The organism is Acidobacteriota bacterium (assembly GCA_003696075.1).
Lineage (GTDB): Bacteria > Acidobacteriota > Polarisedimenticolia > J045 > J045 > J045.
Genome location: RFHH01000107.1, coordinates 1 through 49,769 on the forward strand (window position 1 = coordinate 1; position 49,769 = coordinate 49,769).

Genomic DNA, 49,769 nt, shown 5'->3' on the forward strand with positions numbered 1-49,769 from the left:
CCCGGCTGGGCGCCGCGTCCGGCTCCCGGCGCGCCGGCGCTGATCGTCTACACCTCCGGTACGACCGGAGATCCGAAGGGAGTGATGCTCTCGCGGGAGGGCATCGCCGAGAACATCCGCGCCTCGCTCCAGCGCGTCCGCTGCGACGAGAACGACTCGGTGCTGTCGGTCCTGCCGCTCTTCCACATGCTCGCCCTGCTCGCCAACGGCATCGGCCCGGCTCTGCTCGGGGCGAGGACGGTCTTCCTCGCCGAGCTCGACCCGGAGCGGATCCTGGAAGCCCTCCGGGAGCACGGCATCACCCTCTTCGCCTGCGTGCCGCTCTTCTACTACCGCGTCCACGAGCGGATCCTGTCGCGCGTCGCGGCGCTGCCCCCGGCGCGCCGGGCGATGGTCCGCGCTCTGATGCGCGTGTGCCGCACGGCGCGGCGCCGATTCGGCTGGCGTCTCGGGCGCCGGCTTCTCCCGTTCCTTCACCGGCCCTTCGGGACGACGCTCCGAATGCTGGTCACCGCCGGCGCGAAGATCGATCCCTCCGTGTGCGACGATCTGCTCGACTGGGGTTTTCCGCTGGTTCAGGCCTATGGACTCACGGAGGCCACCGCGGTTCTCACGGTCACGCCGCTCGACGAGCTGCGCGGGGACAGCGTCGGCCGGCCGATCGAGGGCGTCGAGATCGCGATCCGCGATCCCGGACCGGATGGGGTGGGAGAGATCCTGGCCCGCGGCCCCAGCCTCATGCTCGGCTACTTCAAGGATCCCGCGGCGACGGCCGCGGCGCTCGAGAACGGCTGGCTCAAGACCGGCGATCTCGGGCGGATCGGTCCGGACGGGCACCTCCGCGTGACGGGGCGCGCCAAGGACGTGATCGTTCTCGCGTCCGGCAAGAACGTCTACCCCGAAGAGCTGGACGAGCACTACGCGCGCTCGCCGCTGGTGGCGGAGATCTGCGTGGTCGGTCTGGAGGATCCGCGCCGCCCCGGCGCCGAGCGCCTGCACGCGGTGGTCGTTCCCGACCTCGAGGAGGCGCGCCGCCGCGGCTACGTCAACGTCCGCGAGATGGTCACCTGGGAGCTCGAATCGCTGGGCCGTGAGCTGCCCCCCTGGCAGCGGCTGTCGGGAGTGACGTTTCGGAACTCCCCGCTGCCGCGCACCGCGACGGCGAAGGTCCGCCGGCTCGAGGTGAAGCGCGAGCTCCAGGCCGGCGGCGGGGAGGCCCGCGAAACCGCCGCCCCGCCGGCGCCGCCCGCCGACCGCCGCGGCCCGGCGGGGGTCGTGTTCGGTTTGCTCGCGGAGCGCGCGGGCCGCGAGCAGGTCCGCGACGGGGATCACCTCGACCTCGACCTCGGCCTCGATTCGCTGGACCGCGTGGAAGTGATCGCCGAGGCGGCCCGCCGGCTCGGGGTCGAGCCTCCGCCGGACATCGCCGCCACCGCCCACACCGCAGGAGAGCTGGCCGCCGCCCTCCGCGCGGCGCCACGGGCGGGAGCGGGGGCGAACGGCGTGGCGAGCTGGAGCGAGCGGCTCGCCCGGTTCCCAGCCGAGTATTCGCCCTTCGTGTCCCGCGGGCCGGTCGCCGCCACCCGCATGCTGGCGCTGCGCTGTTGCCTGCGGCTGTGCGCCCCGCTGGCGGGTGGTCTTCGGACGGCCGGCACCGACCGGCTCCCCCGCCGAGGCCCGCTCCTGGTCTGCCCGAACCACACCAGCTTCCTCGACGCCCCGGCCGTGCTCACGGCCATGCCGTGGCGACTCGCGGCCCGCGCCTTCTTCGTCGGCTATGCGGAGTATTTCGCCGGGCCGCTGGGGCGCCGGATCGCGCGCTGGGTGCGGAGCATTCCTGTCGATCAGAACCGGTTCATGGAACGCTCGCTGCAGGCCGCGGCCGAGGGGTTGCGGCGCGGCCTCGTCCTCGTGGCCTTCCCCGAGGGCGGCCGCTCGATCGACGGGAACCTCGGTCCCTTCCGGCGCGGGCCCGCCATCCTGGCCGCGTCGCTGGGAGTCCCTCTCGTTCCGGTCGGGATCGCCGGCGCCTACGAAGCCTGGCCGCGGGGCGGTTCGTGGCGGCGCCATCCGATCGCGGTGGTCTTCGGCGACCCGGTCGATCCGGCGGAGTGTGGCGCAGAGGTGGGACGCCTGGCGCATCGGCTCCGGGAGGGCGTGGAGGAGGCGTTCGCGGCGGCCGACCGGCTTCTCCGCGGCGCGCGCGGGAGCGCGCCGGCCTGTCCGCGGTGACGGGGTCCGCGGGCCGGCGGGGACGTCCGGCCGGGACGCGGAGGCGAATCCGGTGACAGGCGTTGCCGGTCGCGGCAGAATGGTGCCGGCTCGGCCGCGGGGAAGGCGATGAGCGAACCGATCCCGATCGCGGTCCTGATGTGTCACGCACCGGTGGTCGTTCCGGAGATCGCCGGGCACCGGGCGGCGGACTGCGCGGTGACGACGCGCGCGATGCAGCGTGTCGCCGAGCGGGTCGTGCAGCGCCGGCCCGATCTCCTGCTGGTGGTCTCGCCGCACACGCCCCGCCTTCGCGACGCCTGGGGAGTCGTCGGAGACGCCGAGATCGGTGGCTCGTTCGGCATGTTCGGGTTCCCGGGTATCCGTGTCGATCTTCCGGGCGCGCCCGACGACGCACGAGCGCTGGCGAGTGCGGCGGCGGAAGCGGGGGCGCCCGCGGCGGTCGTTCACCCGGGGCCACTCGACCACGGGGCGGCCGTTCCGCTCGTGTTCCTCACCCGCGCCGGATGGCGAGGTCCGACCGTGGTGGTGGCCTGGCCGTGGGAGGTAGGGGCCGGGGAGGAGCGGTTCGGCCGCGCGATCCGGGAAGCGGCGCGGCGTAGCGGGCGGCGTTGGGCGGTCGTCGCCTCCGGCGACATGAGTCACCGGCTGGCGCCGGGGGCGCCCTCCGGGTATCACCCGCGGGCCGCCGAATTCGACCGGAGCTTCACCGGACGGCTCGAGCGGGGGGATCTGCGCGGCGCGGCCGCGATCGATCCGGCGCTGCGGGAGCTGGCCGCCGAGGACGTCGTGACCTCCGTCGCGGTCGCCGGCGCGGCCGTCGACTGGGAGCCGCGCGGCACCGAGGTGCTGGCCTACGAGGGACCGTTCGGCGTGGGTTACTGCGAGGCGGTCCTGTTCGACGAGGAGGCGCAGCCGTGACGGCGGACGCGGAAACGCGGGCCCGCCTGGTGGGAATCGCGAGAGAGGCGATCCGGCGCGCCCTCCGCTCGGAGCCGTTCCACCCGCAGCCGCTTCCCCCGCCATACGACCGGCCGAGGGCGTTGTTCGTGACCCTGAGGCGGCGTGACGGTGCGCTCCGCGGCTGCATCGGACACCTGCGCCCGGTCCGGGCGACGCTCGCCGAGGAGGTCGCGGACTGCGCCCGGGCCGCCGCGCTGTCCGACGTTCGCTTCCCGCCGGTGGAAGAGCACGAGCTGGACGAGCTGGCCATCGAGATTTCGCTGCTCGGGACACCGGAACCGGTGGGCTCGGCGGCGGAACTCGATCCCCGCCGTTACGGGGTGATCGTCAGCCGCGGGAGTCGGAGGGGAGTGCTGCTGCCCGACATCGAGGGTGTCGACACTCCGGAGCAACAGCTCGCCATCGCGGCGCGCAAGGCGGGGCTGGCGCCCGACGAGCCGTACGCGATCGAACGCTTCACCGTCGAGAAGATCGTGGAGGACGGGACGTGAGCGCACCGGCCATCGGGCGGTGGTGGCGCCGGGAACCCGACGGCCGGATCGTCTGCGAGCTGTGCCCTCGCCGCTGCCGCCTCAGGGAAGGCCAGCGGGCTTTCTGCTATGTGCGGCAGGCGACCGCGCGTGGCATCGAGCTGACCACCTACGGCCGGTCGAGCGGGTTTTGCATCGATCCGATCGAGAAGAAGCCGCTCAACCATTTCCTGCCGGGAACACCCGTCCTCTCCTTCGGAACCGCCGGATGCAACCTGGGCTGCCGCTTCTGCCAGAACTGGGACATCAGCAAGGCGCGGGCGTTCGATCGCCTCCAGGAGCTCGCCCCACCGGAGGCCATCGCCGAGGCGGCCGCTGCGACGGGTTGCCGCAGCGTGGCGTTCACCTACAACGACCCGGTGATCTTCGCCGAGTACGCGATCGACACCGCGCGCGCCTGCCACGCTCGAGGGATCCGGACGGTGGCCGTCACGGCGGGGTACATCTCGCCCGAGGCGCGGGCCGAGTTCTTCGAGGTGATGGACGCGGCCAACGTCGACCTCAAGGCCTTCAGCGACGATTTCTACCGCCGGTACTGTGCGGCGCGCCTGGAGCCCGTGCTCGACACGCTGCGGTGGCTCGTCCGCGAGTCGAGGACTTGGATCGAGATCACGACGCTGTTGATTCCCGGCGCCAACGATTCCGACGAGGAGATCCGGAGCCTGGCCGAGTTCGTCCGGGACGAACTCCGGCCGGATGTCCCCCTCCACTTCACCGCATTCCATCCCGACTACCGCCTCACCGACAGGGGGCCCACGCCACCGGAGACCCTGAGCCGGGCCCGGCGCATCGCCATGGACACCGGGCTCGAGTACGTCTACACGGGAAACGTCCACGACCCGGAGGGAGGAAGCACGTGGTGCCCCGGTTGCGGGGCCCTGCTCGTCGAAAGGGATTGGTACCGCCTCGGCCGCTGGGGGATCCGGAACGGGGCCTGCGCCCGCTGCGGGCGCCGCGTTCCGGGCGTCTTCGAGGACGGGCCGGGCTCGTGGGGTCCCCGCCGGCAGCCGGTGCGCCTCGCGGTGCGGTGAGCACCCCGGTCAGCGCGGCTTCTCGGCGACCGCGAGGACGGTCCCCGCGAACGGCCACAGCCCGAGAGCGCGCAGCGCGGGGCGGAAGTAGCCGCTGGTCAGAACGGTGACGACGTCGAAGCCGGCGGCTCGGAGCTGGCGCCGCCACCAGAAGATCGACTTGACGTCCTCCTCCTTGCCGCGCCAGCCGAGCCCGTAGTCCTCGTAGACGGTGCCCTTGCCGAACACCCACTTCAGCCCCCCCTGACGTCCCCCCGACCGGATCGGCCGCATCACGACCTGCCGCCACCACATCCGCGGATCGAGGATGTTGCCGTCGAAGACGACGAAGCGGCCCCCGGGACGCAGGAGCTCGTAACAGCGGCGGATCGCCCGAGGCTGATCGTGGATGTGCTCGAAGGTGGAGAGAGAGAAGATGGCGTCGAAGAACGGCGGCCCCTCCGCCTCGCAGATATCGGCCACCACCACCTTGCCGTCGAGCCCGTAGAACCGGCTCGTTACCCGCCACATCTCCTCGTTCTGCGGGACCATGTCGTAGCCGGTGTAGTCGTATCCGCGCCGGCACATCTCGTAGGCGAGGAAGCCGCACCCCGGCCCGACCTCCAGCACGCGGGCGCCCGGCGAGAGGTCGAGCGCGCGCATCAGGAAGGTGAGCCACAGCCTCCGGGTCGGGTAGTGGGCGGTCTTGAAGTGCCGGACCAGCTTCGCCGCGTTCTCGAAGCGCTCCAGGGGCGGCAGCTCGTCGGGGACGTGATAGCTTTCCAGCGGAACCTCGCCGCGAACGACCTCCTTCCAGAACGGCCGGCGGTCGCGGCGGCGGGCACCTCGATCCTGCGCGGATCCCGGCGCCGCAGGCGATCGGCTGCTCACGATCCCGGTCCCTCCTCGATTGGAGCGAGCGCCCGCGGGGACTATCCGGCCCGGGCCCGCCCCTGTCAACCGAAGGGCCTTCCCCGTGGCGCGCGATCGCACCGGGCGCGGGGAGGTGCCGCCGCCGGGGCCGGAGCGGTACCCCGCGATCTTTCGGCTCCGGCCCCGCGGCGGCGCGATCGGTTCGCTCAGTCCTTCCCGGGCTTGGTGAGCGCGGTGACCATCGTGCTCGATCCGTCCGCGGTGACCACCTTGATCAGGAAGGTCTCGCCCGGTTCGAGGTCGCGGTAGATCCGCTCGAGATCGCGCGAGTTCTCCACCTTCCGCCCCGCGGCTTCGACGATCACCATGCCGGCGCGGAGCCCCGCCTCCCGGGCGGCCTCGCTGTCAGGATCGACGTCGGTGATGAGCACGCCGCGGAGACCCTCTTCCACCCGGTAGCGGCGGGCGATCTCCGGGGTGATGTCGCGGTAGCGGAAGCCGAGGTCGCGCTCGAGGTCCTGGCCGGGCCGGCGCCCGCCGCCCTCGGCGGCCTCCGCCCCGGTCTCCTCCTCGGGAGCGGCGCCGAGCGTCACCGTGAACTCCTTGACGTCTCCGCTCCGGTTCACCGTGATCCGAACCTTGTCCCCCGGCTTGTGGCCGCCGATGATCGTCGATAGCTCGAGAGCGTTCTCCAGCTCCTTCCCGTCGACAGCCGTGATCACGTCGCCCGCCTCGATGCCGGCCTCGTCCGCCGGCGAGCCTTCCGTCACCGCCGCCACCTGCGCGGCGCCGCGGGGCAGACCGAGCGCCTCGATCAGCGCCGGGCTGGCCGCCGTGTACTGCACGCCGAGGAGCGCCCGGCGCACGCTGCCGTGCTCGAGCAGTTCCGCCGCCACGCGGCGGACGGTGTTGACCGGGATCGCGAAGCCGATTCCCTGATAGCCGCCCGTGCGCGTGTAGATCATGGTGTTGATCCCGACGAGGCGGCCCTGGAGATCGACCAGCGGGCCGCCGGAGTTGCCGGGATTGATCGCCGCGTCGGTCTGGACGTACTCCTGGACGGCTTCCCCCGTGCTCTGGAAGCGCCCGACGGCACTGATGATGCCGGCGGTCACCGTGTTCATCAGCTCTTCCGAAAGCGGCGAGCCGAAAGCGAGGACCCACTGGCCCGCTTGCAGTTCGTCGGAGTCGCCGAGGGCGATGGCCGGAAGGTCCTCGGCCTCGATGTGGAGAAGCGCGAGGTCGCTCCGAGAGTCCTTGCCCACCACCTCGGCGTCGAACCGGCGCCCGTCGTAGAGCTGAACCTCCAGCTTGTCGGCATCGCGGACGACGTGCTCGTTCGTCACGATGTAGCCGTCGGCCCTGAGGATGACTCCCGAGCCCAGCCCACGCCGCCGGAACTCCCGTTTCCTGTATCGCGGGGAGCGGTCCTCGTCCTGTGGCGGGTGGAACGGCCGAAAGAAGTCCTCGAAGGGTGTCCCCTCGAAGGGGTTCCAGAACCGGACATTCGTCTCGACGATCTGCTCGGTCCGGATCTGCACGACGGAGGGATTCACCCGTTCCGCGACGGCGGCGAAGGCCTTCTCGATCGCCGCCGCCACACTGGACACCTCCTGGTCGGTCAGCGCGACCGGAGCCGCCGGTGCCGGCGGTGGCAGGGGAGGCGCCGCGGCGGCGGTGGCGTTCCCGTTGACGGCCAGGACCACGGCGACCGCGGCCAAGAGCGCGCCCGCTCCGAAAGCGAGACCGGCGATGGTGAGCGTTCGTGCACGGGGGGCTGGGGTCATGGCGGTTGTCCTCTCCTCGATCGTGCGGCCCGCATCCTGGGGCCACGAGCCCGGGAATTATGAGGCTGCCGGGACCGCTGGGGCCCGAACGCCCCGGGGACGACGAACGGCGCGAGCCGCAGGAAAGTTCCCGGCGTTCGCGCCGTTCGTTTGGCATCGCAGGACGATCGCGTCAAGCCGGGGAGGGCGGCCGCGGCGGGTTGCCCTCCAACTCTCGAAGGGACAACGAGTTGGGCTCGAAGCGCACCTCTCCGGCCCCGGCTCGGAAGGGACCTCGCCGACGGTGCGAACCGCCGGGAGGTGCTCTCCCGGCGGATCGGAGCGTCGAGCGGTGTCCGGCCGAAGGCGCGAACCGCTCGTCCGTGCTCTCCCGGTGGCGCGGGCCCTCGGGAGGTTCGCAGACGATCGAGCGCGATGCGGGGCGTTGTGCGGTCGATCGAGCGAAAGACCGGGAGGTGTGCAGCCGATCGGGCGGATCGCCGGGAGGTGTCCGGCCGACGGTGCGAACCGCTGAGGTGGTGCGCCCTCGACGGTGCGCGCCGCCGGCCAACACCGGTGGCGCCCCGACACTTCTCGGGCGAGTTCCGGTAGCGCGAGCGGTTCGAGGCGGTAACCCTCGATTCATCAGCGAATGGCAGGAGACTCGCGCCTCGGGGAAGCGCCTCGCACGCCGCGGGGAGGGCGGCGCATCGCCTGGAGGTCCCGGGAAGTCCGGAAACGGTTCCCACGCCGCCCGGCGCCCTCGCCTGGCCTGCCGCGGCCCGGCAGGAGCCGGGGCGGCCGGCGTGGCGGTCGCGCCGCGATCGGGCTAGAATTCGGAAAAATTACGAGGACGGGAGAGGCGAATGGTCGGAACGGGAGAGGACGCCCGCCGGCGCCGCTTGCGGGAGGCGGGGCTGAAGGTCACCGCGCCCCGCCTGGCGATCCTCGCCGTCCTCGAAGAGGACCGCCGTCATCCCACGGCGGAAGAGATCCACCAGGCGATCCGCGAGCGCCGGCCGGCTTTGTCGCTCTCGACGGTCTACAAGACGCTGGAGAGCTTTCTCAGGACGGGTCTCGTCCGGAGGGTCTCCGGCGGCGGCAACCGCCTCAGGGTGGACGGTGTCCCGGGAGAGCACGACCATGCCGTGTGCCGTCTCTGCGGAGCCGTCTTCGACGTCGACCGACCCGAGGCGGTTCGCGCCGCGGTTCCCCGGGAGTCGGTGGCCGGGATGCGGATCACCGGCGTGAGGATCGAATACGACGTGGTCTGCCGCGCGTGCGAGGCGCGGCAGGGACGACCGCAGCCGAACTGACCGTGGAACGCGCCCGTGCGGCCACACGCCGGAGGGCGCGGAGCTTCCGGGACGACCGAGTCCCGCGAGGAGAGAAAGACGATGCCGTCACTCAAGGGAACGAAGACGCACGAGAATCTCAAGGCCGCGTTCGCGGGCGAGTCGCAGGCGAACCGGCGCTACCTGTACTTCGCGAAGCAGGCGGACATCGAAGGGTACCCGGAGGTGGCCGGCCTGTTCCGCGACACGGCGGAAGGGGAGACGGGCCACGCCCACGGGCATCTCGACTACCTGAAGGAGGTCGGAGATCCGGCCACGGGCATGCCGTTCACGGACGTGCGGGAGATGCTCGCGACGGCGGTGGCGGGCGAGACGCACGAGTACACCGATATGTACCCGGGCATGGCCAAGACGGCCCGCGAGGAGGGTTTCGAGGAGATCGCCGACTGGTTCGAAACGCTCGCCAAGGCCGAGCGGTCGCACGCGGGCAAGTTCCAGAAGGCACTCGACAACCTGTGATCGGCGGAAGGCCCGGGCGGCCGCGCCGCCCGGGCCGCCCCCGCCCTCGCCGGCAGGCGGGAGCGGCGGGAGCTCCGAGACTCCATTGCCCGACGAACGCCCAGACATCCGATTCGCCGCCGGGCCCTTTTCGACCGACCGCCCGGCCGATCCGCTCTACTGGGACCGCGACGCGCTCGCGGCGGAGACGCGCCGCACGTTCGAGCTGTGCCACAGCTGCCGGATGTGCTTCAAGTTCTGCGGGGCGTTTCCCGCCCTCTTCTCGGCGGTGGACCGCGCCGGTGACGTTCGCGATCTGACCGAGGCGGACCTGGAGCGGATCGTCGACGACTGCTTCCAGTGCAAGCTCTGTTACACGCAGTGCCCCTACACCGAGGCGGAGGGACATCCGTTCCGTCTCGATTTCCCGCAGCTCGTGCAGCGGACGAAGGCGGTCCGCCGGCGCGTCCCCTGGCGCGACCGGTTGCTCGCCGACCCGGACCGGCTGGCGAGGCTGATCGGCCCGGCGGCCCCGCTGGTCAACGCCATTCATCGCTCGCCGGCCTTCCGGCGCGTTCTCGAATGGGCGGTCGGCGTCGATCACCGGAAGAAGCTCCCGGAGTTCTCCCGCCGGCCTCTGCGCGCCCGACTTCGCGGCCGCCGGGAACCGACCACCTGCTCCGGGCCCGAGGTGGTCTTGTTCCCGACCTGCTACGCGGAGTTCAACCGCCCCGGGCTCGGCGAGGCGGCCCTGTTCGTGCTCGAACACAACGGGTGCCGCGTGCGGCTGGCGCGGACGGTCTGCTGCGGAATGCCGGCTCTCGAGGCGGGCCATCTCGAACTCGCGAGGCGGAAGGCGGCCGCCAACGTCCGGGTGCTGGCCCCGGCCGCCGAGGCGGGGCTGCCGATCGCGGTCATCAACCCCACCTGCTCGCTGACGCTGCGCGAGGAGGTCCCCAGGCTCCTCGAAGGCGACGGCGGCGGGATGGCCGAGGCCGCCCGGAGGGTCGCGGAGTCGGTGGTCGACATCTCCCTCTTCCTCGACCGGCTGCGGCGCGATGGAATGCTCCGCGAGGACTTCCGCTCGACGCCGGGGGGCGCGGTCGCCTACCACGCCCCGTGCCATCTCCGCGCCCAGAACATCGGTTTCAAGGGTCGCGACCTGTTGCGCCGCATCCCCGGTGTCACGCCGCGGCTCGTCGCCGAGTGTTGCGGCCACGACGGCACGTGGTCGATGAAAAAGCGGAACTTCAGCGCCTCGCTGGAGGTCGGGGAGAAGGCGTTCACCCGGATGCGTTCCGCCGGCGCCGAAGTGTGGGTGAGCGACTGCCCGCTGGCCGCCCTCCAGTTCGAGCAAGCCTGCGGCCGGCAGGTTCTGCACCCGGTCGAGGTCCTCGCTCGCGCCTATCGCGAGGACGGCTTTCCGCAGCCGATTCCGGCGCCGGACGGGCCGCCGGAGAAGGGAGGTTCCTGATGGAGCCGCTCCGGCGCGAGGAGATCCCCTCGCGCGAGACCTACGAAGCGCAACGGCCGGCGTTCCGGAGGCGGATCCTGGCGCTGAAGCGGAAGCGCCGGGTCCTGGTCGGCGATCACCTCTCGGTGCATTTCGAGAACCGCGAGACGATGCGCTATCAGGTGCTCGAGATGCTCCGCGCCGAGGGGACGTGGAACGACGAGCGGGCGGTGCGCGACGAGCTCGAGGCCTACAACCCGCTGATTCCGGGGGAAGGAGAGCTCTCCGCGACCCTGATGTTCGAGTACGAGACCCCGGAGGAGCGGCAGGAGCACCTGCGGGCGCTGCTCGGCATTGAGCGGCACGTGTTCCTGGTCATCGGCGACACCGCACCGCTACCCGCGGAGTTCGACCGGATGCAGATCGGCACCGATCGCATCTCCTCGGTGCAGTACGTCAAGTGGCGCCTCGACCCCGCCCGGAGGGAGCGGCTGCGCCAGGAAGGCACCGTCGTCCGGATCGTGGTGGACCATCCCCACTACAGCGCGCAGGCGGTCCTGTCGGAGGAGACCCGCCGGGAGATCGCGAGCGATCCCGACTGAGCCGGCCGGTGCGGCCCCTTCCGGCCCCCGGCCCGCCACGCGGGGATCCGGGCGGCCTCGACATCGCCGGGACGAACCGGGCGGGATCGGAACGCGCGCCCGCGGCCCGGCACCGGGGCGCGCGCTGCTCCGGCGGTGGGGGCCCGGGACGGTGCGCGGTGCATCCGAGCCGCTCGAATCGAGGAAGGTGCCTCCTCGATCGTGCGAACTGCCGCTCGACTCGGCGGGGAGGAGGCATGCGGGCTCGATCTCGCGGGCGTCGGGCCGATCGAGGCCGGAACCTCCGATCTTTCATGGACTTGCGTGGGAGAGCGCACCTTCGGGGATGCAGCGAACTTTCGGCGGGTTCCGTGCGAGAACGCACCTCGGGGACATCGCTCGCGGTCCGCGCCCGACGGCCGCCGCGGGCCGCTCTTGTTGATTTTCGATGCAAATCGGCCCTCGTGATCGTACTCTGGGAAAAGCGCCGCCCGCGGCGGCCGGGGCTGGGGCGCACCGCCCCGTTGGGGGCGGGAAGATTCAGGACGGGGGGACCTCATGCCCTGGAACGTTCCGGTCGTGGTCATCGGGGGTCTCGGAGGCGATTCGCACTCCGTGGGCCTGATCGTCTTGCGCGACGCCCTGCGGGCGTGCGGCTACCGGGTGCGCGACCTGGGCATCCAGAACCGCATCGGCGCCTTCGTAGGCGCTGCGCGGGGGGCGGACGCGGTGCTCGTCTCCTGCATGGACGGACACGCGGACCACTACCTCGCCGGTTTCACCGTGCCCCGCCGGACGGAGGCGGGTGCCCGGCGCCCCGTTTGGTATCTCGGGGGGAACCCCGCGCTCGGTGAGCCCGACCCGAGCCCGTTCCTCGCCATGGGGTTCGACCGTGTCTTCATGCGCTTCACGCCCGTGGCCGAGGTGCGGCGGGCCATCGAGGCCGATCTCGGGCCTCGGCGCATCCGCCCGGACCGGGCGGGCCCCGCGGCCTTGTCGTGGAACCCGGACACCTTCTCCGACGAACGGCTCGACACCGCCGCCTGGGAAAGGGAACGGGAGGAGGTCCTGCGTGGCTGGCCCACGGGGGCCGACGCCCGCGACCTCGAGGCCAACGCGCGGGAGCTCGCCGCCCGGCCTCGGCTCGCCGAGCTCCAGCGGCGGGCCAGCCGCCCGCTCGTTCAGCCGCGCTCGGGTGTTCCGCTGGTGGAGGAGCAGCTGGCGCACTTCCTCGCCTACCGGCGCGCGGGCGCTGATGTCCTCTCGTTCCAGATCGACTCGCTCACGCGCAACAACGACTACGCCGGGGCGGCGCGGGCCGTCGCGGAGAGCGCCAGGGATCTCCGCCCGCGCCTGAACGGGTTCCCGCTGGTCAACCACGGCGCGGCCGCCGTCCGCCGGATCGCGCGCAGTCTCGACGTGCCGCTGCAGATCCGCCACAGCACGCGCGACCCGCGTCTTCTGGCCGAGATCGGATACGCCGGAGGGGTCGCCGCCTACGAAGGCGGCGCGATCTGCTACAACCTGCCGTACTACCGGGACTACCCGCTTCCCGAGGCGATCCGGCGCTGGCGGTACGTCGACCGGCTCACCGGCCTGTACGCCGAGAGGTTCGGCCTCGTCCTGGATCGCGAGTTCTTCGGTACCCTCACGGCGACGCTCGTCCCCCCGTGCCTCGCGATCGCCACCGGCGTTTTGGAGGCGCTCTTCGCGGCGCAGCAAGGCGTGCGGTCGGTGAGCCTCGGCTACGCCGAGCAAGGCCACCGGATTCAGGACGTGGCGGCCGTCCGGGTCCTGCGCGACTTGGCGGAGGAGGCGTTGGCGGCGGCGGGGCACGCGGGCGTCCGCGTCGGAGCGGTCTTCCACCAGTACATGGCCGCGTTCCCCGACGATCCGGCGAGGGCGGAGGAGCTGATCTTCGAGTCGGCCGTGACGGCGGGCTTGTCGGGGGCCACGCGGATCCTCGTCAAGTCCCCTGCAGAGGCGCGCGACATCCCCCGCGTCGAGGACAACGTGCGCGCCATCGAGCTCGTGCGGCGCGGTCTGGCGGCCGCCGAGCGCAGCACCGTCGACGAGAGGCGGGTGGCCGAAGAGGCGGCGCTGATCCGGGCCGAGACGGTGGCCATCCTCGAGGCGGTGGCGGAGCTGGGCGCGGGGCGTCTCGACCGGGGGGTGGTGGAGGCCTTCCGCGCCGGCGTTCTCGACATCCCGTTCTCGCCCAGCCGTCACAACCGGGGCGAGGTGCGCACGGCACGCGACCTCGAGGGTGCGGTGCGTTTTCTCGACTGCGGCCGCCTCCCGTTCGGCCGCGAGATCCGCGCCTTCCACGGCGACGCCATGCATCGGCGACGGGTGGCCGAGGGCCTGCGGGGCCCGTCGGAAGACCATCTGCTCATCGAGCGCGACACCACCCGGATCGCGGAAGGACGCTATGATCGCTGGCCTTTGGGCGGCGCGGCCGGCGCTTCCGGCCGGGCCGCCACCGCCGGCGGGTGCTGATCGCGCCCGTCATTCGGGTCGTGGCCGGCGATGGACCTCGTAACGGTGAGGCACGGTGTGGGCTGGGCGGGCGCCGGGCTGGCCGGCGCCGGGGCCCTCGGGTTGGCGGCCGGAGGCGGGTGGACGGCCGGCGCGGCGCTGGTCGCCGGTGCTCTGCTGGCTCAGCCGCTCCTGCTCGACTACCGCCCGCTCAAGGTCCCGGCGATCATGTTTCACTCGGTCGTCGGCTACCGCCCGGACCGCCCACCCGCGTTCAGCATCTGGTGCCCCCCGGCTCACTTCGAAGCCATCCTCCGCTACCTGCGCTGGCGAGGCTACCGCTCGATCACCCTGGACCAGCTCCACGCGCACGTGCGCGACGGCTCGCCGCTGCCCGACAAGCCGATCGCGCTCACCTTCGACGACGGCTACGCCGACAACTGGATCTACGCAGCGCCGCTGCTCCGGAAGTACGGCTTCACCGGAACGGTCTTCATGCCCACCGATTTCATCCAGCGCGAGGAGACGCCGCGTCCCACGCTGGAGGATGTGTGGGCGGGGCGGCTGCGCGAAGAGGAACTCGCCCCGTACGGCTACCTCAATCGGGCCGAGCTGCGGGAGCTCGCGGCGTCGGGCGTGCTCAGGATCGAATCGCACGGGAAGACGCACACGTGGCTGCCGGTGTCGGGCCGGGTGATCGCATTCCATCGGCCGGGCATCGGCCTCCGGCACCTGCGATGGATGTGGTGGAACCGCCACCCGGAACGGAAACCGTACTGGTTCCACGAAATCGACGAAACCGACATCCCCTGGGGCGCGCCGGTCTACGAGAACCGGCTGGCCCTGTCGCACCGGGCCGCCCGCCCCGATCCCGGGCTCGAGCGCGAGTTGACCGGGCTGGTCGCCGCCGAGGGCGGGCGCGCCTTCTTCGAGCGTCCCGACTGGAAGGCGCGGCTGGAGCGGGCCGTGATGGAGTACCGGGCGGGACACGGCGATCCGGTGGAGATCGAGAGCGACGAGGAGTTCCGGCAGAGGCTGCGCGACGAGCTGGCGGGGTCCGCGGCCGCGATCGAGCAGGTGACGGGAAGGCGGCCGCGCTTCATGTCCTGGCCGAACGGCGGCACCTGCCGCGAAGCGCTCGACTTGCTCGCCGAGTGCGGCTATCTGGCGGCGACGGTCTCCTCGCGCGGACGGCAGCCCAAGAACGTCCGCGGCGGACGGGCCGACCAGATCGGCCGGGTGTCGGCCACGTCGTACTTCCGTGACGTCCGCTACGTCAAACCGTGGGTCCTTTCGTTCGCCCTGAAGCTCGAACGCTACCGCGGCAACCGCTACATGGAGATCCCGATCAAGGCGATCTGGCTCTACCGGCGGTTCTTCCCGGCGCGCGGGGCGGCGGGCATGCGGCCCGCCGGCGCGCAGGACTAGGACGTTGGTCCGCCTCGCGGCGCGCGCGCTCGACCGAGCCGTCGCCCTCGGCACCCGCCGCCGGTGGCCGCACTACGAGCGCCTCTTCTCCGCGATGGAGCGATGGCCGCGCGACCGGATCGACGAATACCGCCGGCGGCGCCTGGCGGCGCTCGTCGAGCACGCCTACCGGAACGTGCCCTACTGGCGGCGAGTGATCGACGGCCTGGGAGCGACGCCGGCGGAGGTCGGAACGCCGGAGGGGCTGGCCGCGCTTCCGCCCCTCACCAAGGACGTCATCGACCGTGAGGGTCCGGCGCTGCTGTCCCGCGGGGCCGGGGGTGCACGGGCGACGGTCAAGTCGACCGGCGGGTCCACCGGGCACAACGTGTGGCTCAGAATCGACATGGACACCCACGACCGCCGCCGCGCCGCCGGCCGCCTCACCGAGAGCTGGGACGGCGTCGGACCGGGGACCCGCGTGGCGGTGTTGTGGGGATCCCGCCTGGAAACGCGACCTTCCCTCCGCGCTCGCCTGCTCGACCGCCTGTCGTGCCGGCGCTTCTTCTCCGTCTACGGGGTGGGGGAGGCGGAGCTGAGCCGCTATCTCGCGGAGCTGCAGCGCTTCCGGCCGGAGGTGATCTCGTCGTACCCCTCGATCCTCGCCGACATCGCACGGCGGCTCGGGCGACGCGCTTGCCGTAGGCTGGGCGTCCGCCTCGTCTACAGCTCGGCGGAATCGCTGGACGAGCCGACGAGGAGCGAACTGGAAGACGCGTTCGGGGCGCCGGTTCGCAACCGGTACGCGTCGCGCGAGTTCGGCATGATCGCCTCCGATTGCCCCACCGGCCCGGGCCTGCACCTGATGGACATGCGCCTGTGGGCCGAGAACGGCCGCGCGGAGCATCCGGAGGCGCCCCCCGAGCTCCTCCTGACCGACCTCGACAATCGGTCGATGCCTCTCATCCGCTACCGGATCGAGGACGCGGCGGTGATCGAGGACAGCGCATGTCCCTGCGGTCGGTCGCTGTCGCGCCTGGCGCGGGTGGAGGGGCGGGTGTTCGACGTGGTCTACACCCCGGCGGGGCGGGCGTTCGGGGGCTCGTTCTTCCCCATCCTGCTGCGGCCGTTCGACCGGTCGATCCGGCGGTTCCAGGTCGTCCAGGACCGGCTCGATCACCTCACGATCCGGGTCGTGCCGGGCCACGGGTGGGACGCGCCGTGCCGGGACCGGGTGCTCCGCATCATCGCGGAGCGGATGGGCCCCGAGATGAAGGTCGATCTGAAGGTCTGCCGCGAGATCCCGCCGGCCCCGTCGGGCAAGAGGAGGCCGGTCGTTTCACTCCTGTCGCCCGAGGAGCGGCGGCGCGCGGCGTCGGGGAACCGCTGACCGCTGTATGATGCCGGCTTCGCGGCGCCAGACGCCGGCGGGAGGACGGGATGGCGGAACGCGGACTCTCGAGTGCGGGCGAGCGGCCGCTGCGGCAGCCGCGCGCCCTGTACATGTTGTTCCTGGTCGAGATGTGGGAGCGCTTCAGCTACTACGGCATGCGCGCCCTGCTCGTGTTCTATCTGACCAAGGTTTTTCTCTTCTCCGACGAGCGGGCCTACCTCGTCTACGGGAGCTACACCGCGCTGGTCTACGCGAGCCCCGTGCTGGGCGGCCTCGTCGCCGATCGCTGGCTCGGGTACCGGAAGGCGGTGACGCTCGGCGCGCTGCTGATGGCGGCCGGCCATTTCGCCATGGCGGTCGAGAGCGTCCAGGTGGTCTACCTGGCCCTCGGCCTGCTGATCGCCGGCAACGGCTTCTTCAAGCCGAACATGTCGACGATCGTCGGAAAGCTGTACGAGAAGAACGACCCGCGCCGGGACGGCGGCTTCACCATCTTCTACATGGGTGTGAATCTGGGGGCCTGGCTGGCGCCGCTCGTCTGCGGGATCGTCGGTGAAACCTACGGGTGGCACTACGGATTCACGCTCGCCGGAATCGGGATGGTTTGCGGCCTCGCGTTCTTCCTCGCCGGACAGGGGATGCTCGAAGGCCGCGCCGAGCCGCCGGACCCCGGGGCCCTGAGGGCGCCGGTGATCCCGGGGCTGGACCGGGAGCGCGCGATCTACGCGGGGGCGGTGCTGCTGGCGCTCGTGGCGTGGGCTCTGGTGCAGGCGGGTCGCGCCGTCGGCTACCTGCTCGGCGGAACGGCGGCCGTCGTCCTTGCCGGTCTCGTGCTGTTCATGGTGCTGCGGTGCGACCGGGTGGCGCGGCACAAGATGACCGTCGCCCTGGTCCTCACCGGATTCAATGTCTTCTTCTGGGCGTTCTTCGAGCAGGCGGGAAGCTCGATCAATCTGTTCACCCTCAGGAACGTCGATCGGCGGCTGCTCGGCTACGAGATCCCGGCGACGGTGTTCCAGTCGGTGAATCCCGCCTTCATCCTCCTGTTCGGGCCGGTGTTCGCCTCCTTGTGGGTCCGCTTGGGCCGGCGCGGGCGCGAGCCGAGCACGCCGATGAAGTTCGCCCTCGGCATGCTGCAGCTCGGGCTCGGGTTCGCTGCCCTGTACTACGGGGCGTGGTCGGCACGGGACGACGGCATGGTGGCGCTCGGGTGGCTCGTCCTCGGCTACTTCCTGCACACCACCGGGGAGCTGTGCCTGTCGCCCGTGGGCCTGTCGATGATCACCAAGCTGTCGGTGCCGGGCGTCGTCGGACTCATGATGGGTACGTGGTTCCTCTCGGTGTCGTTCGCGCAGTACGCGGCCGGCCTGATCGCGACGCTGACCGGGATCGAGGAGGGGGCACCGGGGTCGAACGGCGGCCTCGAGCCCGCGCAGACCGTGATGGTCTACGGGCGGGTGTTCGGCGGGATCGCGCTGGTGGCGATCGCCGTGGGGCTGCTGATGGTCCTCCTGGCGCCCGTGCTGCGACGAGGGATGCACGACGTGCACTGACGGCGGCCGGCCGCGCGCCCCCCTCGGCCCGGCATCGGGCGGTCAGGGGGATCCGCCGGCCTCCTCCCGCACCCGTTGCTCGTCGATGGTCGACGGGTCCCACAGGAGCCGGCCTTCCATCCCGCCGGCGACGGTGAGAACCTCTCCGGTGACATGAGGCGAGAGTCGGGGGGAGGCGAGGAAGACCGCCGCGCGGGCGATCTCGTCGGCTCGCCCGAGGCGCCGCAGCGGGACCGTCGCGAGCGCACGCGCCACCCGGCCCGGGGTCTCGAGTTCGGGCCGCGCCAACTCGGTGACCGTCCAGCCCGGCTCGATCACGTTGACGCGGGCGCCCGGGACGATCCGCACCAGCTCGTTCTTGAGCGAGGCCGCCAGCCCGCGCAGTCCCGCTTTCGCCGCCGCGTAGTCGGCGTGGCCGGCCTCGCCGAACCTCCCGGCGGTCGAGCCGATGAGGAGCAGCGCCGGCCGCTCGACCCGGTCCCGCTGCCGGTCGAGTGCGGCCATGAAGGCCCGCGCCGTCCAGATCGCGCCGAGGAGGTTCACCGTCACGGTCCTGAGGATCCGTTCCTCGGCCGCCTCGTGGAGCAACCGGTCCTCGCGCGGCCAGACGCCCGCGTTGGCGATGGCGATCTCCACCGGCCCGAGCCGCTTCTCCGCCTCGGCGAAGGCCGTCGCGATCGGCTCGGGGCGCTCGAGGTCCGCCGCGAGCACCAGCGCCCGCTCCGCCCAGGGTTGCTCCGCGGTGAAACGCGCGAGCTCCTCCCGGCGCCGCCCCGCCACGAGGGCCAGCCGGGCCCCCTCGGCGCCGAAGGCGCGCGCGAGGGCGCGGCCGATGCCGCCCGATGCTCCGGTGATCAGAACGACGCGCCCCTTCAGATCGCTCTCCATCGGCTCCCTCCTGAAGGTCACAGGATAGCCGCCGCCCGCGGAACGCGCGGGGCAGCGCCGGGAAGAAGCGGGATCCGGAAGGTGCACCCCGATGCCGGGGCTCGCCGGCCGGCCCGGTGAGGCGTTGCGACCCCGGCCTGGTCCCGCGGGCGGCGCCCCCCGGCGCGACGTCCGGGGCGGCTCCGGTCGCGGCGGCAAGGTCCCGCGGAAGGCCGACGCGCCGCGGCAGGGTCGGCCCCGTCGGGCTAGACTCTCCCCATGGGAGAGGACAGCGGAGTCGTCAAGCGGGTGGACGAGGTGGCCGCGCGGCCGGTGCCGGCGGGGAGGGCGACCGAGATGCAGGTCCTTCTCGGTCCGGCGGACGGCTCGACCGGCTTCGTCGTGCGCCGCTTCGTGATGGGAGAGGGCGGCGGCATGCCGCGGCACGCGAACGCGGTCGAGCACGGCCAGTACGTCCTGCGCGGCAGGGCCCGCGTGTCGATCGGCGACCGCGTCCACGAGGTGGGGCCGGGGAGCGTGCTCTTCATACCCTCCGGCGCCGTCCACCACTACGAAGTCGTCGAGGCACCCTTCGAGTTCCTGTGCGTCGTGCCGAACCGACCCGACGAAGTCGTCCTGGAGTCGTGACGGCCGGCGGCGCGTGCTCCCGGGCAGCGCTGCCGCCGGCGGCCGGCCCGGGGCCCGGACCGGCCGCCGGAGCGTTCAGGGTCCTTCGTTCCCGCAGGCGTTGACGCCGCGGACGAGGTAGAACCAGGTGTGCTGGGTCGCGCCGGCGCCGACGTCGTCGTAGAAAAGCTCGCCGGTGCGCCCCAGCGACTGGAAGTCCCCGGGAAGCGGGCTGGCGGACCGGTAGACGGCGTACTCCGTCGCGCCGGAGGCGGCTTCCCAGGTCAACCGCACGTGGGCGTGCGAGACGATGTCGACGCGGAGCGTGTCGATCCCCGCGGGAGTCGGCTGCTGCGTCATGTCGGCGGAGGATGCGTAGACGAGGTTGTCGTCCATCAAGCCGCCGTTGTTGGGTCCCGACCCGCACGTCTCGTCGTTCTCGGCCCGGACGACGTAGAACACGATCGTACCGTCGCTGGGAGCCGTCGTGTCGTTGTAGGAGAGGCCGGTCACCCCCGATGCGATGAGATTCGAGGGGCCGGGGGTGAACAGCGGCTGCGTGGAGCGGTAGACGGCGTAGGTTCCGCCGCCACCGGAGCCCCAGGAAACGGCCTCGTCCCAGGAGACCGTGATTCCGGTCGCCCCGCAGGCGTCGTTGTCCTGAATCGAGGTCGCCCCGGCGAAGGACGGGGGCTGCCGGCAGCCACCGCAGGGTGCGTAGTCGGGCAAGGACCCGTCCTTGAGGATCACGTCGTCGATGTTCCAGCCGGAGCGCTGGTCCGAGCCGTCGGCCTGCTGCCGGAACTCCAGGAAGAGGGAGGGCTGCCCGTCGGCGCGCCCCGAGATGTCGAACTCCATCTTGGAGTAGCTCGAGTCGGTGATCGTACTGCCGCTGCTGCGGTAAATGGGCACGCCGTTGGTGGTCCACAGCCAGATCGATGCGTCGTCGTTGCGCTCCACGTTCAGGTGCTTGTAGAGGATCAGCTTCGTGTTCCGCCACGAGGTGGCGTCCTGCGCGGGCATGCGGGCGACCTCGGCGGTGTTCGGCTCGTAGTCACCCGGATGCGCACCGAGTCCCGTCAGATCGTGCCCCAAGACGCCCGTGTTGTTGTAGGCGGCCGTCGGATCGGGATGGCCGAACCCCGAGCCGAGGCCCTGGGGAGGACCGACCTCCCACTCCCCGCCGAGCGTCCATCCCGGCGCTCCGGACTCGAACCTCTCGCGGTAGTACAGTCCGGGGATGTCGTAGGTGAGGAAGGTGAACGGCTGGCCGTGGTCGTCCGCCACCGTGGTGTTCCCGTACTCGTCCGTGCTCCGGACCCGGACGTACACGAGCCCGCAGATGTCGAACTGATTGAGAGTGATGGCGTGGCCGGTCACCAGCGCCCCGTCGCTGGCCGTGTTGCCGAGGTCGGGCGTCAGGCCCCACTCGACCACGGAATCGGCCGGCTCGTCGGTCGTCCAGCGGACGGTGCCGCGGGCGTCCGTGAGCGTATCGACGTGGATCGAGGAGATCTCCGGGCCGCCGCAATCGAGGTCGGCCGTGTCGTACGAGATCGCCGGCGACCCGGTGCCGTCGTCGGCGTCGAGATAGGTCACCGTCAGCAGGTCGCCGTCCTGGGTCTGGAGCACACCGTCGGGAGCGGGCGGCCCCTCAGCGGTGGCGATCGAACCGGTGAACTTCGAGGTGTCGGGGCCCGTCTCGGTGACCGTGACCAGCTCCGGATCGGTCTCGGTCGTGCTCGTCACCTCCAGCACGGCAGTCTCCGCGACGTTCGGGTCGGTGTTGAGGTCCATGTCGACCACCCGGAAGGTGACCGTGTCGGAGCAGGAGTAGACGGGGGCTTCCACGGTCACCCTCCCTTCGTGGCAGGGCTGGAGGCCGTCGCCGAAATCCCCGAGCGTCTCGAAGTGGTAATAGGCCCCGTGGTTGTCGTCGATCGCGGTGTTTCCCGCGGGATCGGTGGAGTGGACTTCGTAGTAGTAGACGGTGCACTCGGAGAGCCCCGAAAGAGAGACCGTGTGCTGCGTGACCCGGTCGGGGCCCGTTTCGGTCCGGTCGGGCGGGATCGCGGGTCCCCAGACCACCACGCTGTCCGAGATTTCGTCCGTGTCCCACACGATGTCCGCGGAGGAACCGGTCACGTTCTGCTCGCCGACGCCGGAGATGAGGGGGAAGACGCAGTCGGAGGTGGCGGTGTCCTGGCGCACCAGGTTCTGGCCACCGGCCCCGTCGTCGGCATCGATGTACTCCACCAGGATCAGGTCGCCGTGCGTCGTGGAGAGGAGCCCGTCGCCGTGGACGGGCGCTCCGGAGGTCGTGTAGATCTCCCCGACGAACTTGCCGCTCCCAGGGGCCGTCTCGGTGAGGGTCACCGTCTCGGGATCGACCTCCGTGTCGGAGTGAATCGTGACGTCGACCGTCGGGGCGCCGACGTTCGCGTCGGTCACCTTGATGCCGATCCTGTTGCTGCAGCCGTACGTCTCCTGATCGAGGCGAACCTTGCCGGCGAACGGCTGCGGGGCGCTCTCGACGCAGTTCGACACCGGCGACAGGCACGCACCGTTGTCGGTCATCGCCTGGACCCGGTAGTAGACGGTGAAGTCGTTCATCAGACCGTCGTCGGTAAATGAAGTCGCGGGAGCCGCCACGTCCGCCACGACGAGCTGGCCGCGATCGCAACCGAGGTCGTTGCGGTAGATCCGATACCGGGTGGCCCCCGGGACCTCGCTCCAGCTCAACTCCACCGCGTTGGTCAGCGCCTTGGCCGACAGCGACGGCGCGGCCAGGGTGGGGCAGGAGGAGTAGTCCTGGTTCGAAATGTCGGTGGCCGACCCGCAGGCGATCCCGTGGCGGTCGAAGGCGGCGAAGATCGCCGCGGCGTGCGGGGTCCCGTTGTCCAGGTTCCCGTCGTCGTCATCGGCGAGGCGGAGCTTGTGGAACCAGGAATTCGTTCCGCAACCGTCCGAGTTCGGGAGGGAGCAGTTGTAGGCATCGCCTCCGGAGCCGGAGCGCGATTCGTACCACAGCTTCTCCGTGAGCAGCCAGGCGGACGCCGGATCCATGCCGGATGCCGGAAGATCGCGGGTCGCGAGGTCCCAGATCGCCTCCGACACGATATAGCTGCCGCAGTGGGGCTCCTTGCCGCAGGGATCGCCGCCGCCGCCGCAGTTGTTCTGGGAGAAGCCAGCGGGGGTCGCTGGGGTGTGCGACTCGCGCTTGTCCCAGTCCATCTCGCGGATCCCGGTGCAGCTCAGGCAGGCGTCCCCGTATCCGGAACAGGTGCCGGACTCGTAGAAGCCGCGCCCGATGCAGCTCTCGTGGGATTCCAGGATGTTGGTGACGTCGGCGTAGCCCTCCGACGGATTGTCGTAGCCGCCGCCGTCGTTCTCGTCCATCCCGTGGCCCCATTCGTGGACGAGGACCCCCATGTTCGTCCCGGTGTTCGAGCAACCGCCCCCTTCGCGGTACATGTTCACGCGACCGTCCCAGTAGGCGTTGCAGGTGCTGTTGATGTTGACGCGCACGGTGAGCTTCTGCTGCAGCCAGTCGTTCGTCGGCAGATACCCGCGCGCCTTCTCCTTGATCACGTTGATGTGGTAGAAGGCGGTCTTGGCGGCTTGGGTGTTCCCGGCAGACGCACCCGGTTCCACGCTGCAGTTGAGGCCGCTCGTCGAGCCGAGGTCGAGCGGATCGTCACAGACGGTGTGCTCCTCGATCGGACCGCAGATGTCGTTGATGCGGACGTACTGGCTGTCGAGGTGGGTGGCGATGTCCGATCCGGCCGAGGCGCACTCGTACAGTCCATGGTCCGTGGCGGTCTGCGGGGGTCCCCCGTCCTCGCTGGTGTCGGCGAACGGCATCGGGAAGCCGTCCACCTGGCAGCCGTCGTTGGCGCAGTCGCCGTCGTTCGAAACGGGGAACACCCCGCCCTGCACCTGCTCGTACTTCGCCGCGTCGTAGAGGGCGTCGAGATCCCCGGTGTCGGCGTCGACATAGGCCACCCAAAGGGGCGCTTCCCCGGGCACCCGGAACTCGAAGCGCCACGCCAGCAGATGATCGTAGCCGCGGCCGACCGCACCCTCGTAAGCCTCGCCGATCCGGCGCGCCGGATCGACCGGCAGGAGTTCCAGGCGACCGGGCCCGGTCTCCTCGATCTCCCCGGCACTCGTCACGCCCAGCCGCTCGAGCAGCGCCGCGTGCGCCTCGGTCCGGTCGAGGAGGGGGCGGGTCGAGCGGCGGACCGGAGCGAAGCGGCTGGCGCCGAACGCCACGAGACGTCCGCGGCTGACGTGGAAGTCGTAGCGGGCGCCCCGCACGGGGACGCCGTCGACGACCTGCCGGAAGGTGACCAGGCGGACGTTCTCGCCGATGCGGCCGGAGGCCTCGCGGTCGAGCCGGAGCTGGCCGTCCCAGCGGCCGAGGATGACCGGGTGTTCCTCGATGAACCGCTCCGCCATCGCGGCGAGCTCGTCGAGGCTCGGTTCGGGGCCGCGACCGGCCGGATACCACTCGATCCCGGCGCCCTGCGCCAGGAGCGGAAGGCCGGAGCGCCTGTCCAGCCAGGCCTTCCAACCGCGCCCCTCGCCGGCCCGGAACCGTTCCCAACCGGCGCGCACCGGATCGCCTGCGGGCAGTCTCTCGGGAGGCGTACCCAGGGTGCCGATCCCCGCCGTCGGATCGGGGATCGCGAGGTGGTCGAATCTCGCCGGCTCCCGGCGCGGCGCGAAGGCCTGCGCTGGCGCAACGCCGGCGATCGAGGACGACACGACGAGGACGAACGTCAGCACGCGACCGGCGGCCGCGCTCAGGACTCGACTCATGGCCCGCCTCCTCCCGGGGGGCGCCCGCCGCCTTCCTCCCTCCGCGCGGCGGGCGCCGTCGGCGCCCACCATATACGGCGGGGCGGCCGAGCGGGGCAACGGCGGTGGCCCGGCGGCCGGATCGGTCATAATCGCGCCATGAGCGGCGGCACGGCGCGGGACGTCGGGGTGGTCGAAGCGTTCGGGCGCGAGCGCGCGGTGGCGATCCTGCGGACCGGGGCGGCGGAGGCCGTCCGGCCGGCGATGGAGGCGGCCGTCCGCGGCGGCTTCCGGATCGTGGAGTTCACGCTCTCGTGCCCCGGCGCCTTCGAGGCGATCGAGGCCTTCGCCGGCAGGGAAGGACTCCTCGTCGGCGCCGGAACGGTGCTCCATCCGGATCAGGTGCGCCGGGCGGCCGCCGCGGGGGCGTCGTTCGTCGTTTCGCCCGTTGTCGACGAGGCGGTGATCGCCGAGGCGCTGCGCTGCGGCCTCACGCCGATTCCGGGCTGCGGGACCGCCACCGAGATGCATCGAGCGCGCGCCGCCGGGGCGCCGATGCAGAAACTGTTCCCAGCGCCGCCGGGGGGCGCCGACTTCGTCCGGGCCCTGCTCGGGCCGCTTCCCGAGCTCCGGATCGTGCCGACGAGCGGGGTCGACGAGCGGAACGCACGCGCCTTTCTCGACGCCGGAGCGCACGCGGTCGGATTCGTTGCGCCGCTCTTTCCCCCGGAGGATCTCCTGTCGGGCCGGTTCGAGGCGATCGAAGAGCGCGCCCGGCGTCTCCTCGCGTCCTGCCGCTGAGCGTCATCCGGAAGCCGCCGTGGCGACCGCGTTCTGCAGTTCCTCCGCCTCGAACGGCTTCCGGACGAAGACGACTCCGGTCATGCGGGATGCGCGTTCGCCGGCGCCGCGCTCGCTCCAACCGGAGACGAGAACGCAGGGCAGGGCGGGGCGGTCGCGCCGCAGGCGTTCGAGCAGCTCGACCCCGTCCATTCCCGGCATCGTGAGATCGATCACGGCGGCGTCGATCCGGCTCGCGCGCGCCACCTGCGCCAGCGCCTCTTCCCCCGAGGAGGCTTCGAGAACGTCGTACCCGGCGGCGACCAGGGCGCGAGCCGCGACCTCGCGCACGTCGGGCTCGTCGTCCACCAGCAGAACGGTACCGCCGGCCGCTCTCCGCCCGCGCCCGGGCGCAGCCGCGGGGGCGTCCGTTTCATCGCGGGCGGCGGCGGGGATCCGAACGGTGAACAGGGCACCGCCCAGCTCCTCGGAGTCGCCCACCTCGATCGTTCCTCCGTGCGCCTCGACGATTCCCTTCACCGCCGCCAGGCCGAGTCCGCGCCCGGAGAACTTCGTGGTGAAGAACGGATCGAAGATCCGCCCGCGCACCGCGGGATCGACGCCGGGACCGTCGTCCTCCACCGCCAGCTCGACCGCCGCGCCGGCGTTTCGGGTGGTGACGAGGATCCGGCCCGGACGGCTGCCGATCGCCTCGCCGGCGTTGACGACGAGATTCAGGAGCACCTGGCGCAGCCGGCTGGAGTCGCCGGCCGCCGCGGGCGCGGAGGGATCGAGCCGGCAGTCCAGCTCGATTCGATCGCCCACGGTCGTCCTGAGCAGGGCGAGCATCTCTCCCACCAGCTCGTTGAGGTCCACGGGCATCCGGACCATCGCCGAGCCTCCCGCGTAGTCGAGGAGCTGGCGGGTGAGCTCGGCCGCTCTCTTGGCGGTGCGCCTGACGTTCTCGATGTAGGGCAGGGACGGAGCTCCCTCCGGAAGCTCGGAGAGGGCGACCTCGGCATTGCCGAGGATCGTCGTGAGCAGGTTGTTGAAGTCGTGGGCGACCCCGCCGGCGAGGACCCCCAGGCTCTCCAGTTTCTGCGTTTCGGCGAGACGCCGCTCGAGCTGCAGCCGCTCCCGCTCCAGCCGCCGCCGCTCGGTGATGTCCCGGGCCATCAGCTGGATGGGTCCCCCCGGGACGCGGGTCACGCTGATTTCGGCGAGGGTCGGCTCGTGGCCGGCCAGTTCGCACTCGAGGACCAGCGCGCGCCCGGGCGCCAGCTCCGCCACCGCGCGGGCCAGTGCCTCGCCGCGTTCCCTCCTCGCGCAGATCGAGGAGATGGGACGGCCGGCGAGCTGCGCGGGGGGAAGGCCGAGCAGGCGGCCGGCGCTCCGGTTGGCGGAAGCGATCCGGAGGTCGTCGTCGAGCAAGAGGATGCCTTCGAACGCGTCCTCCATCAGCCGCCGGTACTTCCGCTCGCTCGCCCGCAGCCGCTCGGCATCCCGGCGGCGGCGCCGCACGAAGGACACCGTGACGGCGGCGAACGCCGCCGTGAGGAGCGCGAACGGGAGCAGGAAGGCGGGCGACCGGTAGAGCGGCCGGCTCACCGTCGCCGTCACCTCGGCTGCCGGACCGCCGACACCGAGCGGGGATCCCGCCTGCACTTCGATCCGGTGCGATCCGGGCGCGAGCCCGCCGATCTCGATCGCCTCGCCGTACCGCCACGCGGACCACGGACCGCCATCGACGCGGAAGCGGACCGGGATGCGCTCGCGCCGCGGCCACCCCTTGAACGGTTGCGGGTGCACCCGGACGAGAGCCGTTCCCCCCCGCATCAGCGGCGGGTCGGCGGCGATCCGGGGCGGATACCGATCGAGCGGTGCGAGCGGAAGCGTCCACAACCCGGTCCCCAGGGCGCCGACGAAGAGACGCTCTCCAGTCGGAAGGAGCGGCCAGAGAGGGCCGGCGTCGAGCCCGGTCGTCCGGTCGACGCGCAGCCAGCTCCCCCCCGTGCGGCAGTAAACGCGCTCCCCTACCGCCACCCACAGCCGCCCCTTCGCGTCGAACGCCAGGCTTCCGGGCGAGGGGCTCCGCGCCGCCGATGCCGGGCCGATCGCCTTCAGGCGGCCGTCTTCTCCCGCGAGAAAGACCTTGCCCGCTTCCGACAGCGCTGCGGCACCGCATCCGGGCCGCGCGGCGACGGCGAGCATGCGCGAGGCCGACGGATCGTCCGGCACGAGCCGGGTCCAGCGCCCGTCCCGGTGGCGAAGGAGCCCGGTGCTGGAGGCGACCCACACCGTTCCCTCGCCGTCGACCGCGATGTCGTACGGGCGCAGGCCGTGCAGCTCCCTCGAGGGCGGCCAGAGCCGCACGTCGTCCCCCACGAGGCGGAACAAACGCCCCTCCATCCGCTGGAGCGCTTCGCGGGAGGGAGCGATCGACAGGAACCACAGCCCGCCGTCCCGCCCGGGACGGATGCGATGGACGAGGCCGAGCGGCTCGCCGCCGGCGTCGCGCTCCACGACGCGCCAGCGCTCCCCGTCGAGCACGCGAACGCCTTCGAAGGAATCTCCGCTGCCGGCCCAGATCCGCCCCTTTCCGTCGACGCCGACCGTGGTCACGCTCGCCCGGCCGCCGTCCGGGAGCTCGGGAAGCGGCACCGGGAGGCCGCCGGTCACCGGCCGCCTTTCGACACCGCCGCCGGTGGCGGCCAGGAGGCCACCCCGGCCGTCGAGGGCGAGATCGTGCACGCGGTCTCGCCGGACGTCGGGGAATCCGTGGCGGTCGTTCGTCCATACCGTGGCGTCGGGCCGGAACAGATGCAGCGCCTCCGCCGTCGCCGCCCACAGCTCTCCGTCGCCGGCGAAGCGCAGCCAGCGCGCATGGCTTAGCGGTTCCGGCGCGGGGCTCAGCGAGCGCCAAACGCCCCCGCGGCGGACGCGAACGTCCCTCGAGTCGTACACCGCCACGGCCGTCCCGTCCTCGGCCAGGGCCGCCGCCGCGAGCATTCCGTACCCTTCGCCGGGTTGGCGGCGAGGAGCTTCCCCCGCCGTCCATGCCCACAGGCCGGCGAGCGGTGCCGGGAGCCAGATGCCGGCGAGGCCGTCGCCCCGCGCGTTCTCGACCGCGACCACGAGGCGGACCCCGGGCCGCGAGAACGGTTCGACGAGCGAAAAGCGCCCGTCGCTCCACCGGAGGACCGCCGGCCCGACCGACAACCAGGGGTGTCCCGAGCCGGTCGCGGAGAGCAACGGCCGATGGCCGCGCCAGAGGTAATCGAGCGGGCGGGGCGTGCGCGGCCGCCCGTCCTTCACGACGACGTAGCCGGCGGGAAAGGCCGGGGGCGGCCGGTCTCGGTAAGGCCCCACCACGAGGACGCCGCCTTCGGCGATGCGGGCCACCGCCGCCGGTTCGATCGGCGCGACATCGACCGGTTCGAAGCGCTCGTCCCGTCCGAACAGAAGGCGGCGTCCGGCGACCACGTAGAGCCCGCCATCGGATGCCGAGGCCATCGACCGCACCGGGCCCCCCACGTGCACCCGCGTCCACCGGTAACCGTCGTAGTAGGCGAGCCCGCCCTCGCCACCCGCCCAGACCGTCCCGTCGCCGGACCTGACGAGCGCGAGCAGGCGGCCGGGCGGAAGCCCGTCCCTCTCGTCGAAGCGGACCCAGCGTGCCGGATCTCCGAGCGGATCCGGGGGAGGGGCCGCGCCGGCCCCGAGGGCCAGGGCGGCGATCGGCACGGCGGCTGCGCACGGCCAGCGCATGGGCCCTCCGGCGGAAAGCCGCCCGGTCGACCCCCCCAGGCCGGCCATCCCTCGGCCGCATCATGCCGGTGCTGCGGTGCCGTTGTCCACGGCACCGCGGGATGCCGGCCCGCAGCGTAAACTGGCTTCAGGGCGGTTCCGGAAGGACGGGGTGCGCTCCTCCCGGAATCCGGGACCACCGAGCAGCAGTGCGAAGGCGGGTGCCGGCGGGGGTCTCCGCCAGCCCAACGGCGCCGCGAACGGAGCGCCGCCCCGCCGGCGGAGCCGCGGAGGGAGTCGATGCTCGAACGGGACGGCGCCGGAGGATGGGAGCTGGTGGCGATCGTCTCCACCCTCGCGGAGGCCGAGCTGATCGCGGGGCGCCTGCGCGGCGAGGGGCACGCGGTGATCGTCGAGGCCCACGATGCGGGAGGACTCTTCCCGAGCCTGGGCGCCGTTCTCGGGTACCGGATCTTCGTCTGGCGCACGCCGCCCGAACCGCCGCCGCGCCGGCGCGGTCCCGTGCCGCACCCCCGCCGCCGCGTGAGGGCGAGCGCCGCAGAGGCCAGATCCCTACGCGAGCCGTGACCGGGAACCTCTTGTCGCCGGGCGTTGCCACCGCCATCATGGGCGGCCCGTCCCGTTACCGGAGGCCCGGCGTGTTGCGACGAATCCCGCCCGCCGTCCTGGCGATGCTTTCCGGCCTCGCATGGGCGGCGGGGGCATCCCTTTCCGCCGGCTACCACGACACCGCCGAGGTGGAGCGACAACTCGCGGCGTGGGCCGCCGCTCATCCCGGCATCGCCGAGGTTTCCGCCATCGGTGCGTCCGCGGCCGGGAGCCCGCTGCTGGTGATCCGGATCGCCGGCCCGGGCGAGATCCCCCCGGAGGAGCGGCCGGCGCTGTTCGTGGGGGCCAATGTCGATGGCCGGCACAACGCCGGAACGGAGGCGGCGCTCGCGCTCGTCCGGAAACTCCTGGACGGAAGCGACCGGTCGCGCGATGCGATCGCTCGGACCACGTTCTTCGTGGCGCCCGTGCTCAACCCGGACGCCCACGACGCCTTCTTCGGGACGCCCCGAGCCCCGAGGACGGCGAACGGCGGGGAGGTGGACCGGGACCGAGACGGCTTCGCCGGAGAGGACGGGCCGGACGATCTCGACGGGGACGGCGTGATCCGGATGCTTCGGATACCCGACCCCGCGGGCGAATGGCTCCCGGATCCGATCGATCCGCGCCTGATGGTCCGCCGCGATCCGCGGCGCCGGCGAGCCGGCGCGTTCCGCCTCGTGGTGGAGGGGGAGGACGACGACGGCGACGGCCGGTTCAACGAGGATGGGCCGGGGGGCATCGATCCGGACCGCAACTTCCCGCACGCCTTTCCGTTTCCCGATCCGGCAGCCGGTCCGTGGCCGAGCGCGGCGCCCGAGACCCGGGCGATTCTCGACTTCCTGCTGGCGCACCGGCGGATCGCTGCGGCGGTGATCTTCGGCCCCGCGAACGACCTTCTCGCCCTTCCGCCGGAGCGCGGGAGGGGTGCCTCCGGCGGGACGCCGGTCGAAATTCCCGGCCGGTTCGCCCGCCGGTTCGGTCTCGAGCCCGGCGCGCGGATGACGCTGGACGAGCTGTGGGACCGGGTGAAAGACCTGCCGTTCGTGCGAAGCGGAGGCCTCGACAAGGACCGGCTCGCCGCGATGCTGGCGCCCGGTCCGGCGAAGGAGTGGGACGCGGAGGACCGGGCGGACCTCGCGCGGCTGGCGGAGGCGTACCGGGAGCGCTTGCGGGCGGCCGGTCTCGACCCGGAAAGGCGGGCCGACCGGTCGGGGCCGGGCGGGCTGGCCGCCTGGCTCTACTTCCAGTACGGGGCCTTCGCCTTCTCCCTCGACGTCTGGGGACCGCCCCGCCCGCGCGCGCCGGAGCCGAAGGAGGGAGACACCGAGCTGACGGCGGCCTCGCTGTCGAAGATGACGCGGGAGGAGTTCGCCGAGATTCCGCCGGATCGCCTGGAACGGTTCCTGCGCGCCCACGGTGTCGCCCCGGACGTCGGGGCCGCGAGCGTCATCGACCGGGTCCGGGCCGGGGAGATCTCGCCGGAGGACGTGGCCGCACTCGCCGCGGCGCGCGAGGACGAGCGCGCGCGGGGCGAGGCCCGCCGCCGAGCCCTTTTCGCCTGGGCGGTCGAACGGGTTCCCGGCGCCTACCGCCCGTGGACGGCGGTGCGTCTGAAGGACGGACGGGCGGCGGAGACCGGCGGTCTCGACCCGTTCCTCGCCCTGAACCCCCCGCGCGAGATTCTCGATCCGGCTCTCGATGTCCACGTGGAGACAGTGCTCGACCTGGCGGACAAACTTCCCCGGCTCGAGATCGCGTCGCTGGAGGTTCGCCCCGCCGGGCGGGCGGTCTTCACCGTTCGGGCGGTCGCCGCGAACTCCGGTTTCCTCGCCACCCACACCCGGCAGGCCGCGAGGGCCCGTGTCCACCTCCCGGTCCGGCTCTCGATCCGTCTTCCGGAGGGCGCGGCCTTGCTGGCGGGGCGCCCGTGGGTCGCGGCGGAACGGCTCGCCGGCGTCACCGGGAGACTGGAGGCCGAATGGCTCGTTCACGCTCCGGAGGGTGGGGCGGTCGAGGTGGAGGCCGTCTCGGATCAGGCCGGACGGGCGTCGGCGGTCGCGGAACTGCGGGGGACCGCCCGGTGAGACGGCTCGCCGGCGTCGCGCTCGTCCTGTTCGGAACGTGGACGGCGTCGGCCGGAACGGTCCCGGATGCGCCGCACCCCCGGTTCGACCGGCTGCACCGCTTCGAGGAGATCGAGCAGCTGCTGGAACGCTACGCGCGGGCCTACCCGGACCTGGCTCGCCTCGAGTCGCTGGGCAAGAGCCGCGGAGGACGCGACATCTGGCTGTTGGCGATCCGCAATCCGGAGACGGGGGACGAGTCGTCCAAGCCGGCCATCTACATCGACGGCAACACCCACGCGAACGAGGTGCAGGGAGCGGAGACGGCCCTGTACGTGATCGACTTCGTCCTTTCGCACTACGGCGAGCTCGATCCGGTGACGGAACTGGTGGACCGGGCGGTGCTCTATGTCGTTCCCGTCGTCAACCCCGACGGGCGGGCGTGGTGGTTCGACAAGCCGTCGACCGCCGATTATCCGCGCACGGTCATCGTTCCCTACGACGACGACCGCGACGGGCTGGTGGACGAAGACGGGCCGGACGACCTCGACGGCGATGGCGTGATCACGATGATGCGCAAGAAGGTGGCGCCGGGCGAAGGCGACTACCGGCTCGATCCCGAGGATCCGCGCGCGCTCGTGCGGGCGGGACCGGACGAGTTGGGGGACTACCTGCTCCTGGGCCGCGAAGGCTACGACAACGACGGCGACGGCCGGATCGACGAGGACCCCGTCGGATACGTCGATCCGAACCGCACGTGGGGATACGACTGGCAGCCCCGCTACGTTCAGAGCGGGGCGGGAGACTATCCGCTCCAGATCCCGGAAACGCGGTCGATCGCCCTGTGGGCCCTGCAGCACCCCAACATCGCCGCGGTCCAAAGCTTCCACAACGCCGGCCGGATGATCCTGCGCGGACCGGGGGCCGAGAGCGAACCGGCCTACCCGCCCGAGGACGAGAAGGTGTACGAGCTGATCGCGGAGGAGGGGGAGCGGCTTCTACCCGGATACCGGAAGCTAGTGGTGTGGAAGGACCTCTACACCGTGTTCGGCAGCACGATCGATCACTTCTACCGGATCCACGGCGCCATCGCGTTCACCAACGAGCTGTACGCGCCGCCGGACGATCTCGACGGGGATGGAAAGACCACCCAGCAGGAGCGGCTCGCTTTCAACGACCGGTTGACGTTCGGCCGGCAGTTCGTCCCGTGGCACCCGGTCGATCATCCCCAGTACGGGGCGATCGAGGTCGGGGGATTCAGGCCGGACGTCGGCCGGGTTCCCGAGGGCTGGATGCTCGAGGAAGAGTGCCACCGGAACAGTGCCTTCGTTCTCTACCACGCCTCGCAGCTCCCGCTCCTGCGGTTCGGGGAGCCGGAGGCGAAGCGGCTGGACCGCGGACTGTGGGAGATCGTCGTTCCCGTCGTGAACGAACGGGCCATCCCGACGGTGACGGCGTGGGCCCGGCAAAACCGGCTGCACCGGCTCGACATCGCGACGGTAGAGGGTGCCGAGGTCGTCGCGAGCGGTGTGGTCCGCGACCGGTGGCTGCGCCGCATCGACTGGCAGCGGCACCGGCCGGAGCGGCTCGAGGTTCCGGGGGTGCCGGGGCGCGGAGCGCGCTTTCTGTACTTCCTCTTGGCCCCGCACGGCCGGACGGTCGAGGTCCGATACGACAGCCTCAAGGGGGGGCAGATCCGGCGGGAGGTCTCCCTCGAGTGAGGCTCAGCCGCCGGCCGCCGGCCGGGAGCGGGAGAGGATCTTCTCCACGCGGACCTGCAAGGCGAGCGGGCCGAACGGCTTCGGGAGGAGCTCGGCGTCGCGCGGCACACCGTGACGCTCCAGCTCCTCGCCGGGATAGCCCGAGATGAACAGCACGCGCATCTCCGGCCGCGAGCTCTGGAGCTCCCTCGCCAGCGAGGGGCCGCTGCGGCCCGGCATGATCACGTCGGTGATGAGAAGGTCGATCGGGCCGGGGTGGCGCCGGGCCGCCTCGAGGGCCTCCTCGCCTCCGGCGGCGGAGATGACGCGATGCCCCTGCAGGGCGAGCGCCCGCTCGAGAAGGCGCCGCACCTCCGGATCGTCCTCGACGAGCAGGATCGTGGCCCGGGGCCCCGGCGGGTGCGCTTCCGGCCGGGGGGTGGCCCCGGAGCGCCGGGGTGGCGCGAGCGGGAGGTAGACGCGGACCGTCGTCCCCCGGCCGGGGCGGCTGTCCACGGTGACACCGCCGCCGCTTTGCCGCGCGACCCCGTAGGCCATCGACAGGCCGAGTCCCGTACCCCGGCCCGCCCCCTTCGTCGTGAAGAACGGTTCGAAGATCCGCTGACGGGTCGTCTCGTCCATGCCGGCGCCGGAATCCTCCACCTCGATCACGGCGTAGCGGCCGGGTGCGAGCTCCGGCGCGGCCCCGGCGCCGAGCGACTCGGCTCGCGCGCGAACGGCGATCCGTCCGCCGCCCTCCACGGCGTCCCGAGCGTTGAGCAGGATGTTCATGAGCGCCTGCTCGAGAGCCAGCCTGTCGGCCTCGACCGGAAGGGGAGAGGAGCCCGCATCGATCGCGAGGGAGGTCTCCTCCGGCAACACCCCGCGGAACATCGGTGCGAGTTCGCGGATGACCTCGCGGGCGTCCAGCCGTTCCGGGGCCAGCGCCTGGCGCCTTCCGAACGCGAGCATCTGCCGGGCCAGCTTCGACGCCCGTTCGACCGCGCGCCGGATCTCCCGGAGGTGCAGGTTCCCTTCCGGGGAGTGCGCCACGACCCGCTCCAGCAGGTCGGCGTGGCCGAGGACCGCCGTCATGAGGTTGTTGAAATCGTGGGCGACCCCGCCCGCCAGCCGGGCCAGCGCCTCGAGGCGCCTGGCGCGCTGCCAGCGGTCGTGTGCCTTCCGGGAGGCACGCGCCGTGCGGCGCACCAGGAGAATGCCGGCGATGGCGAGCAGGAGGCCGGCTGCGACGGTGAACAGGCGGCTCGCCCCGAGAAGGCGGCGTGCGCCTTCCGCCAGCGTCGCGGAGAATTCCCGCTCGAGAATCGTGACCCGTTCGTTCACTTCCTCGATCCCGGCGACGATCGGATCGAGATCCGCCGGCCGACGCCCGGCGTCGGAGGCCCGGCGTTCGAGGCGGGAGGCGAGCTCGCACAGCCGCGCGATCTCGCGGTCACCCTCGCGCCACACCGCCACCGCGCGCGGCATCAGTGGGACGAACTCGCGCCAGGCGAACAGGCGGATGAGCGCCGGGATGTCCTCCGGATCGTGGCCGGCCCGGAGGAGGGCGGCCGCGGCGGCTTCCCGGTCGGGTGGCGTCTTCTCCAGCGCCTCCCGCGCCTCCCGGTCCGCGAGCGGCACGGCGATGGCGCGGCGGAACCGCTCGAGGTGCACCGGGTTCCCCGTGTCCACGAATCGCTCCAGCTCGTACACGGCGTCTTTCTGCGCCTTGGACCACAGCGCCTCTCCCGAGATGTAGGCACGGACCGCATCCTGAACGGCGCTGGTCAAGTAGGCCGAAGCGACCAGCACGACCGCGATGGCGGCGATCGCCGCGGCCGGAATCCAGTGGGCTCCGCGCGGTGGGGCGGCGCGCGGAGCCGGGAGCTGGCGCTTTTCTCGCTGGTTCGGCTCTTCCGCCACGGCTCGGCCTCCGGACCGCTCCAGCATATCCTCCCGCCGTCCGGCCGGGAGGAGGCGGCCGCGGTGACCGATCAGAGGGCGGGAGCCGGTGCGGGGGTGGCCGCGGTCAGCTCGTCGACGAGACGCGCCAGGCGCTCGATGTCGAACGGCTTGGCGAGATAGGCGTCCATCCCCGCCTCGAGACAGCGCTTCTCGTCGCCGGCCATCGCGTGGGCGGTCAGCGCGACGATCGGCGTGTGGCGGCCGCTGCCGCGCTCGAGCGACCGGATCGCGGCGGCGGCGGCGAAACCGTCCATCTCGGGCATCTGGAGGTCCATGAGCACGATGTCGTAGCGGTTCCTCGCGAACAGCTCGACCGCCTCCTGGCCGTTCGCTGCCAGCTCCACCCGGTGGCCGCGCCGCGAAAGCGCCCGGGTGACGAGCATCTGGTTGACCCGGTTGTCCTCGGCCACCAGCACGCGGCGCGGAACGCGGGCCGGTTCGGGGTGGGGCAGGTCCCGCGCGGCGGGCTCGTCAGCCTGAACGGCCGGTTCCTCGCAGGGGAGGCTGAAGAAGAACGAGCTGCCGTGGCCGGGCCGGCTCCGCGCGTCGAGACGGCCCCCCATCATCGCCACGAGCTGCGCCGAGATGGCCAGCCCCAGCCCCGTTCCCCCGTAGCGTCGTGTCGTCGAGGCATCGCCCTGGACGAACGCATCGAAGATCCGCTCGCGCATCGACTCGTCGAAACCGATTCCGGTGTCGCGGACCTCGAAGCGGAGGCGCGGCGGATCGCCGGCCTCCCGCTCGACCCGCAACGTGACCCTCCCGCGCGGCGTGAACTTCACCGCGTTCCCGAGGAGATTCACCAGAACCTGGCGGAGCCGGCCGGGATCGCCCATGACCCGCGGCGGCAGATCGGGGTCGAGAGAAAGCTCGATCGCCAGATCGGGCCTGGCGTTCCGTATCTGGAACGTCCGGATCGTGGAGCGAGCCAGTCCGGCGGGATCGAAGGGGATCCGCTCGAGGACCAGCTTCCCCGCCTCGATCTTGGAGAAGTCGAGGATGTCGTTGATGAGTGTGAGGAGGGCGCGTCCCGAGTCCCGTGCGATCTCGAGGTACTCTCGCTGTTCGTCGGTCAGGTCGGTCTCGAGCACGAGGCTCGTCATTCCGAGCACGGCGTTCATCGGGGTCCGGATCTCGTGGCTCATGTTGGCGAGGAAGCGTCCCCGCGCGCGGCACGCCTGCTCCGCCTCCGCCCGGGCCTGTTCGAGCTGGCGAGCGCGTTCCTCCAGCAGCATCCTCGCGCGGAGGTTCGACCAGTACGCGCGGCTCGTCAGCCCCGACTGGACCCACAGGAACCCGAGGTAGATCGCCACCATCGCCGCGAGGGCAGCCGACTCCCGCGACGGACGCACCAGCGGCAAAGCGGTCAGCGGGGCGAGCAGGATCGTCACGAAAAGCCGCGAGAGCGGCAGGCTGGGAGCCACCGTGTTGATGCCGCCGGCGCACAGGCCGCCGGTGGCGACGAGCAGCAGGCAGGAAACCTCACCGAATCCGCGCCCGGAAACGTAGAGGAAGGTGGCGGAGCTCCACAGCACGGCGGAGACGACCACGCCGGCGCGGAATCCGGCCCGCCACGCCCGGGGGACCACCGGGCGACTCGCGGCTGGGCGAGCGACCAGGCGATCCGCACCAGAGCGACCGCGAACATGACGGTCGCAATGATCGCCACCGCTCGGCCGGCCACCCCCTCCATGCGAACGAGCCACGCGAGGAGTCCGGCGAGAAACAGGTAGATCAGGACGGCGGAGATCGAACGGCGCGCGAGATCCCTGTCTCCCGCCGCGGCGAGGCGGGCCGCCATGGCCGGCGAGAGCGCTTCGAGCCCTCCAGGAGCGGGGCTTTCCGGTTCCTGGGCCACCTTCCCTCGGCAAGGCCCGAGGCGCCAGGGCGGGAAGCGCCGGGCCCACCGGCCCAATATCGGGCCCGGGCGGACCCCGGGCCACCCCGGCAGCGGGGAGGGCGGTCAGCGGAGGTCGGCCGCCTTCTGCTCGAGCGCCTTCTTCACCGAGGTCTCGGAAACCTCCACCGTGAAGCCGAACCCCTCCCGCGTGGCGTAGCGCCGGGCCGACTGGCCGTCCGCCTTGCGGCCCACGATGACGGTGACCGTGGACAGCGGTGGCTCCCGGTCCTTCTCCGGCTCCTCCGTCCCGTCTTCCTCGCCACCGTCCTCGCCTGCGGATCCGCCGCCCTGGGCGTAGGCGATGGTGTAGCGGGCCGCAGGGGCGTCGAACCCGTGCGCCTTGTCGTCCGCCGGGCCGACCGGTTCGGCGATCCACAGCGAAACGAGAGAGCGGACGAAGGCGTCCACCTTCCCGCTGTCGAGCTTCTGGCCGGACCGGCGGGACGGTTCGGCCAGCCGCCACGAGCCTTCATCGCGCTCGAGGACGAACCTCCCCGATGCGTTCTCGACCTCGACGCGCCGGACCTCGTCGAACGGCACGTCGACGAGCTTTCGCTCGATCCACGACGTCTTCTCGGCTCTGATGTCGTAGGGGCTCAGACCCATCACCTCGTACACGGGGTCCTCGCCGGCGCGCCTGACGTGGACGAAGCGGTACTTGGGGGAACTCCCCACCAGCAGGTCGATCTCCGGGTCCTCGTCCGCATCGGCGAAGATTCGCACGCGCCGCGCGTGCTTGTCCTCGGCCACCTCCAGCGCCGCGTGGTGCCTTGCGGAGGTGACCACCGGGCGGCGGACCTTCAGCCCCTTGAGGTCGTCGAGGAGCTTGTCGACCTTCTCCTCCGACGCCGGGTAGCCCCCTGCGTCGGGCAGCGTCCAGCGGTCGTCCTTGCGCTCCAGGGTCAGCCGTGCGCCGCCCTGGCCTTCCAGTTCGATGCGCGACGGCGTCATCGAGGCCAACTCGGGCAGGAGGGGGCGGGGCCGGGAAGGACCGGTCGTGACCGGGGATCGAATGGCCGCCAGCGCGAGCAGTTGGATCGCCAGGAGTGCGGCGAGGACGGCGTGGTGCCTTCCGAACATCGGCTCATCCCTCCTGCACACGGGCCGGCGCCACCGCCGGGGCGGCGACGAGGGGCCTCACGGAGCGCCGGCGGAGCAACCGCCAGCCGCCGAGCGCGGCCAGCGCGAACACCGGGACGAGGTAATTGACGACCTCGAACATGACCTCCTCCTTTCGATCCAGTCGAGCCAGGCGGCGGTCGACGGTCCCCCGCGCCCGGATCTCGAGGAGGTCGTTGTCCAGGTTCATCCAGTCGACCAGGTTCTGCATGAAGGCCAGGTTCTCTCCGAAGAATCCGCTCTCCGTCCGGCCCAGCACCCGGGCCACGAAGTCGCTGAGGAACTCGGCGTTTCCGATGACGGCCAGCCGCGTTTCCGGGGAGACCGCCAGCGGAACCTCGGGCGGGGCCTCGGAGTCGTCCTCCGGCTTCGGAGGCTCCTTGTCCTTGAAGTAGCTCTCGAACCGGCCGGACAGGGCCACGGCCAGGAGCTGGGGCTCGGTACCTTCCTCGGGGACGGTGTAGTCGATGTACCCCACGCGGGCCGTGTCGTCGTCGGTCCACGAGCGCTGGGAGCTGCGGAGGATCGGCGTGACCTCGAGGCCCTCGGCCTTCTTCTCGTCGACGCGGACGGGGCTCCCCCAGTAGATGCCGACCGCCCCCACCCGGCCGGCGACCGTGCGGTCGGCGAAGCCGTCGTCGCGCACCTCGACGAGGTACGGATAGGGCGCCATCCGCCACGTCCGAATGGTGCCGATCGGAGTCCGCCGCAGCTCGGGGATCGGAAGAGGCTGGTTCCGGTCGTCCAGGACGAGGGTGGTCGGAACCTCGACGCCGAAGTGGGCCAGCCAGTCCTCGAGCCCGGTCTTGATCGGGGTGACGTGAAGGCCGGCCGCGCTGAAGTCCACGTCGTACTTCCCCGCGCAGATGACGACCCGGCCGCCTCGCATCAGATACTGGTCCAGATTGAACACGGCCCGCTCGTCGAGGTTCTTGGGCTTGACGACGATGAGCGTGTCCACGTCGGTCGGGACGGGCCTCGACAGGTCGACCTTCTTGACCTGGTAGTCCTGCCGCAGGAAACGCTCGAGCTGCTCGAACTCCGGCGGGGGCTGCGGCGGCATCCGGCCCTGCATCCGGAGCTGCATCATCACCTCGGGCGGAATCTCCGGCTCGGGAACCACCAGGCCGACCGTCTTCAAGAAGCCGGGTGTCTGCCGCCGGAGCGCGTTCTCGATCGCCTCCCGCACCGTAGCCGCCGAGATGCCCTCGCCGGTCAGAAGGAGCTGCTCCACCCGGTCTCCGACCGTGAGGAACCCGTAGAGGTAGAAGGTCTTGTCGCTGAACAGCCCGATCGTCATCGGCCGGACGCCGAAGCGGCGGACGGCCTCCTCCGCCGCCTCGCCGCCCTTCGTCGGGTCGATCTCCTCGTACTCGAACTTGTCGCCTCCGGCCTTCTCGAGCTCTTCGGCGGCCTTGCGGACCGCGTCGGGGACGTCCTTGAGCACGTCCGGCAGATCGTCCGGCGTCATCACGGCGGTCAGCTTCACGGGGTGCTCGATCCGCTCGAACAGCTCGGAAGTGCTGCGGAAGCCGTAGACGACCTTCTTGATGGCCCGGGTGAGGTCGTACTCGAGATTCCGCAGCCGGACGTCGATGTCCCCGTCGGGAAGCGGCTCGATCTCGATCAGGTCGTCGAACCCGTACCGGACGTACTGGTCGCCGTACTGGACGACCAGCGCGAAGTAGGCGTTGACGATCCCGGATTCGTACTTCGAGGCGAGCCGGAACGGCGTGCTCTGCACCCCGAACCGATCGACGGCGCGCTGCTCGGCCTCCTCGTCCTCGCCCGGATCGATCATCTCGACGTGCACCTTGCCGTTCGAAAGGGCACGGTACTCGTCCAGCAGGTCGGCGATCTGCGGCACGAGAGGCGCGAGCTTCGGATGGGTGCGTTTCGAGAAGTAGCCGTAGATGCTGACGTCGTCCTCGAGCGACGAGAGAAGCCGCCGCGTCGCCGGAGAGATGGAATACAGGCGTTCCTCGGTGAGGTCGACGCGGGCCGTCGACCAGCCGGAAACCAGCGCGTTGAACGCGAGAAGATTGGCGCCGACGAGGAGGAGCGACGCCGCCAGCGAAACCTTCCGACTCCGCAGGTCCTTCATCGATCCGTCCTCCCGCGGCTCACGCCCACCGCCGCACGCGCAGCGCGGCGATGCTGGCGAGCAGGAAGAAGGCGGTCAGCGAGGCGTAGTAGAGAAGGTCCCGTAGGTCGATCACCCCTCGCGCGATGCTGGCGAACCGGCTCCCGGTGCCGATCGCGCGGAGCAGCGCAGCGAGTCGGTCGCTGAAAAGGCCGGCGAACGTCTCGGTGCCCACTCCCCAGAACGCGAGGCACACGACCATCGACAAGATGAACGCGAGGATCTGGTTCTCGGTGGTCGCCGAGACGAACTGGCCGATCGCCAGGTAGGCGGCGCCGAGGAGCATCGCGCCGAGATAGCCTCCGACGGCGGGCCCCCAGTCGAAGCGGCCGATCAGGGAGACGCCGACGGGAAGCGCCAGGGTCAGCGCCAGACCCACCCCGAGAAGGGCCCAGCTGGCGAGGAACTTGCCCAGGACCAGCTCGTGATCGCGGGCGGGGAGGGTGAGCAGGATCTCGATCGTGCCCTGCTTGCGCTCTTCCGCCCAGAGCCTCATCGTCAGCGCCGGCACCAGGAGGATCATCAGGAACGGCACGGCGTCGAACAGCGGCCGCAGGTCGGCGATGCCCCGGGAGAAAAACCCGTTGACGTTGAAGAACGTGAACAGGCTCGACCCGGCGAAGGCGAGCAGGAAGACGTAGGCGATGGGGGAGTCGAAGTAGGACGACAACTCCCTTCCCGCGACGGCCCTCACGCGACTCATGCTGCTTCCTCCACCGCGGACTCCGTCAGTTCGCGGAAAACCTGTTCGAGGGACTTGTCGTCGCGCCGCAGCTCGCGCAGCGGCCAGGCGCGTTCCCGGACCGCGTCGGCGACGGCCTCGGCGACCCCGTCGGCGCCGTCGCCGAGTTCGAGCCGGAAGGTGAGGAAGCGTCCGTCGTCGGCCTCGGCGGTCACCGAGCGGACGCCGGGGATCCTGGCGAAGACCTCGCGAGCCTCCCCCTCGTTCCCGGGGGCGATCGTCACGACCTGGACGCGGGATCGCGTCAGCTCGTCGAGCGAGCCGTCGGCGCGGATGCGGCCGTCGATCAGGATCACCGCACGGCCGCAGCTCGCCTCGACCTCCGGGAGGATGTGCGTCGAGAGGATGACCGTCTTCGTCTCGCCGAGACGGCGGATGAGCCGGCGAACCTCCATGATCTGGTTCGGGTCGAGGCCGGTGGTCGGCTCGTCCAGAATCAGGATCGCCGGATCGTGGAGGATCGCCGCGGCGAGTCCCACCCGCTGGCGGTACCCCTTGGAGAGGTGGCCGATGGGACGCGTCAGCACCTCCTCGATCCCGCACTCGCCGGCGACCTCGACGAGCCGCCGCCGCCAGGCGCCGGGAGTGAGTCCGCGCATCCGCGCCGTGAACTCGAGGTAGTCCTGGACGAGCATGTCGGTGTAAAGCGGCGCGTTTTCCGGCAGGTAGCCGATCTGGCGCTGGACCTCCAGCGGTTCGAGGACGACATCGTGACCGCCGACGCGGACGGAGCCGGACGTCGGCAGGAGGTAGCCGACCACGATCTTCATCGCGGTGGTCTTGCCGGCGCCGTTGGGACCGAGCAGGCCCACGACCTCACCCCGCTCGATCCGGGTGGAGATTCCCCGGAGCGCCGTCGTCCGCCCGTAGATCTTCGTGACGTCCTGGATTTCGATCATCGCACCTCCGATGAGCCGGCGGGCGCCTCCGCGGAGGGAGGCGGCCGGCGCCGCCGCCGAAAGGCGGCCTGCGGCGCGCGGAGCGCGTCGGTGCGGAGAGGGTTCGACGAGCCGTTCTATCTAACGCCGCGCCGGCAGCGTGTCAAACGAAGGAAGGCGCGTCTCCGAAAGGCCGTATCCTCAGCTCGTCGAGGTCCGCCGCCACCGGTGCATCGCGCCGCAGCGTCGCCAGCCGGCGGTAGAGAAGGGCCTCGCCGCGCCGCTCCTCGAGTGTCCGGGCGAGTCTCGCGGCCCCGCGCAGCCCTGCCGGCCACTGCCGCGGATCGGTCGGAATCGCCTCGATACCGGGCCAGAGCGCGAGCAGGCGCGAGGCGGTGGCGGGGCCGAAGCCGGGGAGGCCCGGGATCCCGTCGGCCGCGTCGCCGACCAGGGCGAGCCAGTCGGGGATCCGCTCGGGAGGAATCCCGAAGCGCTCCCGGGCCGCCGCCTCGTCCACGATCCGGTCCCGCCGCCGGTCGAGGCAGACGACACGCCGGCCGCGCACGCACTGCAGGAGGTCCTTGTCGGGAGAGCAGATCACGATCCGCGCCACCCGGGGATCGCGTGCGAGCCGGTCGGCCGCGGTCGCCAGGGCGTCGTCCGCCTCGAACTCGATCATCGGCCAGACGGCGAACCCGACCGCGCGGGCGGCGCGTTCCGCCGGCAGGAACTGGGCGAGCAGTTCGGGCGGCTCGCCGGCGCTCGTCTTGTACCCCGGGAAGAGGCGGTTGCGGAACGACTCGATGACGCGATCGAACGCAACCGCGCCGTGCGTGACCCCGCGGCGGCGGACGAGGGAGGCGAGGCTCCGCCGGAGCCCGGCGACCGCCCCGATCTCCTGGCCGTCCGGCGAGCTCCGCCGCGGCGCCCCGTAGAACTGCCGGAACAGCTCGTAGGTGCCGTCGACGAGGTAGACGGTGGCGCCCCGTTCCGGAGCAGCGACGTCCGCCTCCCCGGCGCCGGCGCACCGCATTCGGCGCCCGCGGCTTGACGCCGAACCGGCGGATGCGGGAGACTCGGAGCGGGAGGGGCGGAGGGTCGGCATGAGCGTCGAGGTCCGGCGAGTCGATTACTACCACGTCACCGTTCGCGATCGCCCGGGGGCTGCGTTCCGCCTGCTCTCCCGACTGGCGCGCGACCAGGTCAACCTGCTCGCCTTCGGCGCCGCGCCGGCGGGTCCCGACTGCGCCCAGCTCACCGTCTTCCCCGACGACTCGGGGCGTCTCGCCGCCTCGGCGGAGCGGGCGGGCCTCACCCTGGAGGGGCCCCATGCGGCGCTGTTGGTCAGGGGCGACGACCGCCTGGGGGCCCTCGCGGAACTCCATCGCCGGCTGGCCGATGCGGGGATCAACGTGTACTCCTCGCACGGCGTGTCGACCGGCGGCGGCTCGTTCGGGTACCTCCTGTACCTCAGGCCGGACGACGTGGAACGGGCTCTCGCGGTCCTCGGGGAGGGTGCCGCTCCCCGGTGAGGGTGACGGGGCTTTCGCTCCGCGCGGAGGCCGGTGCGCTTCCGGGGGGACCCGCATCGCGGGAAGACGGCGGGCGGGCGCCCCCGGCCGCCGCCCTCGACGGTGCCCGGCGGGGGGCCCGGGTCGGTGTCCGCCCCGCCGGCGGCGCGGACCCCGGTCCCGGGTGGGGGCCGCTCGCGGCCGGGCCCGGTGGCCCGCTCCCCGGCGGACTGCCGCTCAGCGCCAGACCTTCGACAGGAACTCCTGCACTTCCGGGACGCCCCCCTGGAGGATCAGGTAGCCGTCGTGCGGTTCGCGCGGCGTCATCTCGCCCGCGATCGGGGTCTTCATGAGTTCGACGACCTTCTCCGGATCTCCGGGGTGGAGGCCGAGAGCCCAGCCCAGCTTGATGTAGGCCACCTCGGGGAGCATGTTCCCGAGCGGCACGACGCCGAGTCCGAGGATTTCCCGCCCCGTTTCGTAGACGTACATCTGCACGAAGCCCCACAGCGTCTGGAGCGTCATGAAGACCAGCACGCCGGCGTCCCTGGCCCGCTCGAGCGCGGGATAGACCTTGCGGTTGACGTGCCCGAGCCCGGTGCCGGCGATGACGATGCCCTTGTAGCCGCGCTCGACGAGGGCGTCGATGACGTCGGGCTGCATGTTCGGATAGTAGTAGAGCAGCGTCACCCGCTCGTCGAAGGCCGCCCGGATGTCGACCTCGCGGTCGTTGCGGCGCGGCGCCCAGTCGTCCTTCAGAAGCCGCATCTCTCCGGGTTCGATCGTCGCCAGCGGGATGTCCCCGATCGTTCGGAATGTGCTGCGATAGGAGCTGTGCATTTTGCGCACGCGGGTCCCGCGGTGGAGCAGGTTGTAACGATCGGAGGTGGGGCCGAACATGCAGACCATGACCTCAGCGATCTGTCCGTGCGCGGCCGCCCAGGTGGCGTTGATCAGGTTGCGCGCGGCGTCGGAGGACGGGCGGTCGGACGACCGCTGGCTGCCGACCATCACGATCGGCACCGGCGGGCGCTGGACCATGAACGACAGGGCAGCGGCGGTGTGGTGCATCGTATCGGTGCCGTGCCCGATGACGATCCCGTCGTAGCCTTCGCGGATCGCCTCCCCGATGCGCTCCGCCAGGACGAGGTACTGCTCGGGGCCCATGTTCTCGGAGAACACGCCGAACAGTTTCTCGGTCTCGAGGTTGCAGATGTCGGCCAGCTCCGGAACCGAGCCGTAGAGCTCTCCCGGGCTGAACGCCGGAATCACCGCACCGGTACGGTAGTCGAGGCGCGACGCGATCGTGCCGCCCGTTCCGAAAAGCTTGACCTTCGGTTTGGCTGGATCGACCGGGAACTCCTGCTCCGGGATCCGGTAGTGCGCTTCGCGGTAGCCGGTCTTGACCAGTTCGACGATCGTGTCGTAGCGCACGCCGATGTTGTAGCCGCACGAGAGCTTGATCACGAGATGCTCGGGATCGGCTGTCTCGGAGCGGGGGAGGATCAGCCCCTCGAACCGTCCGCGCGTGGTCTCGGCGATCACCTCCGACCACACGGTGACGCCGAAGCGCTTCATCACCGAAAGCAGCGGATCGCGGTAGCCTTCGTAGGGGTCCTTCGCCATCACCGCGCCTCCAGCCGGCCTTCCATGGCCGACACGAGTCGCGCCCGCACCTCGCGCGCGGGCACGCGGCCCCTCACCCCGGCGAGGGCCGTTCCCATCGCCCAGCGCAGAGCCGCCTCCGGATCGCGGGTGCGAAGTCGGTCCAGCTGCTCGAGCGCGCGGGCGACCGCCTGGTCGGCGAGGCGTCCCCCGGCGTCCGGTTCCAGCTCCGCCAGCAGAGCTCCGGGGTCGGCGTCCGGGCTGTCGGTGACGCGGGCGAGGGCCAGCTCGAAGCCCTCGGGAAGCAGCCGGCCTGCCGCCAGCGCCGCCGCCAGCGGGCGCACCCGGTGCGGCGGGGGGAGGGAGGGGCGGCGGGGGGCGAGCACGCGCGCGAAAGCGGCGGCGACCCGACGGGCCGTCTCGGCCGGCAGCGGGCCGAGGGCGTCGAACAGGTCCGCCCAGGGGGAGGCCGCCAGCCGGGCCGCCGCCCGCTCGTCGAGGCCAGCCTCCCGGTACCGGGACTCCCGCTGCCAGGGCCGCTCGGGGAGTCCGGCCTCGATGCGGTCGACCCACTCGTCCGGGATCGGGAGGGGTGGGGTGTCGGTGTCCGGGTACATCCGGTCGGGTCCGGCCAGGATCCGCTCGAAGCCGGTCGACCCGTCGCGATGGGCCTGGCGCGTCTCGGGCGGGACACCCTCGAGAGCGTCCTGAGCCCGGATGAAGATCTCGCGGACCGCGGTGTCGAGATCCGCCGGGTCGCCCCAGACGACCACCAGGGCATCCTCCGGATCGGCCTGCAGGGCGCGGCGGAGGCGCCTCCAGGTGGTGCGGCTGAGCCCGTAGCCCGCCAGATCGGAGTGCACCATGAAGGGCCTCGCGGTCAGGCAAGCGATGACGCGGACGCGCTCGGCGAACTCGAAGGCGAACGTGTGCCGGGGCTGGGTCGGGCGCGAGAGCAGACCGCCGAACCGCGGCAGCCGCAGCGCCGCGACGGCCTCCCCCCGTTCCAGCGCCTCGGCGAGCGGCCTGTACCCCGCGCCAGCGAGGAGGCGCTCCGCCCGAACGGCGAGGGGAGAGACGTCCCAGGCCGCGCCGCCGGCCGGGATCTCCAACATCTCTCGTTGCACGCCCCGCCGCCGCAGCTCCTCCCGGATCTTCAGCAGTTCGAGCTGGCGAAAGGCCTCGATATGGGCGAGGAGAGGCAGCCGCCGGTGATTGTCGACGCCCTTGATCTCGATTCGCCGGCCGCCCGCGATCGAGACGTTGACATCCTGGCGCGCCGCACCGGGCCCGCGCCGGACCTTACGGCAGCAGCGGGTCGTGCGAGCGACGAGCCGCGCCCCGGCCTGCAGCTCCCACGGCGTCAGCAGGTCGGGTTCGGTGACGACCTCGGTCAACGGCATGCCGAGCCTGTCCGTCCGGAAGGTGATCCGGTGCCCGATGTCGGAGACCTCGCGGCAGGAATCCTCCTCCAGCGACAGCTGGCGGATCCGGAGCAGCTTGTCCACGCCCAGCTCCGGCTCCCGGAACGGGATCGCACCCGAGAGCCCGACCATCGCCGTGCGCTGGAAACCGGTCGGAATCGAGCCGTCGAGGTACTGCTTGCGCATCACGTGGAGTTCGGAGACCAGCTTCAGGTCGAACAGGCGCGCGATCTCGAGCGCGATCAGGACCGCTTCGCGGTCGATCTCGAACGGCGGCGTGTCGTCGATCTCGTAGGTGCAAACCGTTCCGCGTTCCAGCAGATAGACGATCTCCTTCTTCGTCTTGAACTCCATCAGAGCGCAACCGTCGTATTCCCCCAGCTCGCTGAGGGTGGGACGCATGTGACGGAGCACCTCGGCGTCGTAGCGGTCGACGTATCTCCCCGCGGGGCAGCGGCAGAAGAGCTTGCTCTCGGTCAGGAGCTGCTGGTGCACCTCCAGCCCGGACATGAAGTTCAGCGCCCGGTAGTCGTCGGGCGTCATCTCGTCGAGGTCTCGCGCCGGGAAGTCGAGAGGGGGCTCGCGCTCGGGGTTCAGGTCGGCCGGGGGCCGGACCCCGGCCGCGGCGCGCGGCGTGTCGGTTGCCATCGGTTCTCCCGCACCGAGAGCGAGGTGCGCCCTTCGGAAGGCCGCGGCCCGCACGCCCGGTCCCGCCCGGGGGGCCGCGCGCGAAGGGCGTCCTGAACGGCCGCCTCGCTTCGGGCGTGGCATTATCCCCGAACCGGTCTGCCGCGCCACGCGCTCGGGAACCGCCGGGCCTACAATCGTCCGCCGAGGAGGTCCAACGTCGGATGGAGCGGAGGACGGTGCGTGCGCGGATCGAGGGCCGCGTCCAGGGCGTCTGGTACCGGGCGTGGACCGTGGAGCGGGCGCGCGAGCTGGGTCTCGTCGGCTGGGTCCGGAACCGGAGCGACGGGTCGGTCGAGGCGCTCTTCTCGGGGCCTCGCGAGGCGGTCGAGCGGATGCTCGAGCTCTGCCGGCAGGGGCCGCCGGCGGCCGAGGTGACCGCCGTGAAGGCCGAACCGGCGGAGAATGAGCCGCTCCCGGAGGGTTTCCACCAGCGCCCGACCCTCTGAGCGGGGCGCCCGGCAGCCGCGCCTCAGAGCGAAAAGCCGAAGCCGGCCCCGAGGTAGCGCACCCTCAGCGGGTAGAACTGCCCGTGGGGCGCGTGCCCGTCGTAGAACTCGAGCAGCACCTGGATCGAGCGGTCGAGCCGGCGCGCGTTCGGGAAGACGATCCCCGCCTTCACGCTCGTGTCGATGTCCCAGTCCGTCTCCGACCAGGCCTCGAGGTCGGCCCCGGCGACGAGGCGAAGGCGCGCGCGGCCGAGGTGGCGGCTCCGGTACTCCGCTCCCGCCTGCACCCGGTTGCGGCGCAGCGGAGTATCGGAGGAGAGGATCCGGATCGCTCCCGCGTAGACGCGCGCCCCGCGCCGCTCGTAGGCGGCGAGCGCTTCGAGCGCCTCGTAGCTGAGGTTGATCCGCTCCACCGGGGGCCCGGGCTGAGGATTGAGCAGGAACTCGTCGCCCAGATGGCTCGAGAGGTGGAACAGCCGCAGGCGTCCCGAAAACCGTCCGGAGTGCACCTCGACGGGAAAACCGATGTAGTAGTCGGCGTTGAGCAGGTCCATCGACTCGGCGTCGAGATTGAAGATCGCGAAGACCGCTCCGCTGATGCCGAGCTGCCACCCGTCTCCCTCCCGTTCTCCCGGCCAGCGCAGCAGGCCGAAGTTCTCCCCGAAGCCGACCGAGCCGACGTCGTACGTACCGAAATCGGTGCGGTACCGCTGAAAGGTGACGTGGAAACGGGGTTGTTTCTGGTCGGCGAGCGGCGGGACGAACAGCACCCCTTCCGGAAGCCGGATGGCGCGGCGTCCGGGTGGCGCGCGGAGCCACTCGATCCAGCCGCGCCAGCGTGACCGCGGCGCGCGCGGCACCGCCGGTTCGGGGAAGCGGATCTCGAGCGAGGGACACAGGGCCCGCAACGCTGCCGCGACGCCGGCGCGCTCGCCGGGGTCGTCGAGCGAGAGGTCGACACCCGCGAGCCGTTCGCCGTCGACCGTCACCGCGAGGACACGCACTGCGGGGTGCGGGCCGAGCGCCCCGGCGACGAGTCCGCGCGCGTAGGCGAGGCGCGCCTGTACCCCGTCGGTGCCGGGGGGCAACGTGCACGGTTCCTCCGCACCGGCGAACGCGGAGGATCCGAGAAGGAGAGCGGCGAGCAGATGCGGTCTCATGGCGCTCCTCGGGGGGCGGCGAAGTATGGGCGTCTGCGTGCCCGCGTGCCAAACCCCTATGAGGTGCTTCCCCGATGGTGCGCGGCCGCGCCGGCGGGGCGCAGGTGCGGCCTGTTCCATGCCACCTCCCGCATCCGGGACGCGCGCGCCGATCGGCCCTTCCCCCACGCGCCGGATCCCGCCATCCTTCCGGCATGATCCGAAGGCGACATCCCCGCCGCCGGCGCTTTCGCGGCAGCCGCCGCGCCTTCGAAGCCGCCCGCCGCTTCGAGCCCCCCCTCTGCCCCTACGCCCCTGCCGCGCCCATCGCCAAGACGCCCGCTCCCGCGGCTGGAAACCCCACCGCCGCGGCGGTCCGGTCAGGAACCGTGCCAACGCAGGCCCGGCGCCGAAAACGCACCGCGAAGGAAGCACCTCTCAGGGTTCGATGAGGACTTTGAGCGTCTCGCCCCCCTCCGCCGCCAGCCGAAAGCCCTCCCCGATCCTCTCCAGGGGCAGCCGGTGGGTCACGAGGGCGGCCACGTCGATGCGCCCGGAGGCGATCAGGTCGAGCGCGGCGCGCATCTCCTCCGGCGGACCGGCGTAGGAGGGGACGAGCCGGACGCCCCGCTTCCAGATGGCGGCGACGGGGAGCGGGAGCACCTCTCCCGGCTCGAGCGGCGCGAAAAGGGAAATCGTCGCGCCCGGTCCGGCGAGCTCGAGCGCCTGTTCGAACGCGGCCCGCGCGCCGGTGCAGACGATGACGTGATCGACCCGACCACCCGCGGCTCGCAGCGCCGCCTCGACCGCCTCCCGTCCCGGCGGAAGCGCGGCATCGGCCCCGAGCCGGAGCGCAGCCGCCCGTCGCGGGTCCGACGGCTCGATCACCACGATCGGCCCGGCGCCCGCCGCGCGCGCGGCGAGCAGGTGGAGCAGGCCGGAGACGCCGCCGCCGAGGATGGCGACGGCGTCGCGC

At 71.8% G+C, this 49,769-nt stretch carries 34 protein-coding genes; 18 read left to right on the forward strand and 16 right to left on the reverse strand.

Annotated elements, in window-relative coordinates; all coding sequences use genetic code 11:
- From D6718_06695 to amrS, 4 genes are all read left to right on the forward strand, one after another.
- Positions 1-2,232: hypothetical protein (locus tag D6718_06695; protein ID RMG45677.1), on the forward strand; the 2,232-nt coding region annotated here is incomplete at its 5' end.
- 108 nt (positions 2,233-2,340) lie between these two features.
- A complete protein-coding gene (locus D6718_06700; protein RMG45678.1) occupies positions 2,341-3,153 on the forward strand; it encodes a hypothetical protein in 813 nt (270 codons plus the stop codon).
- Positions 3,150-3,686 carry an AmmeMemoRadiSam system protein A gene (gene amrA / locus D6718_06705; protein RMG45679.1) on the forward strand — a complete coding sequence of 179 codons (537 nt, stop codon included), beginning with the start codon at positions 3,150-3,152 and terminating at the stop codon, positions 3,684-3,686. Before D6718_06700 ends, amrA begins: the two co-directional genes overlap by 4 nt.
- Entirely contained in the window at positions 3,683-4,756 is a 1,074-nt protein-coding gene (gene amrS / locus D6718_06710) for an AmmeMemoRadiSam system radical SAM enzyme (GenBank protein RMG45680.1), read from the forward strand. The genes amrA and amrS overlap by 4 nt, the downstream gene beginning before the upstream one ends.
- 9 nt (positions 4,757-4,765) lie before the next feature.
- Here the strand turns inward: amrS and D6718_06715 are convergent, their stop codons facing one another.
- Positions 4,766-5,626 (reverse strand): class I SAM-dependent methyltransferase, encoded by an 861-nt coding sequence (locus D6718_06715; protein ID RMG45681.1) that lies wholly within the window; start codon positions 5,624-5,626, stop codon positions 4,766-4,768.
- A gap of 188 nt (positions 5,627-5,814) precedes the next feature.
- The gene (locus tag D6718_06720; GenBank protein ID RMG45682.1) at positions 5,815-7,395 is read right to left on the reverse strand and encodes a Do family serine endopeptidase; all 1,581 of its coding nucleotides are present in this window, start codon (positions 7,393-7,395) and stop codon (positions 5,815-5,817) included.
- A gap of 845 nt (positions 7,396-8,240) precedes the next feature.
- On the opposite strand from D6718_06720, the gene D6718_06725 reads away from it, so the two are divergent.
- The 8 genes from D6718_06725 to D6718_06760 all read left to right on the forward strand — a co-directional run bounded on the left by D6718_06725 (position 8,241) and on the right by D6718_06760 (position 18,032).
- Positions 8,241-8,690 carry a transcriptional repressor gene (locus tag D6718_06725; GenBank protein ID RMG45683.1) on the forward strand — a complete coding sequence of 150 codons (450 nt, stop codon included), beginning with the start codon at positions 8,241-8,243 and terminating at the stop codon, positions 8,688-8,690.
- An 81-nt stretch (positions 8,691-8,771) separates the two neighbouring features.
- Complete coding sequence (locus D6718_06730) at positions 8,772-9,188, forward strand: rubrerythrin (protein RMG45684.1); 417 nt, start codon at positions 8,772-8,774, stop codon at positions 9,186-9,188.
- 85 nt (positions 9,189-9,273) lie between these two features.
- The gene (locus D6718_06735; GenBank protein ID RMG45685.1) at positions 9,274-10,641 is read left to right on the forward strand and encodes a hypothetical protein; all 1,368 of its coding nucleotides are present in this window, start codon (positions 9,274-9,276) and stop codon (positions 10,639-10,641) included.
- The gene (locus tag D6718_06740) at positions 10,641-11,222 is read left to right on the forward strand and encodes a DUF3501 family protein (GenBank protein ID RMG45686.1); all 582 of its coding nucleotides are present in this window, start codon (positions 10,641-10,643) and stop codon (positions 11,220-11,222) included. The genes D6718_06735 and D6718_06740 overlap by 1 nt, the downstream gene beginning before the upstream one ends.
- Positions 11,223-11,759: 537 nt before the next feature.
- Positions 11,760-13,700 (forward strand): methylaspartate mutase subunit E, encoded by a 1,941-nt coding sequence (locus D6718_06745; GenBank protein ID RMG45687.1) that lies wholly within the window; start codon positions 11,760-11,762, stop codon positions 13,698-13,700.
- Between the two features lie 57 nt (positions 13,701-13,757).
- Positions 13,758-15,107: a hypothetical protein gene (locus D6718_06750; GenBank protein ID RMG45688.1), complete on the forward strand. Its 1,350-nt coding sequence runs from the start codon at positions 13,758-13,760 to the stop codon at positions 15,105-15,107.
- Positions 15,108-15,111: 4 nt separating this feature from the next.
- The gene (locus D6718_06755; protein ID RMG45689.1) at positions 15,112-16,476 is read left to right on the forward strand and encodes a phenylacetate--CoA ligase family protein; all 1,365 of its coding nucleotides are present in this window, start codon (positions 15,112-15,114) and stop codon (positions 16,474-16,476) included.
- Positions 16,477-16,526: 50 nt separating this feature from the next.
- On the forward strand, positions 16,527-18,032 hold the full coding sequence (locus tag D6718_06760) for a peptide MFS transporter (protein ID RMG45690.1): 1,506 nt from the start codon (positions 16,527-16,529) through the stop codon (positions 18,030-18,032).
- 42 nt (positions 18,033-18,074) lie between these two features.
- Here the strand turns inward: D6718_06760 and D6718_06765 are convergent, their stop codons facing one another.
- Positions 18,075-18,920: an SDR family oxidoreductase gene (locus tag D6718_06765; GenBank protein RMG45691.1), complete on the reverse strand. Its 846-nt coding sequence runs from the start codon at positions 18,918-18,920 to the stop codon at positions 18,075-18,077.
- Positions 18,921-19,178: 258 nt separating this feature from the next.
- Here D6718_06765 and D6718_06770 point away from each other — a divergent pair, with 258 nt between their 5' ends.
- Positions 19,179-19,547: a cupin domain-containing protein gene (locus D6718_06770; GenBank protein ID RMG45692.1), complete on the forward strand. Its 369-nt coding sequence runs from the start codon at positions 19,179-19,181 to the stop codon at positions 19,545-19,547.
- A 75-nt stretch (positions 19,548-19,622) separates the two neighbouring features.
- Here the strand turns inward: D6718_06770 and D6718_06775 are convergent, their stop codons facing one another.
- A complete protein-coding gene (locus D6718_06775) occupies positions 19,623-23,390 on the reverse strand; it encodes a hypothetical protein (GenBank protein ID RMG45693.1) in 3,768 nt (1,255 codons plus the stop codon).
- Here D6718_06775 and D6718_06780 point away from each other — a divergent pair.
- On the forward strand, positions 23,334-25,130 hold the full coding sequence (locus tag D6718_06780) for a hypothetical protein (GenBank protein ID RMG45694.1): 1,797 nt from the start codon (positions 23,334-23,336) through the stop codon (positions 25,128-25,130). The two genes, D6718_06775 and D6718_06780, sit on opposite strands and share 57 nt — an antisense overlap.
- Positions 25,131-25,133: 3 nt before the next feature.
- Here the strand turns inward: D6718_06780 and D6718_06785 are convergent, their stop codons facing one another.
- The gene (locus D6718_06785) at positions 25,134-28,925 is read right to left on the reverse strand and encodes a response regulator (GenBank protein RMG45695.1); all 3,792 of its coding nucleotides are present in this window, start codon (positions 28,923-28,925) and stop codon (positions 25,134-25,136) included.
- Between the two features lie 14 nt (positions 28,926-28,939).
- Here D6718_06785 and D6718_06790 point away from each other — a divergent pair, with 14 nt between their 5' ends.
- Together D6718_06790 and D6718_06795 are read left to right on the forward strand one after the other, a co-directional pair.
- Positions 28,940-31,552 (forward strand): hypothetical protein, encoded by a 2,613-nt coding sequence (locus tag D6718_06790; GenBank protein ID RMG45696.1) that lies wholly within the window; start codon positions 28,940-28,942, stop codon positions 31,550-31,552.
- Positions 31,447-33,252, forward strand: a complete 1,806-nt coding sequence (locus D6718_06795) for a peptidase M14 (protein ID RMG45697.1) — start codon at positions 31,447-31,449, stop codon at positions 33,250-33,252. Before D6718_06790 ends, D6718_06795 begins: the two co-directional genes overlap by 106 nt.
- Before the next feature lie 3 nt (positions 33,253-33,255).
- Here the strand turns inward: D6718_06795 and D6718_06800 are convergent, their stop codons facing one another.
- The 7 genes from D6718_06800 to D6718_06830 all read right to left on the reverse strand — a co-directional run bounded on the left by D6718_06800 (position 33,256) and on the right by D6718_06830 (position 43,011).
- Positions 33,256-35,181, reverse strand: coding sequence for a response regulator (locus D6718_06800; protein ID RMG45698.1), 1,926 nt, complete (start codon positions 35,179-35,181; stop codon positions 33,256-33,258).
- Positions 35,182-35,225: 44 nt separating this feature from the next.
- Positions 35,226-36,785, reverse strand: a complete 1,560-nt coding sequence (locus tag D6718_06805; protein RMG45699.1) for a response regulator — start codon at positions 36,783-36,785, stop codon at positions 35,226-35,228.
- Between the two features lie 374 nt (positions 36,786-37,159).
- Positions 37,160-38,176 carry a DUF4340 domain-containing protein gene (locus D6718_06810; GenBank protein RMG45700.1) on the reverse strand — a complete coding sequence of 339 codons (1,017 nt, stop codon included), beginning with the start codon at positions 38,174-38,176 and terminating at the stop codon, positions 37,160-37,162.
- Between the two features lie 4 nt (positions 38,177-38,180).
- Entirely contained in the window at positions 38,181-40,319 is a 2,139-nt protein-coding gene (locus D6718_06815) for a hypothetical protein (protein ID RMG45701.1), read from the reverse strand.
- Between the two features lie 19 nt (positions 40,320-40,338).
- Positions 40,339-41,061, reverse strand: coding sequence for a hypothetical protein (locus tag D6718_06820; protein RMG45702.1), 723 nt, complete (start codon positions 41,059-41,061; stop codon positions 40,339-40,341).
- On the reverse strand, positions 41,058-41,999 hold the full coding sequence (locus tag D6718_06825) for an ATP-binding cassette domain-containing protein (GenBank protein RMG45703.1): 942 nt from the start codon (positions 41,997-41,999) through the stop codon (positions 41,058-41,060). Before D6718_06825 ends, D6718_06820 begins: the two co-directional genes overlap by 4 nt.
- Positions 42,000-42,141: 142 nt before the next feature.
- Positions 42,142-43,011: a flap endonuclease gene (locus D6718_06830; protein RMG45704.1), complete on the reverse strand. Its 870-nt coding sequence runs from the start codon at positions 43,009-43,011 to the stop codon at positions 42,142-42,144.
- A 70-nt stretch (positions 43,012-43,081) separates the two neighbouring features.
- On the opposite strand from D6718_06830, the gene D6718_06835 reads away from it, so the two are divergent.
- Positions 43,082-43,510, forward strand: a complete 429-nt coding sequence (locus D6718_06835) for a hypothetical protein (protein RMG45705.1) — start codon at positions 43,082-43,084, stop codon at positions 43,508-43,510.
- A gap of 216 nt (positions 43,511-43,726) precedes the next feature.
- Here D6718_06835 and gatD read toward each other — a convergent pair whose 3' ends face one another.
- On the reverse strand, positions 43,727-45,115 hold the full coding sequence (gatD, locus tag D6718_06840; GenBank protein RMG45706.1) for a Glu-tRNA(Gln) amidotransferase GatDE subunit D: 1,389 nt from the start codon (positions 45,113-45,115) through the stop codon (positions 43,727-43,729).
- Complete coding sequence (gene gatE, locus D6718_06845) at positions 45,115-47,289, reverse strand: Glu-tRNA(Gln) amidotransferase GatDE subunit E (protein ID RMG45707.1); 2,175 nt, start codon at positions 47,287-47,289, stop codon at positions 45,115-45,117. Before gatE ends, gatD begins: the two co-directional genes overlap by 1 nt.
- Before the next feature lie 80 nt (positions 47,290-47,369).
- On the opposite strand from gatE, the gene D6718_06850 reads away from it, so the two are divergent.
- The gene (locus D6718_06850; protein ID RMG45708.1) at positions 47,370-47,654 is read left to right on the forward strand and encodes an acylphosphatase; all 285 of its coding nucleotides are present in this window, start codon (positions 47,370-47,372) and stop codon (positions 47,652-47,654) included.
- A 23-nt stretch (positions 47,655-47,677) separates the two neighbouring features.
- On the opposite strand, the gene D6718_06855 is transcribed toward D6718_06850, so the two are convergent.
- Entirely contained in the window at positions 47,678-48,814 is a 1,137-nt protein-coding gene (locus D6718_06855; GenBank protein ID RMG45709.1) for a DUF1207 domain-containing protein, read from the reverse strand.
- Positions 48,815-49,231: 417 nt separating this feature from the next.
- Positions 49,232-49,769 (reverse strand): alcohol dehydrogenase (locus tag D6718_06860; GenBank protein RMG45710.1); only part of this gene is annotated, 538 nt, incomplete at its 5' end.

Bases quoted from the DNA above. Each gene is read 5' to 3' on its own strand.
- gatE (RMG45707.1), bottom strand. From the start codon at position 47,289: ATGCCACGCCCGAAGCGAGGCGGCCGTTCAGGACGCCCTTCGCGCGCG.
- D6718_06765 (RMG45691.1), bottom strand. From the start codon at position 18,920: ATGGAGAGCGATCTGAAGGGGCGCGTCGTTCTGATCACCGGAGCATCG.
- D6718_06740 (RMG45686.1), top strand. From the start codon at position 10,641: ATGGAGCCGCTCCGGCGCGAGGAGATCCCCTCGCGCGAGACCTACGAA.
- D6718_06745 (RMG45687.1), top strand. From the start codon at position 11,760: ATGCCCTGGAACGTTCCGGTCGTGGTCATCGGGGGTCTCGGAGGCGAT.
- D6718_06835 (RMG45705.1), top strand. From the start codon at position 43,082: ATGAGCGTCGAGGTCCGGCGAGTCGATTACTACCACGTCACCGTTCGC.
- D6718_06770 (RMG45692.1), top strand. From the start codon at position 19,179: ATGGGAGAGGACAGCGGAGTCGTCAAGCGGGTGGACGAGGTGGCCGCG.
- D6718_06775 (RMG45693.1), bottom strand. From the start codon at position 23,390: ATGCCGTTCGCCGACACCAGCGAGGACGGGGGACCCCCGCAGACCGCC.
- D6718_06855 (RMG45709.1), bottom strand. From the start codon at position 48,814: ATGAGACCGCATCTGCTCGCCGCTCTCCTTCTCGGATCCTCCGCGTTC.
- D6718_06830 (RMG45704.1), bottom strand. From the start codon at position 43,011: ATGCGGTGCGCCGGCGCCGGGGAGGCGGACGTCGCTGCTCCGGAACGG.
- D6718_06800 (RMG45698.1), bottom strand. From the start codon at position 35,181: ATGCTGGAGCGGTCCGGAGGCCGAGCCGTGGCGGAAGAGCCGAACCAG.
- D6718_06780 (RMG45694.1), top strand. From the start codon at position 23,334: ATGGTCCGTGGCGGTCTGCGGGGGTCCCCCGTCCTCGCTGGTGTCGGC.
- D6718_06825 (RMG45703.1), bottom strand. From the start codon at position 41,999: ATGATCGAAATCCAGGACGTCACGAAGATCTACGGGCGGACGACGGCG.
- D6718_06700 (RMG45678.1), top strand. From the start codon at position 2,341: ATGAGCGAACCGATCCCGATCGCGGTCCTGATGTGTCACGCACCGGTG.
- D6718_06850 (RMG45708.1), top strand. From the start codon at position 47,370: ATGGAGCGGAGGACGGTGCGTGCGCGGATCGAGGGCCGCGTCCAGGGC.
- D6718_06795 (RMG45697.1), top strand. From the start codon at position 31,447: ATGGCTCGTTCACGCTCCGGAGGGTGGGGCGGTCGAGGTGGAGGCCGT.
- gatD (RMG45706.1), bottom strand. From the start codon at position 45,115: ATGGCGAAGGACCCCTACGAAGGCTACCGCGATCCGCTGCTTTCGGTG.
- D6718_06760 (RMG45690.1), top strand. From the start codon at position 16,527: ATGGCGGAACGCGGACTCTCGAGTGCGGGCGAGCGGCCGCTGCGGCAG.
- D6718_06785 (RMG45695.1), bottom strand. From the start codon at position 28,925: ATGGCCGGCCTGGGGGGGTCGACCGGGCGGCTTTCCGCCGGAGGGCCC.
- D6718_06810 (RMG45700.1), bottom strand. From the start codon at position 38,176: ATGTTCGGAAGGCACCACGCCGTCCTCGCCGCACTCCTGGCGATCCAA.
- D6718_06730 (RMG45684.1), top strand. From the start codon at position 8,772: ATGCCGTCACTCAAGGGAACGAAGACGCACGAGAATCTCAAGGCCGCG.
- D6718_06815 (RMG45701.1), bottom strand. From the start codon at position 40,319: ATGAAGGACCTGCGGAGTCGGAAGGTTTCGCTGGCGGCGTCGCTCCTC.
- D6718_06820 (RMG45702.1), bottom strand. From the start codon at position 41,061: ATGAGTCGCGTGAGGGCCGTCGCGGGAAGGGAGTTGTCGTCCTACTTC.
- D6718_06725 (RMG45683.1), top strand. From the start codon at position 8,241: ATGGTCGGAACGGGAGAGGACGCCCGCCGGCGCCGCTTGCGGGAGGCG.
- D6718_06790 (RMG45696.1), top strand. From the start codon at position 28,940: ATGCCGGTGCTGCGGTGCCGTTGTCCACGGCACCGCGGGATGCCGGCC.
- D6718_06720 (RMG45682.1), bottom strand. From the start codon at position 7,395: ATGACCCCAGCCCCCCGTGCACGAACGCTCACCATCGCCGGTCTCGCT.